Source organism: Paenibacillus sp. J31R122 (assembly GCF_056269185.1).
The window spans coordinates 1-57671 of sequence record NZ_JBWDNM010000001.1; the positions used below are offsets into that span (position 1 = coordinate 1).

The following is a 57671-nucleotide window of genomic DNA, read 5'->3' on the forward strand; positions in this document are numbered from 1 at the left end:
ATTTGGAGAATTAACGCGCTACGCTGATGATTTCGTGGTGGTGTGCAAGACGAGAAAAGATGCGATCCGATCGTATGAACTCATCCAAACGATCATGGAAAGATTAGAGCTAACGCTGCACCCAACGAAAACCAGAATTGTGGGACTATGGACGGGCGAAGAAGGCTTTGACTTTCTGGGGATGCATCACCGCAAGACCAAAGCGGAAACGTCTAAAGCACGAGTTTATTATACAACACAGCAATGGCTAACCGCTAAAGCAGAAGCGCGGATTCGCGAAGTGGTAAAGGAGCGATTAGCCCCTCCAAGCATGCGGAAGCGCGCATTCCAAGAACATGTTGCATGGCTAAATCCCAAGATCCAAGGCTGGCGAAATTATTACCATACGGTTTACGGCCAACGGAAACTAGCCAAGTTGGATTGGTATATTCTACAGCGGTTCACAAGATGGTATGCGAAGAAACGGCAACGAGTGAGATGGATGGGATCATTTCAAGAAGTAAAGCAATTGGCAAAACTGCATGGATTGAAGAAGCTCTTGTAATCTGCATGCCCATGAAAGACGAACATCGGAAAGCCGTATGAGGGAAAACCTCACGTACGGTTTGATGAGGAGGGGCTGGGAAGACCAGCCCTTTACTCTAGTAACGGGCAGATTTGTTGAAGTTCAATCGAGGTGAACCGTAGCATAAGAAAGGCGAAATTTTGAAGTAACTGGTAGTTATATTTGGAACAAAATAGAAGGAATTGGGTTCAATCCGTGGAATATTGTCAGTTAATATCCAAATGAAAAGAGGATGCAAAATGAGTGAAAAGGAACAAGCAGTAAAAGACAAAATCAAGGAACCGCTTTTGAAAGCTGTAGATTGTATTTACATTCCAGTTGCTGATCCTCAAAAGGCAGCGGAGTGGTATGAAAAATACTTGGGATTAAGCAGGATGAGTCCTGGAAGCGAGATCATGTTACTTGGCAGTGGGATGTGGTTATTCCTTTCCAGATCTCCAGGGCAAACTTCGAATTTCGTAGGAGGCGATGGAGATCTAATATCCCCATTTACTTTTGAAACAGAGGATATTGTCAAATTGCATCAGTCTTTAACTGGTAGCGGAGCTTCCGTTGAACCTATTGAAGATTTTGGGGGCTGTGGTTTGAAGTTTTGGTTTGAAGATCCAGATGGCAATAGGTTTCATATCTGGCAAGACCCGAAATAAGAGCTGCGAACAGGATGAATGAGACGCCAAATTCGATGGAGGACCTGTTAAGCTAACGGGAAACGATAGTTGAACACCGAAAGGGCTGCCATGTGGTAGTCCTTCATTACGCTAACGGGCAGTTTAGTTGAAGATCATACTCGGTGAACCGTACCCTAAATAAGGGCAAGTTTTTTTAATTGAATTGCTTGGTTTAGATGGGTTTTGTTATCTTTGGGCTTATCGTGGAGAGAAAAGTGTCAAATCTGTCAGTGCTGTCAGCTCGGTGGAACAGACGCAACTGATGCTATTTTCGGTTTTCTCGTCACAGAACATGTGAAACAAACCCCAAGTGTCATATTGGTATATAAGCACTCCTAGTATAGCTTAATGGAGTCGTCACGTATGTCATACTGGATATAATCCCACACGTGGATATATACCAAAAATTGCTTGAAGCGGTTTTAAGCTAACGTGAAGTTTAATGCAGATTAGTTGCAAAAATCAAGAAGAGCGCCACACCATATCGGGCAGCGATCTTCCAACGTTTTACTTGCAACAAACTAATCAAGATGTAATGCAACATTACTTATGAGTTATTACTACTTCTCATTCCTCCAAGAATAATGCTATACCCATCTGGATCTAAAATTTGAGCATTTACAAAGTCCCAGCCACCCCCTGAACTTTCAATTGGTTCCATTCCAATCGTGCCGCCTTTTCCTCGTACCTCATCAACGATAAGAGCCACATCTTCCCATGGCGTATGAACGAAAGTATCCCAGGGTTCATCCGGACCTTCCCACGTATCGGGAATACCTATAATTTTTGCGGAGAGGGCATTGGGTCGTACATCATGCGGTGATACTGCCTGCTGTAAAATCACTTCCATTTCGCCGCGTCTTGCGTACCCCCAGTTGTTCACCTCATCGCATCCTAATACGTTGCTGTACCATTCCATTGACTTCTTCAAATCGGAGACAAGGCGTACTTGATACGTCTTTTTAAATATAAATTGTTTATCGTGATTAATTTGTTCTTCTGTCTGAGGACGCCTCGCGCTTAAAACCAAGTTGTATCCGTCCAGGTCAGACAAATGAGCTTTCTTGTAAGTATGACCTCCATGCGAGTGCTCAAAAGGTTCAATCGCAATGTTACCACCGTTGCTGCGAACTTCCTCGACAATGTAATCTAGATTTTCCCACTCCACGTAAATCAACGAATCCCAACCATAATCCGGGCCATCCCATTCTGTAGGGTAATCGGTGTGCTTCTTCGGCACAGAGTTTGGACGAATATCCTCCGGTGAAGCAGCCTGTAATAAAATCATTCCCATGCCTTCCCTTGTTGCATGGCCATATCCGCTAATGTCGTTACATTTCAACACATCGCGAAACCATTCCTGAGACTTTTTAACATCAGATACTAGACGTACTGGGAACGTTAATTCAAATTTCCCTTTTCTGGCCGCATCTTTAAAATCCAAAATTCACAGCTCCTTTAGCTTGAATTTATTACCATTGTACCTATTCGTTATATTTGTATAATTTCCTCTAGAACGATAGTTGAACAAGCGAGATCAAGGAAATGGTCATCCTGCACAAGGATGGCCCTAAAAATTGCCGTTACAGACAGCGTGGTGAACCGTACCACAAGTAACGCAAGTTTTTTGGAGAATCAAATGTGCTTTAGCAGGGAAAATGTGGATATTAATCGAAATGTTATTTTTATACGATTCAGAAACCGAAAGGAGAAACGAAATGAGCGAACTAGGTGTTAAAGATAACACGTGTAGAGTGGTCAAAAGAGGATTCTTAGCAGTTGGAACAAGGCATGAAGCGAAGTATTCAGAATACCCAACCGTAATTCCGCAATCATTTGACTCTTTAATAAGTCGTATGGAGGAAATCCAAAATCGAACTGGTGAAAAATTGGCTCTATATGAACCAGGTAATTATGCACCCGATAACCTTGGAACCTACTATACAACCGCTCAAGTCACAGAGATTGGTTCTATTCCACAAGGAATGGTAAGCCAGACCACTCCTGTGTGCACTTATGCTGTCTATACGCACAAAGGTGAGATTTGGAAAATAGGTGATGCTTATGGTTCTCTTAACCGTTGGATTGATGAAAATGGCTACAAACATAGTAAAGGTTGGGTAGTGGAGTTGATGGACGAAAGATTTAATCCGACTTCACCTGAAAGTGAGCTAGAGATTTATACGCCAATCGAAGAGAAATAGTCGACGAAAGAGGAGTGACCCTGCAAACCATCGTTTGTGGGTCTTTCTACGTTCTGGCATGAATCAATACCTTTGTTTATTCAACTAACGGAACACTATAGCTCAATGATGACACGAACGGCAGCCGGCCAGAACGATCGGCTGCCGTCGTTGCGCTAACGGGCAGGTTAACGTGGTAAGAATTATGTATCTTAAGAGAATTAGCTGTATAATTGTGTAAGAGACAATGGGCTTGAGGATGATTAGGGTTGCTTATTAGTTCCAAAGGGGAGGGAAACTTATGAATGTTTCAAAGCTTCGACCATTTATTCCATCAGGCAAAGATTATATACTTGCACAGAGTTTTTTTGAAGATCTTGGTTTTGAAAAAGTCTATTCCGACGACGGATTGAGCATCTTTCGAATTGGGGAACAGGAATTCTTTCTTCAAAATTTCCATAATCAAGAATTCCAAGATAATTACATGGTAGAACTAGTAGTTGAGGATTTAGATGGTTGGTGGTCACTCATACAAACCGTTACTTTAGAGAAAAACTATCCTATTAAGGTAAAGGAACCCACAATGTATCCTTGGGGAAAACGTGAGATCAACCTAATAGATCCCTCTGGTGTATGCTGGCATATTTCAGAAGCAGAGAAATAAAGTTTACGAAAACTATGTTGATTTATTGAACTAACGGGAAACGATAGCTTAACAATCACAAGGATGAGGCTGCCGGCACGAAACGGCAACCTCGTTGAGCTAACGGGCAGTTTACTGAATCCTCTCTCCGTAACATTTGTCCATTTTTTCGTCTATGTTAAAAAGGGGAAAGATCATCATGAAAAATTTCAAACTCGTTTTGCTGATACTTGTTTGCTTTGGAATATCAGCATGCTCAAACTCAAGCAATAATCATAAGCAACCAATCCATACAGGTAGCGATATCTTAAAAACGTTCGGTGATGAAGACTTAATTCGGATGAAGGAATTTGTAGATAGATTCAATAATAAAAAACCAGATTACGTTCTAGCAATTCCACCTTTCCTTGATGGGGGATACTCGATCTACGATTTAATTTCAGATGGTAAATTGGTAACGATCAAAAGGGATAGTACGAGGGACATTTATGGAGGCAGTAAATCAACATTCACGTGTAAGGCGATGAAAATACAAGAAGAAGGAGATGAGCAGCGGCTCGTGCTAGGCAGCTGTGAGGCGGAAGAGGGAAGCGTCGCCGAAGTGAAATTGTTTACTTTCAATGGCGATCTCTGACTCGATAGCATGTGAATAAAACCGTTTCCGAACGTTATCCATACGTTACACAAACGGAGAACGATAGCGGAGGAGCTTCCTATGTGGTAGCTCCTCTTTTTTATTGAACTAACGGGCAGGATAGTTTAATAATTTCACGAATACTCTTCATATGGAATGCTTTACAAAGTTCGTAAAGCAGACGTTATCGTAAATAGCTAAATAAATTGGATGGGTGGATTGAATGAAGAAATATAAAGTATTAATTTTAAGTGGCACTGTCGTAATTGCAGCAGTTATTTATTTCTTAATTGATTATCATCAGCCTAGACATATAGAAGCGAATTATAGCAGCACAATCTACTCGAAAGAGTCTAAGTTCGAAAAACAAATGGTGGTACGAATAAGTGAAAATCTTAATAAAAGCCTTTTTGAAAAAGATATGCTAATTGGTCAAATGACCGTAGATAATAATTTGATGTATGAAATAAAACTAAAACGTGATGGCAATAAGTATTTTGAAATCTTGACTAAGATCGATAATGAATCACTTATTTCGATCGGATCGATTATGACATCAATTAATTTAGACAAAGTATGGTTACAATTGAATGATATAAATGACAAATATAATCTTATCGATGGGTATGTATCAGGACCAGCAAAGAACACGGAAGAGGCAAATAATGTTGCTAGAAGCATCATTGAAGGATCTGAATAAGTGTTATGCTTAGTTTCTCGAGGAAGTCGCTGACATCCGATAACATGATGTTCACACTGCGGGGCTTATGCCCCTTGGTTCTCCAGCGGCTATTCGAAGAAGCAAATTCAGGCAGACACACCTGCGAACGCGGGGTTGTTAAAATTGAAGCCAGGACTTCATCAGTTTCCTTAGAAGTGATAGAACACTAAGCTAACGGGGAACGATAGTTGAACTAACTAGGAGCAGTTTGCTACGGCAGCTGCTCTCTTTCTTTGTTAAGCTAACGGGCAGTTTAGCGCAACTTCTGTTATATCATCGCGTCCTAATTTGTGGAAATGATAAATGTTGCTTCCAATTAGGGACTTCAATATAAATAAGTTGAGAATACAACGTTGAATAAGAAATATGCTGGTAACCTTAGGAGGCTTCGCAATGTCGATTAGTAAAAGGAAGCTAATCATTTCAATTTCATTTGGGTTAAATGCTTTTTTTATTGTGTGCTTATACTTTTTGTATCAGTTGCATAAAGAAAACACTGACATGAAAAAAGAAGTTATCCTTCAATATGCATTACAGCAAAACGAAGCGCTATTGTATTTAGAAACGGCACTTAACCATCAAAATGACAAAACAGATTATGTTAATTCGCTAGTTGGAGCGTATGCAAATATCTATCACAACTTTAATTTAACAAAAAAAGATAATTCTGTTGGTAAATATGTGAATTTTCCTGACAATATCAATATATTCAATTCCCCAAAGTCATCGTCACCTGTTGGCTATTCTTTGAGTAACCGTGTAGCTGATGTATCCAACGATGAAGTGGATCAGAAATTAAAACAATATATCTCTTATGTTTCTCAAGTTGTTGATACACTGGATTTTCAAAATAAAATCAAAGGCAAGAGTTTAAGCGAACAGTATAAAACATTAAACGAAGTTAGTTCTTTGATCAATGGATTTGATTTAGAAAAATAATCATTTTTCATAATGAGATTTAACGGGATATCCAGTGGTTTCTGACTAATTTCGGAGAGCTAATAAAGTAAAACAATTTGAATCAGCTTATTAAACTAACGGGGAACGATAGTTGAACAACGAAAGGGCTGCCAGATGGTAGCCCTTCATTACGCTTACGGGTAGATCGACTAAATACATTTCTGGTAATTTCGGATGTTCAGAAATTTGTTGGAATCCATTGGAGAATTATCCATTTTAATGAGTATTATCAAATTAGGGGGGATTCCAATGAAGAAGTCACTAGCGATTGTATTCTTTTTTCTGTTCGTTCTTGGCTGCGAAGAGCAAAGCATTACTGACCTAATCACTCAAGAGTCGCCAAAGACAGTTGAAATGAAACAGGTCCTAATCGCTGTTGAAAACCATAACGATGGAATGGCACGTCGCAACTTAGAATACATCTCTAAAGACAAAGGGAAGATAGCTGTCGACCCGAATTATTACAATCAGAATGATATTAATCGCGGCGATGTAATTTACTATAAAACCCCTACAATTGATAAGAACAAATATCCACAGCTAAATCCGCCCGAGTATAATATTGCAAGGGTTATAGCTCTTCCAGGCGAAGAAATTGAAATAAAAAAAGGCCAAGTATATGTTAACGATAAAAGGTTAGATACCTTTTATGGAAAGGCCCTCAGTTGGGGACTCGAAGAAGAAGAGTATTTTAAAACAGTCAATGAGCCAGGTTCAGCTCAATGTGATGAATCATGCCAGAAAACCATGAATGAATACTTTAACATGGAAATGGATAAGGTTAAAGTGCCTGAAGGACATCTCTTTGTTATGGGAGATACGTGGTGGAGAAGTATTGACAGTCAAATCTATGGTTCTTTGCCTGTCACCACTATCAAGGGAAGGGTATTGGGATATGCTAGTAACGGACAACTTTCAGAATCTACGATTAACAAATAGTAAGCGATTGAACTAATGGGACACGATAGTTGAACAAACAAGGAGGAGTTTGCTGAGGCTGCCGCTCCTTTTCTTTGTTAAGCTAACGAGCAGTATAGCTTGGCGAGCACAGATGTACACATTTACAAATAAAGGAACGTATGTTCTAATATTGATGGTGGTGTTTCTTTGAAATTGGAGGTTCTTAACATGACTCAAAACGGAATTGTACTGGTTGTAAGTGTTTCGATAATAAGTGAAGACAAGGTACTTATGGTCAAAGAAAACAAAGCATCTGTTAAAAATAAGTGGAACTTCCCGTCTGGAAGAATCGAGTATGGCGAAGATATTCTAGATGCAGCTCGTAGAGAAGCAAAAGAAGAAACCGGATATGATGTTAGACTTACAGGCACAACAGGCATTTATAATTTTATTAGCAGTTCAAATCATCAGGTTATTTTATTTCATTTTCTAGGTGAAATAATGGGGGGTACCCTTCAATTAGATGCAAATGAAATAATTGATTCTAAGTGGATAGCACCTCCGGATTTGTTAGTTCCAAATTTAATTGAGCTACGCGATAAAGAAGTGATTAAACAGATAGCAGAAAATCTTATGTCCGAAGAAAAAGAGCACTCATTAGCATTATTCAAAAGATATTTGGAAAGCAGGCTTTAAGCTAACGGGAAACGTTAGTTCATCGCACCATGGAGCAGTTGCAGTCGGCAACGGCTCCATTTTTTCATTACGCTAACGGGCAGCATTCCTATTATGATGAAATATAAGGTTTGAAACACAAAAAAACTCCTTGGTATGATGTTAATGGGTCCCAGTTGCTGGCCAGCATCGGATCCAAAAAAACATACCAAGGAGACTACACTATGAATTCTACTCAAAATCAGAAAATAATTCAAATCACTTCTGCTACATTAATTGTTGGCGTAGATATCGCTAAATTCAAACATGTGGCCAGAGCACAAGACTTTCGTGGAGTCGAGTATGGAAAACCAATTATGTTTGAGAACAGTTTAGAAGGATTCGAGTGCTTCGTTAGTTGGTTCCGGCAAATCATGTCGGAACACGGATAAGTTCGTAGTATGAGGTCAGCCAGTTTATTACTGGTTGACCTCTTTTATTCAAACAAAAGACACAAAAGTAATCAATGGAGACTAGTCCCCTGTCTTCGTTGGTGTTACAATAATCACTGTAAAAAAAGGGAAAACAACCCTTTAAGAAGGGTGATGCTGAATTGAAAGCATCCTGTTTTGAAAGCCTTTTCAATATTTTTTATAAAAAATGGATAGGCCACAACGATTTAGCATCACAACAACAAAATAGGAGGAAAGTGAATTGAAGAATAGAAAAACAGCACTTGCAGAAGCATCCGCCATGATCCCCTCGACGGTTCCTCATTCTGTTTTTGCGGGGGACTCCATGCCACCCATGGGCGATGCCGCATTCGGAAAAAACCAACCGGTAACCCACGGATACCGGGCTGTCGATATTGAGAATTGGTCACCGGAAACCGATCCGAACGCCAAGCGATTAAGAGCACATGTGCCTTTGCAGCAAAGAAACGATGCGTTTGCCGCAACCCAAGCGAATCCGAAGCTGAGTCCGAATACCGAGTTTTTCAACCTTACTGGTGATTACGATGACGCTCCTCGTGGCGCAACGCCTTACAATAACGAGTTTTCGAACTATCTCTTTAACTTCTGGCAATATACCGATTATTATGGAGGCTGGCATGGGACTCCTACGGAAGACGTACCCTCCAGCTTATATGATCCGAATGACGCCGGGCATAACGGGGCATTTGAGTACGGCATCGTAGACCTGCCTAATCCCGCTTATACCAATGCGGCGCACAAAAACGGCGTAAAATCCGTAGCCTGCATTTTTATCCCACGCGGCGGACAACCTTATGATCTGCTGTTGAAGCAAAGAGAAGACGGAACGTTCCCGGTCGTGGAGAAGCTAATCGAGATGAAGGAATATTTCGGCTTTGACAGTTATTTTATTAACCAAGAAACGTCGATTAAACCGGAACATATTAAGATATATAAAGCATTTACGAAAACATTGGTGGATGCGGGCGTCTATACGCAGTGGTATGACACGGTAGATGATACGCAGGGCAAATTGACCTACCAGCCTTCACTTATTTCTTCGCACAGCTCGTTCGTTCGTGATGACGCAAATGGAGGAATGATTAACAACTCTATCTTTATGAACTACAACTGGAACTCGCACGACGGATGGAACAATGGAGACAGCACAGATCAGAAGTATATTAAACAGACCGTCGAAGAGGCCAAAAGTAGAGGAATCGATCCGCTTAAAACCATCTTCTCCGGCGTTGAAGCGGGAATGGGCCGCTTTGGAGGAAGTCATAACTCGACTCGTAACTTGGATGTCATCTTAGATCCGGTGACAGGAAATCCAATGACCTCCATCGCGACGCTTGGCGGACTTTTCGTCCAGCAAGCGCTTGACGAAAATATAGGCGACCCGAGCAAAAATGACGACCATCAGTGGATGATCGCCGAGCGCGAGCGTATGTGGTATACCGGCGTTAAGATCGATCCGACCAATACCGACAAGCAGAAAGGATATGCAAGACCGGATGTCGGTGTGCAGGACGCTTCGGAATGGACAGGGATATCAAGGTATATTTCAGAACGTTCGGTCGTTAATGGAAGCACTTTTTCAACAACCTTTAATACAGGCCACGGCATGAAGTACTACGTAGACGGAAAAGTATCAAACGATGACGAATGGTCGAACATCAACTTGCAGGATATTTTGCCGACGTGGCAGTGGTGGATCGATAGCGAAGGTACCAAGCTTCAAGTCGGTTTTGATTACGGCGATTCCGTGGAGAACGGTGACAAGTTCACCTATAAGCCGATCGGCGGCTACAAAGGCGGAAGCTCACTAGTCGTTAACGGCAGCTTGGACGCCAAAAATTTCTTGCGTTTATACAAGACGGATTTGGACGTTAAGAAAACAACAAAAGCTTCGATTACGTTTAATAAGTCGTCGGCAAGCGATCGCTCGGAAATTCAGCTGGGACTTATTTTCAAAGACAATCCGAAACAGGTTGAATATGTATCCGTTCCTAACAGCGGTGAAAAAACAAATGGTTATACGACAGCGGAATTGGATTTGCACGCTTACGCAGATCGGGAACTTGCCGTAATCGGACTTGCGTTTGATCCGAAGGGAGCGGCCATTGAGGGCTACCAGGTGAATATTGGAGAACTTAAGATAACGGATGGGAAAAACTATACACCAAGCCAACCTGCCGGTTTTGCTATAGAAAATCGATATGATACCGGCGAAGCCGATGTCGTCTGGAACATGGAAGATTATAGTGAGGTGAAGCAGTACAATCTCTATGCGCAGCTGAAAAATGGAAAAGAGGTATTTTGGGGCGGCGTATACGGCAGCAATTTCTATATAAAGAGCTTGGAGCCGGACGTTATGGCCCTCAAATTGACTGCTGTCGGCATCGATCAGACCGAGAGCAAACCGGCCGTCGTTGCTATTGACGACAAGGACCAACTCTCGAATGTTAACGCCATTGCAACGGTCGAAGGATTCGATATCGTCTGGGACAAGCATAACCGCGCAAGCCAAGTTCGGTTTGACGTAAGCTTTACAGACGGAAGGAAGGATACGTATACGAAAACCGTGGATTCCGCATTGGGTTTGTTCAAATGGGAAGTGCCGGTGAAGGACGATGATCGTTACCTATTGAAAGTATCCGCCTTGGATAAAGAAGGGGGAGTGCTTGACACCGTAAGTTCTTCAGGAAAAATGAAGGATCTTTATTCTGAACCGTTCGATGGTGGTTATTATATCGATGGTGATAAGCTTGGGATCGACGTCCCGTCTTCGAAGGATTGGTGGCATATGTACATTACGGTCAACGGCCAGCCAGTTAAGCCAACGGAGAACGATCAGGGTGTTACAACCGATTATTTTATTCGCGGATATCATGATCTGAATGGACTTCCTCTGCCGGAGAAGGGATCCGTCATCAGCATCGTTCTGGAGGATTATATGGGGAATATGTCCGAAATGAAATCTATTCCTTATAATTAAAAGAATGCATTAGCACCTCAAAAACCCGCTCGCTGAGCGGGTTTTTGTGAAGATAAACTAACTGTGTCTCCTACGTTTTCGCCTTTTTTAGGAGGGACTGAACTAAACGTTGAATATCATACTTCGCATATTGATGTTAGTGTTACAGTGCTTCCGTATGTGGGACCTCATTTGGATGTAGGGATAGACTCGATGAAGTTTCGTATAGATAATTCGGGAGCTGTAATGGTTCTAGAATACAAACACATTAGGGACTATGAATTGCCTCCAAACTGACAACACATTCTTCGTTGAGCTAACGGGACACTATAGCTTAACATTTACCAAGACGAGGCTGCCGGTTTGTAACGGCAGCCTCGCTGCGCTAATGGGTAGTTTTGCTAAAAACGGCTTGCTCCATAATTTTAATCGTGATATCATCTATTCAAACCAATATTTACCTATAAAAGCTGTGATAAGAAAGAGTAATTGGACAGTTTCTTTTACAGAGAGCCCCTCAGTGCTGAAAGGGAGCAAAGAAAGTTCCAATGAATATGGTCTCTGAGCTGCACCTCGAAACCCATTAGGGAAGTAGGATGTGACGGTGGCACCCGTTATCGTGCTAGGGTATAAGCAACATAATTAAAGTTGCCGTACTTGAAAAGAGTTCGATGCGTTAAGCATTGAGGAACTTGGGTGGTAACACGGAGTATTAACTCTCGTCCCTTTACGGGGCGGGAGTTTTATTTTTTATCACAAATGTAAATATAGGAGGTTTTTGAAATGGAAAGAAAAAACATTTTTAACGAAATTGCTAGGGAATACGACAAGTACAGACCTAGATATCCAGAACAATTATTTACTGACATCTTGGAGTTGACGGATATCAAGCAGGGCGATTCCATACTTGAAATCGGATGTGGCACAGGTCAGGCAACGAAAGGTTTTGTTGATTTAGGTTTTGATAATGTGACTTGCATTGAATTAGGTCAAAATTTAGCAGAACTTACTCGTGAAAAATTTAAAAACAAACCAAATGTTAACATAATCAATTCCCCATTTGAAACTTGGCAGAGTGAAAAGAGTAACTTTGACTTGGCTATATCTGGTACAGCGTTTCACTTTATTCAGCCGCAAGAAGTTGGCTATCACAAGGTCTTCGACTTGCTCAACGACGAAGGCTCTATAGCATTCTTTTGGACCGTCCATATTCCGTCTTTTGATGGTGTCTCTAATCGAATTCGAGAAAGTTACAATAGATATGCACCTCAACTAGATGATTCAAAAAACCCAACCATTGAACAAATTATCGACGAAAGGTCAGTTTTAACTCTAAAGGATGGGCTGTTTAAGGAATTAGAAATAAAGCAATACATTTGTAATCACACCTATACAGCTGACGAATATATCTCTTTATTAAACACTAATTCCAGACATAGACTACTTCCCGACAATGTGCGATTTGAATTGTTTGGGGAAATCAAAGAAGCGATTGAAGAAGATGGTGGAATTCTTAATAAACCTCAAGCTTTTGTATTGTACCATGCAAAGAAAAATCTAAAGTGAATACCTAAAAAACTAATTCGTTAAGCTAATGGGCAAGATAGGTAATTAAATTTTGTACACTACTTAAAAGTTGAGGATGAAGAAAATGCATATTGGGGTAGATTTAGACAATACAGTTCTTGATGCCACTTCGTCGTATTTGCACTTTTATAATAAAGCTTCTGGTTTATCGTATACGCCTGAAGATGTTAACGATTTTTTTTTTACCGTCTGTATGGGTGGGACAATATTGAGCGTGAAAAAGTTTATCATGAATACGGTCACGATATTCATTGGAACTCGTCGGCTTTTCCCATGGCAGTGGAAGTATTACAGGAATTATTTATTAGTCATCAAATATCAATTATTACTGCTCGTCCTTTACTTTTTCGAGATGTTACAATTGATTGGCTTAAACATAATGGGATTAGATACCATAATATAGCTTTCACTGAGAATAAGCTCCAGGAATGTATAGACTCCGAGATATGTGTGTTAATTGATGATGCCCCCCATTATGCAAAAGAATTTGCCGATAAGAATATTCCAGTTATTTTGTTTGAACAGCCGTATAATACTTCTGTGAACATTGATTTGGTTTATCGTGCTTCTAATTGGTTAGAGGTAAACAGACGCATCAATGATATGAAAGGGTCATTACGCTAACGGGGAACGTTAGTTGAACAAATAAGGGGTAGTTTGCTGCGGCAGCTACTCCCTTTCTTTGTTAAGCTAACTGGTAGGATAACGTAATAAGACCCTGTGATTGGAGGATATATCATTGGCAACAAAAAATGTTCAAGTCATTGATGGGGCAGTAAACGGAACTAATCCAGTTTTTGAAGTTAGTGACGAACTATTTGTAAAGATTTTTCCTAATGGACAAGACACCGCCTTTCTAAGTGATTTCACCGAGATTGAAGATGATTTAGGATTCTGGAATGCTTTTTATCGCAATAAGGTTGATAAGAAAATGCTGAATGGTATTCATGGAACTCTTCATTCAACGGGTAGTAATGCCGAGCCAGAGTATTTTCCAACTAGGAAAGAATCAGATGTCAATGCTGAATGATTAAGCTAACGGGAAACGATAGCTGAATAAACACGATGAAACGGCTGCCGTTTTCTCAAATAACGGGCAGGATAGTCCGGTAGCGAAGCAGGTATCTAAGGACAAGCAAAGAAATAAATGTGTAACTACCATCATTCGGAAGGAGCATAGGCGATGAGTTTCGTTCAATTAGAAGGTGAAAGAATATCATTAATCCCACTTGAGTTGGAGCACTCAGATTCCTTATTCCAATGTTCACAATCTCCTCTAATATGGGAAAACCTCCCGACTAAAATCCAAAATTTAAATGAAATGCAGACCTTCATACATACAGCAATTTTAGGGAGGGAACACGGAAAAGAATTTCCTTATGTTGTTTTTGATAAAACGCTTAATAGAATGGTCGGAATGACCCGATATTTAAGGATTTCGTCTGTGCACAAGAACTTGAATATCGGATGGACATGGTATTCTCCTGAAGTGTGGCGAACAGTGGTAAACACAGAGTGTAAGTATTTGTTACTAAAATATGCATTTGAAGAATGGAAAGCTGTTCGTGTTGAAATAATTACGACGACAACTCATAGCCGATCACAAAAAGCTATTGAACGATTGGGAGCAAAGAAGGAAGGAATTCTTAGAAAAAAATATAATGGATTAGATTATGTAGTGTATAGTGTCATTGATGAGGATTGGAATGATGTTAAGAATCGGCTTGAGTCATTCTTAAAACGTCCAATGCTTAGATTTCGCGGTTGAACTAACGGGACACGTTAGTTGAACAAATAAGGGGCAGTTTGCTGCGGCAGCTGCTCTCTTTCTTTATTAAGCTAACTGGCAGGATAGTTGAATAAACTTAACGAATACTTTTAATAATGAATAAGCCCCAGGTGAAATCACTATTGAAGGAAGGTACGTAGAAAATGAGTTTTATTATAATTGGTTTGTTACTAATTATTATTTTCTTGTTGATGGATATTAAAAACAGGCTTTCTAAATCAGATTCAGTAAAAGAAATAATAAATAGAAATCGAGAAATAAGAAGAAAAAATAAAATGAACGATTAAGCTAACGGGAAACTATAGTTCAATAAAACAGCGGCAGTCAAAGGACTTTATTTTCTCGTCCATGGCTGCCGCTATTTCAATTGTTAGGGACAATAGCATGGCGGGTACCCGTACAACCATACCGGAAAGTTGTAGGCAAGTGCATTGTGCTGCTACATACGTTCCATTTCCGGTTCCGCTCCTTATGGCAGCCCAAAGTGCGGCTTGTTTCTTATGCGGTTCAACCGACCGGTTCCGCGGCTAATGCTTCCTGCAAGCTTCGGCAGCAAGTATCCAAATCGGTTACTCCAGCCCAGTACAGCGTTAGCTCGCCCCTCATCCTTTTGAGTGCTTCGCCCGTTAATCCGAGGTCGGAATGAAGCCGGAAGCTTGGAATGATCTCCCGGTAAAGGGAAAAGCGCGAGGGCTCGGAGGGGAGAGGCGGGTGCAACTGGTCCGTACCCCGCTCAGCCGCTTTCTTCAAGGCCGGGATACTGAGCGTATTGCGACGGATAAGATTTTGGTAATCGGGCGAGACCAGTTCCGCAATCAGCTTTCTGGCCGCTTCCTTCACCGAGGATTTGGCTGATACCGCCAAGCCTATCACCAAATTCAACGTATTACCGCCAGGCAGCGGAGCGATCTCGAAACGAAAAGGCGAGTCATGGAAAAAATTCAGGCCGAAGTAAGTAGTCATAATCATGGTAATTTTGCCATTTCGGAACAATTCTTCGGCTTCTACATCGCTTTGCGACAGGAAGGAGTTTAATCCTTGTCCGAACAAAATTTCACGGCTTGTGCGCACCGCCTCGCGCACCGCAGGATTGGAGAAATCGGGTCTTCCGGTCACTTTATCCCGGTGTGACAAACCGCTTTGCAGCAAAAAGATTGGCCACCGGTTGTCGGACAAGGTGTGGTAGTAAAATCCGACACGGTTCTCCCCTTTGGTAATGCCGCCTGCGATATGCAGAAGATCATGCCATGTCCAGCTGCTGTCGGGCTCGGGCAAGTCACAAGTTTCAAAATAATCCTTGTTGTACGCGAGAATAACCGGAGAGAACACGAACGGTATCGCGTGAAGCTTTCCGCCGTTCTCAAAGGCGGGCAGAAGAAAAGGATATACGTCTTGAATCGGTTCCAGCGTCTCCAGTAATCCGGCTATTTCGCCCGACTCCTGGAGTTCACTGAAGCTTTGGTGATTGAACATCGCAACATCTATTAATCCGGCGTCCAAATAATGCTTCATCAAATTCAGGTCGTCGAATTTGAAAGGGATCGGGATAAGCTCCACGCGAATGCCGGGATTCCGATCGTGAAATAGCTTTACAAGTCCTTCGAGATCGGCCTGCTTGATCATGGACGGATAAAATCCGAAACGCAGCACGCTCTGCGGCTTCGGCCCCGGCAGGGTAGCCTTGTTGCCGATGCGCGGGATTTTCAGTACATAGCCCTGTTCTACCAGCACATCAAGCCCCTTGCGCACCGAATGCTTGCTCACGCTGTACTGCTGAGCCAACTCTGTTTCCGAAGGAAGGAAATCCCCGTTTTTCATTTGGCCGTTTTGGATATCGCTGCGAATGCCTGATATCATTTCTTCCAATTTCGTGCGCAGCACGGACTGCGTCGTTTTCCGGCTCATTCTGAAGCCTCCTAAGCCTAATGTGATCAAAATGAGCATGTGAACTCTTACCTCATACGAATCTGATTGAGTATATGAAAAGTACAATGACAAATCCATGCTATTGGTATTATAAAGGTTTATGTGTAGAAAAACAATTATTGACAACGCTTACTTTTTGGAGTTAAAATCCAATCAGATTCATACCACATCGAGAATTGCTAAATGTGCATTCTAACTGATCTCTTATTGATCGGTATAAAAAGGAGGAGGTTTTTTGAACGTAGTCGTTGCCAAAGAAGGACGGATTCAAACGGATATTGAGCCGAAGCCTATTCCTGCGCCAGATCATGTGCTCATCCGTACGGTATGCTCCGCTATCAGTCCGGGTACCGAATTAATGATCGCTCGCCGGCATAATCCAACGGCGGTTTCACTCGGCTACAGCGCGGCCGGCTATGTAGCGGATATTACCGGCGAATGCCGCGGCATGGAGAAGGGCCAGCGCGTGGCCTGTTACGGCGGTCCATACGTCCGCCACGCGGAGTGGCTGTCGGTGCCCCGTAACCTGGTTGTTCCGATACCGGATTCGGTCGGATTCGAGGAGGCTTCCTTCGTTGGACTTGGAGCTATTGCAATTCATGCGCTTCGCAAGGCTTCACTTCAATTCGGAGAAACGGTTGCCGTTATCGGTCTCGGCATTATCGGCCAGCTGGTTTGTCAAATCGCTCATGCGGCTTCTTACCGGGTGCTGGCGTATGATTTGCTGCCTGAGCGGAGAAGCCTTCTGCAGTCGCTTCTCCCGGATTGCCGCATCGCCGACAATATGGAGGAATTCGGTTCAGCTGTATCCATGGAGTCGGACGGAAACGGCGTCGATGCCGTCCTGCTCTGCGCGAATGCCTCGGACGGCAGCTTGATCGATCAGGGGCTGCGATTGGTAAGGGAGCAGGGACATGTGATCATTGTCGGGGACATGAAAATGGATTTCGACAGATGGCTGCTCTTTGCAAAGGAAGCGCACTTGACGGTCTCCAAGGCGGGAGGTCCCGGCAGGGGCGACTCCGCTTACGAAACCAACGGTCAGGACTACCCAGTCGGTTTCGTCCGCTGGACGGAGGGGCGGAATATGAGCGAGTATATCCGACTGCTCGCAAACGGGTCGGTGCGCATGGAATCGCTCATCTCCGGCCACGTTCCGCTGGCTCAAGCTATAACCGCATACGACAGATATAAATCGATGCCTGAACAAACGATAGGCATGGTCATCCGCTACGAATGTCAATAAATAATTAGGGAGGCTAACTATGAAAAAGAGGATGCTTGCCGCAGTGATGACGGGGATGCTGTTGATCGGCGCCTGTACCGAACAGAGTGATAAGAAACCGGAGAAAGCCGAATCGGGCCGGGAGCCGGCTGAGACCGTAAGCGAGAAGCAAGAGACAATCAAGGTTACAGCTATGAAGTTCGGTTTCGGCGAACTGCCGCCGAACGACGGTCCCGGCGTGAAGATGATCAATGAGCGTTTCAACGTCGATTATCAAATCAATCAGGTACCGCAAGCGAGCTATGGGGAAAAATTGAGCGCCGTGCTCGCATCGGGTACGATCCCGGATATGATCGCATTCGAAGCGCCTGATCTTACGAATCGTTATGCGAAGTTTGCCAAGCAGGGGGCGTTTTTGCCGCTTGACGACTATATCGACGACTACCCGTCGCTAAAGGCGGTTCCGGAATTTGTCTGGAATCAATTCAAAGTCGACGGTAAGATTTACGCCATTCCAAAATATTATCCGAAGTTCGGCTTCCTGCCGATGATCCGCCAGGACTGGCTGGATAATCTGGGGCTTGAGGTCCCGACTAACTACGAGGAGCTTAAAGAGGTAGCAATCGCGTTTACGAAGAATGATCCGGACAAGAATGGCAAGAACGATACGTACGGAATCGCTCTCGGCAAAGACATCAATCCGAACTATAATCTTGGAGCTTATTGGGATCCCGCAGCTTGGTATCACAAAAACGGGCAAGGCGAATTTATTCCGGGGATCGTCTCGGATGCGAGGAAAGAGCAGATTCAGTGGTTTGCGGATTTGTACAAGGAAAATGCAATCACGCGGGACTTTGCAACTCTTGACTGGAATGCGACCAACAAGGAATTTTATTCGGGAACCGCCGGTATTTTTGTCGGAACGCCCCGCGGCATGATCCAGGCGAACTCGGACAGCTTGCTTGAGCTTTACCCGGGTGCGAAGTATACGTTCATGAAACCCGCAGCCGCGCCCGACGGCTCGCAAGGACTTGCTTCAAGCAGCGGCTTCGCAGGGTTCATGACCATCTCGGCGGAAGCGGGCAAGAATCCGGAGAAGGTGAAACGCATTTTGGATATGGTGGCTGTACCGCGTACTCTCATTCCGGTCGATCAATCGAATCCGGATAACGTGGACTTTGATTGGCTGATGGGAGGACTCGGGCAAGGCTACGACATGGTTGAGGGAGCTGTGGTCGCCAAGCCGAACGCGTTGAAGGACGGTTTGCGTCCGACCTCCTATTTGCTCGACGACGTCTCCTGGCCGGAGAAGGAATTCGACAAAATTTACAAATACGCCAATCCGATTCTTGATGCCGTCGTTCAGGAGATGGTGAAGTTTCACGGAGAAAGCAAATTTTACGGCTCGCCCCATTATGCTGCCGATTCTCCGACTTATGTAGCTAGAGGTGTGGAGCTAAACAAGTTCCTGCTCGATGAGCAAACGAAAATGATAGCAGGCCAGCGCCAGGTCTCCGATTGGGACGCTATGGTCGAGGAATGGATGTCAAAGGGTGGCGCCGATTGGATTCAGGAAGTTAACGCCTCCACAACTCTTCAAGATTCGAAGGATGCCTGGGAATAACGAAACCATGTATGGGAGGGAACATCGATGAAATCACAATCAGCATCCGCCGTTCCCGCAGGTCTGGAGACTTCCGAAGTCAGGAAGCCTTCGATTGGCCGCCTCCTGTGGCGAAAGCGGTACGCCTACTTGCTGGTCCTGCCCGGCGTGCTTTATTTTATCGTATACCGGTATGTACCGATGCTGGGGTCCGTCATTGCTTTCCAGGACTACAGCCCATTTCTCGGTTTTGCAGGGAGCGAGTGGGTTGGCCTGAAGCATTTCGCCACCATATTTGAAGACGCGGAAGTCGTGCAGGTGCTTTGGAACACGCTGGCGCTGTCGTTTCTTCAGATCCTTTTCGCTTTTCCGGCGCCTATCATCCTGGCTTTAATGCTCAATGAAGTGAGAAACAAGGTGTACAAAAGCCTTATTCAATCGATGGTCTATTTGCCTCACTTTTTGTCGTGGGTCATCGTTGCCGGCATTTCCACCGTCTTCCTGAGGGGCAGCGGCATAATCAATTCGTTTCTGCAAGTGAAGCTTGGATTGGGTCCTATCGACTTTTTGACGGATCCCGGGTTGTTTCGACCGCTCGTCGTGCTGCAGGTGATCTGGAAGGAAGCGGGCTGGGGAACGATTATTTTTCTGGCGGCGCTGTCCGGCATTTCCCCGAATCTTTACGAAGCGTCCGTTATGGACGGCGCGGGCCGGTGGCGCCAGCTGTGGCACATTACGCTTCCGGGTATCCGCAGCACTATCGTTATTCTGCTCATTTTGCGGCTGGGCAACGTGCTCGACAGCGGGTGGGAGCAGATATTCCTGATGCTGAACTCTTTCAATATGGATATCGGCAATGTGCTTGACACGTATGTGTACTTCAAAGGGATCGATCAATCGGATTACAGCTTCGCCACCGCTGTCGGACTGTTTAAAGGCTTGATCGGCTTGCTGCTCGTAGTCGGAGCCAACCGGCTGGTCAAACGGTTCGGGGAGGAGGGGATCTATTGATGAACACTTCAATCGGTAAAAGAGGACGCGGCATCCGCAGGTCTTTCTCCAGCTTTTTTTTCGACAGCGTAAATGTGTTCCTGCTTGGCGCGATTGGAATCATCATGCTGCTGCCGTTCATCTATATTTTCTCGGTATCGTTTTCGAGCTTGCATGAATATATGGCGAGCGATCTGCTGCTGTGGCCGAAGAATTGGGTGACCGATGCCTATCAATATATTCTGGCCTCTGAGGCTTTCGTCAGGTCGATTGGCGTCACCGTTTTCGTTACGGTCGCGGGTACGATTGTCAATCTGGTGTTTACCTCCTCCATGGCGTTCGGCTTGACACGCAGATTGCCCGGTGAATCGATCATCATGTTCATGGTGCTGTTTACCGTCCTTTTCTCCGCCGGCATGATTCCGACGTACCTGATCGTCAAGGAAACCGGGCTGCTGGACAGCTTGTGGGCGTTAATTCTTCCCGCTGCCATCGCGCCTTTCAATCTAATCGTCATGCGGCAATTTTTCCTAAGCATTCCGGAGGAGTTGAACGAGGCGGCGTATATCGACGGGGCGAATGAGCTGCAGACCTATCTGCGCATTATCCTGCCGCTTTCGAAGCCGGCGCTGGCCACGTTCTGCCTGTTTTACGCGGTTGGGCACTGGAACAACTATTTCGGTGGGATTTTGTACCTGAACGACCCGACACAGTGGCCGATTCAGGTCATTCTGCGGCAGATCGTCGTGCTCAACGATCCGATCAACTCGCTCGGAGCCGTCGAACTGATGATGGAAAACCAGCCGCCACCGGAGACGATCCAGATGGCCGCGATTCTTCTCGCTACGCTGCCGATTCTTATCGTATATCCGTTTTTACAGAAGCATTTCGCCAAGGGAGTAATGATAGGATCCATAAAAGGTTAACACCAGATGCAATGGAGGCGAACGAATGAATAGTCAAGCTGGTCAAATGCCGAAGGCCCTCGAAGATTTGGGAATTTGTACGGAACTAGGACAGCCTATCCGCAACGCGACTACCCATGCCGGAGGCTTTGTCAAGGGGGAGGACGGCAGGGATTCGCTTTATCTGGTATTGGACGGAGCGACCGGCGAGGATGCCCGGCTGGTCGAAATTGATCTGGACGCAGAGCGGGCGGTTCGAACAATCCGGCTGCCAGGTGCGATGGGCGCCTTCACCGCCGGCACGGCGGCGGACGGAAGCATTTACGTCGGCTCCCTTAATCAGGGAGGCGTATACCGCTACACGCCATGGGACGGCAAAGTCGAGAGTCTGGGAAAGCCGACACCAGAAACATCGTTCAACTATGGGTTCACGCCCGGTTCGGACGGATCGATGTATGGCGGAACATATCCGGGCTGCGTGTTCTACAGGATAAAACCGGGAGCAGGCTTCGAAGTGATCGGTCCGCGTCCGTTCATAAAGGACGAATCTTACGTCCGTTCCCTCTCTCATACAGAATGCGGCAGATACAGTTATGTTGGAATCGGCGCACACGCCAGCTTGAAGCGATATGACCACGTCACAGGGGAGATTCGGGAACTGCTTTCCGAGAAGTATCAGAACGACGAGTTTGTGTACACCTCGAATCTGGTAGAAGGCAAGCTTATTATTCGTCTTCATCCTTCAAATCGCATGCTTGTATTTGCCGTTGAACGGTTTGCGGGAGGTGAGGTGGAGGAACGCCTTGAATTTACTGCGCCGAATATCGGAAGTATGGGTGTGTCACAGGCACATCGGGGAGTCGTCTATTTTACGTCTGCCGGGATTCTGCACAGTTATCACCTAGAATCCTCTACGATAGAGCGATTGGATGTGTCGACGGCGATCAACCCGTCTGTAATGGGCTTTGCAGAGCTTGCCGACCAGACGACTTTTCCGGGGAGAACGCTGGTCGGGGCGGGAAGCAGACTCGGAAAAGTCCTGATTTTCAAATATAATCCCTCTTCTGGAGCATATGCGTCGTTCGACCTGGATGCAGATGGAACGCCTACCGATCTGCAATGTGTCGTCGCGGGTTCGGACGGCAAGCTGTACATTGGCGCTTTTCTGGTAGGGGGTACTTCCATCCTCGACCCGGAAACGGATACGTTTGTCGAATACAAAGGCGTCGGGCAGATCGAGAACATTGCGGAGCTGAGCGGCAAAATGTATTTCGGCGTCTATCCACTCGCGAAGCTCTATGAGTATGATCCTTCCCGTCAATGGGACATTCATGAGGGCGGAGACAATCCAAAGCTGTTGTTCGATCACGCCGAGCACGAGCAGGACCGTCCTTATGGCATGGCGGTCGGGGAAGGGAAGCTGTTCATCGGTACGATCTGCGGCTACGGCAAGCTGGGCGGAGCTATCTTGACCTACAATCCCGCAACCGGAGAGAGGGGAGCGCACCGCAATCCGCTTCCGAATCTAAGCATCGTCTCTCTTAATTATAGGGATGGCTTTCTTTACGGGGGAACGACGGTATACGGCGGTCTGGGCATCGCTCCCGCCCCGGATGAGGAAGCCAAAATTCTTGTGTATGATGTCTCCCTTCAAAAGGGGATAGGCGTTTCGCTGCCGGTTCGCGGCATAAAGGCCATCACAGCTCTTGCATTCGATGCGAAAGGTTTGCTGTGGGGAATAGCAGAAGGCTATTTGTTTGCTTACGATGCCGCAGGCGATCGATTCTTGTCGTTCGAACAGCTTTTTCCGGAGGTCGATTACAGTAAAAAAGCAGTTTGGCGCGACGCTGCGCTGTTATTCAGCCGGGACGGCCATTTATATGGGACGGTAAGCGGACGGTATCTGTTCCGATATGACCCCGAAGCGCGGGCGATGTCTTTGCTTGTTGACGACGGGGCGAAGTTTCTTGCGCAGGACCCTCAAGGCCGGTTCTATTTTTCGGACTCCAAAACCCGCTTGCGTCGTTATTCGAACCGGAACTGAAACCGGTCCTGAGGATTCGTTAACTTTGAGGGAAATGAGGGGATGAAGTTTATGAAAAAGGGATTATCCCGGATCGCCAGGCTGTTGGCCGCTGCGGTCTTGTTAACTTGTATCGGCTGGGGGAATACGATGAAGAGCTATGCGGAGGACGGCGGCACTGAGACCGGAACTTATGAAAACCTGGGGACGGCGATCTACCGGGTAGTCGCGGTAGCGGGTGCGCCCTTTAAAGACGCATCGGGCCGTTCCTTTATTAGCGGAAGCGTCAACGGGTCGCCTGCCCAGTTTGCCGTGCTGGACGCCGAAACGCTGGAAGTGGTCAAAGTACTCGAAATTCCGGACACGACATCGGCCGTAGCCGTGCATACAGGCGCTGATGGAAATGTGTACATCGGCACGACGGGCTCCGGTCTGCTTTACCGTTATGTACCGGGAGCGGACCAGCTTGAGCTTGTCGGGAAGCCAATCGCCTCCGAAACGCATATCTACGATATGACCAACGGTCCGGACGGCAAAATCTACGGCGGCACCTATCCTGGCGGAAAGCTATTCGAGTTCGATACCGCTGCAGGCACCTTCCGTGATCTCGGTTCGCCCGTGTCGGGAGAAAAATATGCGCGTCAAGTTCTCTATGATGCCGATAGGGAGCTGCTCATCGTCGGCACAGGAGCGAATTGCAAGCTGGTGGAAGTCGATCTTGCCACCGGAGCGGTTTCCGACAATATGCTCCCGGCCGACCTCAGCGCGGAGGCGTACCCGAACAGCATCGACCTGATCGGGGGCAAGCTGTTTCTGCAGCTTAACAAAACGTCGACGATGATCGTGCTGGACCCTGCGACACGCACTATCGAATATAAGATCACGAAAACATCGGCCAATGCCCTGTCAGCGCCGGCAGGAGATAGCGCTTATCTGTTCGTGCCGGGAGACGCTCACCTATATGCATACCATGTGAATGAGAAACGGCTGGAAAAGGTGGTGCGACTCGGGGGCTACAACGGATGGAAATCGGCGTCATTCATAACGCCCGGGACACTGTCAGCCTGGATGGGATACAACGCGGCCCTCACCTATGACCTGGCAACAGGGACTATCAACAGCAGAACCGTGGATGTTCCCGGACAGCCCATTGAAATCCGCTCAATAGGAAAGGGACCTGATGGCAATATTTATGCATCGGGCACGCAGGGCGGAAACGGTATATATAACCCGGATACCGGCGTGCTCACATCGCGGGGGTCGGGCATCAGTCAGGCTGAGGGTATGACCTATCTGGGAAATACGATGTACTTCGGCATTTATCCCCAAGCCCGCCTATCGGCCCTTGATACCAGCCAGCCATGGGCGCCCAAAGAAGTGGCGAGGATGCCGGCAGACAGCCTGCAGGACCGGCCATTTGGGATGGCAGCTTCGGAGCAGTTCGGCAAAGTGTTCATGGGCAGCGTGCCTCAATACGGACAGCTTGGCGGAGCATTTTCCATATACGACCCAACCGACGGTTCACTTCAAACTTACCGCAACCTCGTGCAGGATCAGAGCATTGTCACATTGGTGGAGAAGGACGGCAAAATCTACGGAGGCACCTCGATCTGGGGTGCATACGGGGCGCCTGATCCGACGCAGACCGAAGGCAAGCTGTTTGTGTGGGACATCGCAACAGGACAGAAGGAGCGGGAGCTGACGCCCGTAGCCGGCAAAGAAGCAGTAACGTCACTCATTGTCGGGCCTAACGGTAACATCTGGGGATTTGACGAAGGCTGGCTGTTTATCTATGATCCTATCTCCGGGCAGATCATTCATCAATCGGAGCTATTCCCTGTTTCCTATGCGGGTACCGTCTGGACGGATGCGTTTATGCTGGTCGGAAAGGACGGTAACGTCTACGGGACGGCACGGGGCATATTTTTCAGGATCGACGCGGCTTCCAAGCAGGTTACGATTCTGGATAACACAAATGGATTCGACAATTTGACGCAGGATGATCGCGGGAACATGTACATGCGCTCCGCCAAGGAGGGACGCAAGCACGAGCTGTGGCGTTATACGGATCCTGCCATCGTGAATCCTCCAGTTACGTTGGAGTCGGTTACCGTGAAGGTGGACCGTCTTGCATCAGAAGATCAGCTTCCGCATCCCACGGCCGCAAAGCTGAGGCAGTCGCTCAAGCAGGCGGGGCATCATCGGTTGGCCGGAAGAATCGAACAAGAGCTTTATCATTTGACCAAAGCTCTGGAGGAGCTGAACACAGCATGGAGAGAAGGTGAAGTTTCGGATGCCGTACATGCCGATCTCGCATCTGATATAGGAAGGCTTCTTGAAAGATAGTGGGTTCGACAATCGATAAGGATAGCTCATTACAGCCAGATATGCCGACGCTGTTCAAAGCTTTCTCGGTTAGTTTGGGAAGCCGTGTGTTACGCGGCTCTTTTTTTTAAGATAAGAAAGTATAAAATTTCGGGGGTCACGAAGTGGCTCCTTTATTGTCGTTGCGGTAGGTTATGGGTATGAACATATATCTATTGTCGATTTTGGACAAGAACTTGTATTCATTGCCGCATCGTTCCGATGTAAGTGGGACACCAGACAGTTCTGCGCGCCATCTGTATCATAAAAACTTCTTGTTTATAACCAAGTTCATAAAGTATAATTTTTCCATTCATATTAGTGAGGTAATAAGGTCCCAAAATAGCAGCCTATGAAAGGGTGTAGACTATGCATAGCTTGCCAAGCAAATTGAATCGGGAAAGTTTAAAGAACATCTACAAAAGGAGTTTTCAGCTGAGACAGTTGTACGATTGGGTGAGTTGAGCGCGGATGAATTAATGAAGCACTTAAATCAAGTAATTAGTGTTCCAATTAATCTTTCAGGAGAAATGAGTCATGAACTTCTCGAACTCTATTACACAGCTTCATGGTTTAATATATTCGAAAATCGAAATCTTCCGCGCAATACAAGTGTTTTTGAGGTAGGTGCAGGAGATATTGTTTATATTCCAAAAGCACTAACTGCCTACTCTTCAGGGCAAGGCGGGAAATATGTAACCGCCAATTTAAATAAGGAACTCTCCCATGGATTTCGCGAAAAGATAAAAGGAATGCATATAAATATGGATATCATTCAAGACGATGGCGCAAATATTTTGAATTATTATAGCGAAGAATCATTTGAAGTCATAGCCTTTCACCATGCCATTAATGATATTATTCAGACGATAATCGCCGACATAGAAGGCATTGACACGATAAATAACAACTGGTGGACGATCGAACCTCAGTTGCTTCAGGCAGTTATGGAGTACCATAATACAGGGAAATTAATAAATGCAGCATATGACGCATTTATTCGCATAATCGATACGTGCAATCGGTTGTTAAAGAAAGGCGGCTATATGATTTTCGATAATTGTACGTATGCAGGTTATGAGAGTATGGGATACTCATCAGAATTTCATAGTGCTTACATAAACTTAGCCAGAGAGTGGATCAAAGAAGCAGATCTGGGACTGGTGGAAGTTGAGATGCTATCGTATGACAGTAAGTGGTGGATGGTATTGAGAAAAGTTTAGCGTCTTCAACTTATAGGAAACGACAGTTGTATAATTAACATGAATGAGCGGGCGCTGCGGAGCCTGCTCATTTCATTAAGAAAAGGGGAATTGAAAATGAATGAACAAAGTGAAAAAAATAAAAAGGCATGGGAATATCGAGCCTATGAATTTTGGAACAAAAGAAACGGAACGCCTAAGGAGAAAGCAAATGAAATATTAGAAAACCCAAGAGCATGTCTTAAAAAGCATAAACAGCATTTCGAATACATTGAAGGGAAAAAGATTGCCAATCTTTGTGGGTCGAATGGAAGAAAGGCAGTCCCACTAGCTTTATTAGGAGCAGAAGTAACCGTATTTGATATTTCAGAAGAAAATAAAAAATATGCTTTAGAATTGGCGGAATATGCAGTTGCCTCAATTGATTTTATTGTTACTGACATTTATGATATAGACCTAAAAAAGTATGAGGGTTATTTTGACATGCTTTATTTAGAAGGCGGAATATTACATTACTTTAATGATATTGAAAAGTTGATGTCGATTCTCTATTCATTACTAAAAGCTGGAGGGGAAATGATTCTTAGTGATTTTCATCCTTTAAGAAAATGTATAGTTTCTGGCAGTGAAGAAGTCAATTATTTCGATAAGGAATTACGAAATGGAGACGTGGCATATAAGGGTTTCTTTGATGAGAGTGAACAGCAGCATTTTCCAGATGTATTAATTAGATTATATACACTTAGCGAGATTATAAATTCAGTCATTTCATCAGGGTTTAAATTAGAGAAATTTGATGAACATCGTGGCTGGAATAATGAGAATATTCCATGGGAATTTACTATAATAGCAGGGAAATAACAGACAAGCTAAAAAGGAGAAATGATGATGGCAACGATAAATGATGAACCGATTGCAAAAGCTGAAATGTTAATTAGAAAACCAGTTGAAGAGGTGTTTCAGGCTTTTATCGACCCTGCGATCACTACAAAATTCTGGTTCACCAAAAGCAGCGGGAGCTTAGAAGCGGGAAGACGAGTTCAGTGGGATTGGGAAATGTACGGTGCTTCTGCAGAGGTTGAAGTAAAAGAAATCGAGAAAAATAAGCGAATACTTATCGATTTTGGCAGCACAGTCGAATGGATTTTTACTCCTCGGACAGAAAACGAAACTTTAGTCTCGATTACTAACTCAGGGTTTATGGGAGATGGGGATGAGATCGTAAAGCGAGCCATAGATTCAACGGAAGGATTTACGATTGTCCTCTGCGGTCTAAAGGCGCTTCTCGAGCACGGTATCGTATTAAATCTCGTTTCGGATAAGGCTCCTGATGCGCACGTGATTTGAAAATAGCTTAATATTGAAGGAGCTTGATCTAATGGTTCATGAAACAAACGGATCGTATTATGCAGTTATATTTTCAAGTCAACGCACTGATGGAGATAATGGATATAGTAATATGACGGAAAAAATGGAGCGGCTTGCAATGGAGCAACCCGGTTTCCTAGGAGTTGAAAGTGCTAGGGATTCTTCAGGAGCCGGCATTACTATTTCCTATTGGGATAGCATGGAGGCGATCAATAATTGGAAGCAGAATCAATCACACAAAGTTGCTCAGGAGAAAGGTATACAAGACTGGTACCAAAATTACAAAGTGAAAATTTGCAAAGTGGAAAGAGAGTATTCCTTCTAAAAGGATTTGTCATATGAGCCGGGGAAATAACGAAGTTGCTTTAGGGGGCAAAAAGAAGGACATTCTATTAATTATTGTAGAATGTCCTTATTATTCAGTGAATTTTTTTACATTCTACTAACTTCGTTGCCTGTTCTCCCGCGATAGGCATGTGAATGGGGATGACTGCCGTTAATAGTGGTATATCCTTCAAATAAATGATAGTGTCCTCCACCGGGAAGGGCGATGGCTGGGCCGGTTGTTCCCGTAATAAGGTGGGTATGGCCGCGATTCAGTGAAGTGAAAGTTTGATATCCATGTACATGAGGCACCCCGGTAGGTGCAGGAGCGGTCCAACTCGAATATTGATGAGAATGCCCGTCATCGATGGAGGTTTCACCGGAAAAGGCATGAACATGGACAGGGTCTCCATTCCAAGACGTTATATATAGCTTATGCGAATGATGGAAGTCGTCTTCTTCGGAAGATCTCATCACAAATCCGGTAACAGGAATATTCATTTTTAGCTTTTCTACAATCCTGATGCTTTTTATTACAAGAGTTCAATAAACAAAGTAGGCAGCCGATGCAGATTGAACGGCTGCCTTTTCTTGCTATCAGGAAAGTGATTGTGCAAAATTCAATAAATTAAGCAGTAACTACCTAGTAATCATCTTCAGAAAAGGGTAGGAATAGGGGGGCACGCAACGGCATCAATTATTCTTGGATCAAACAGGAGCCTAATAAGATGAAGAAGTCAGTCTATGACATGTGGTTAGTCACATTGTAATTAAGTTAAACGGGTAACGATAACACAATGACATTAGGCTGCCAGCATTATCGGCAGCATGTTCAGCTTACGGACAGTAATGTTGGTTATATGTTAATATGTTCCTATATTGTAAAGTTCAATACTAAAAGTGCTGCTGCGTGGTTTCAATTCACTATGCTAAGAGCAGGATATTCAAAATCATAGCTGATAAAGCAGGAAGAGGTATTATGGAATCACCAAAAAGAAGGCTAAAAGTAATTATGTCGTGTACAGCATTACCACTTGTAGCTGTTTCTGTATTCTTTTTCATATATGATTTCCCAAAAAAGATTGATCTTGAGTATCCAGCTTTGGAATATCGGGTAGGCAAACCTGAAAGTGGAGAAGTAACAACAATCAAAGTTAAGGGAACTATATATAACCCCTTGTTCCGTGATCCATCCTTTCATGGACAATTCATTATTAATAAATATGATTACACAAAAAATTATCAATTGCGGGATATTGATTTTTATCAAGATCTATTATTCTATCATCATAATGAAAATGGAACACCTATTCACAAGCCTTTAGGTTATCTAATGATCTCGGATAATTTTGCCCAACTGAGCATATATGTGAATGAAAAAATTAATGACAATGAATTGATGGAAAAGGACCTAAGAATATCGGCACCTGCTAAAAATTACGAGGAAGCCATGAGAATTAACGCAGAGTTAAAAGCGAACTAACTGACAATGGCTAACCTAACGAGCAGAATACTTATAACCATAAATAACCACCTATAAACCAAGATTTAAGTTATTATTGTTATCAGTATCCTAATGTATTGGATGTAAGCCTATGCGGAATATAGATTACAGATATAATTTTACAACGCTTCATTAATGACGGAGGTATCGAAGACTGATGAATATAACAGGTATCCGGTACGAACACTTCAATGAAAAAGATTATAATGTCGCAAGAGAATTATTAAGCTATGACGTCGACGCGGGTGAAGACATCCTTCGGGTGCTTGCTGAAGAGCCAGAATTATTTATTACCGCGTTCATTGACGATAAGCTTGTTGCAATGGCCCAAGTGAACGAGCCTGCATCTCAGTCCTACTTAACTGTGTTTGTCTCTCCACAGTTTCGCAGGCAAGGAATCGGTTCTGCAATGGTAAAGTATGCTGAAACCGAATTGCGGGCGGGCGGGACCCAAAAAGTCAGGAGTTCCTTTCGTGCCGGTCATCACTCATCTCTTGCGTTTGCGCGCAAGCTCGGTTATGACCAATACTTTTCATCGGCTTTAATGCAGCGAACTGGCGATCCCTTTCCCCTGGAAGAGCTTCCGGTGAGACTGTATACGGACGAAGACTATCTTGCCAGTCAGTCACTGTATGCCACAGCTTTTCATGAAATGCGCGTCCGTGTCGGGTGCTTTCCCGATTCTGTGGTTGCGAAGCCCAGTGAAAAAGAACGAAGAGCATGGAAAGAGGACGCGGAAAACCGTTTTGTCTACGAAATAAATGGGGAAATCGTCGCTTATAGCCACCTTTCTGGTAATGAACTCAGCAGTATTTCCGTCTGTAAAGACTTTCAAGGGCATGGGATCGGAAGAAAGTTTGTTATGTATTTATGTAACGAGATCTATCAGCGTGGCGGTGCAAACGTCGACCTTTGGTGTGTTGTCGGGAATTATGCCAGAAATCTGTATGACAGCCTTGGCTTTAAAGAAAAGTATATTATGCAATTCATGCGGAAAACGCTGTAATTTTTGCCAGCTACTTGTTTCTTTTGAACTAGTCTATATTAAAAAAATAATCAAAACTACTTTTCAGTTGTAAAACATCATTCGTTCCTATATTGGACTGTGGAAAAATGATCTCTCCGTTTTCATCGAAGTAACTAGAAATAGATCTTCTAGGACCATCCTGGTCCGTATAATAAAATCCTTGTTTAGATTCATCTTTTTTTTATGTCATTGTGTGTAACTGACGGCCGCCTTCAAGTATTCATAAATTAAGCTAACGAGGATTACGTAGTGTCGGATGAAAAACATTTACAAATTGTCGCATACTACGATATGCCTAAAATGGGAATTTTTATAAATTTGATCTATATCAAAGATGAGGGTGGGGTATAAAAATGAACGACGCTATGAGTGAGCGACTTATTAGACGGGTGTGTTGTAATTATATTCCGGTCAATGACACCAAGAAATCTGCCGAATGGTACGTAAAACATTTTAAATTTAATTGGAACGGTGATGCAGGTCCTGAGAGCAGTGCCATGCTTTACATGCGTGAAGGCGCAATTTTTTTAATACCCGTTAAGGATAGAAAAACGTTAAGTTTCCTCACCAAGGGAGAAGATGGATCAGATTTCGAAATGTTTACAATAAATTTTGAAGTAGATGAAGAAGTAATTGATTCTCTATACCAAGGTTTGAAAGAAGATGGAGCGGTATTGACTGACTTAATTGATGAGGGTATCTGCGGTAGAAGCTTTCACTTCAGAGATTTGGACGGGCATAAGTTTTCTGTAGTCACTCCTTATAAAGGATGAGAAAACATCAGCTGGGCATTTTCGGGATTTTTTCTAAAAACAATCTATTCTGAAATCGGCATACTTCCTCCACCGTTCTCTCTTGCGACTCTTTTTTTCGGCGGATTGAGCCTGGGAACCTCTCAAACGCAGTGGGCATAAGCTGATAATATATGTCATTTTGAGAGGATGTCTTGTACATGTTTCCTTATCTCCAAGAAATTCATCAATTCCCCTATCCCGATTATAGGTTTATGGCCCGCGGTTATTATAACTCCCCTTATTCTAATGGATGGTGGCTCTGGAGCAATGGTGTCCTCGAATCGGATGAAAGATACTATTTACCTGTACAGCAACGGCTTACCTTCGTGCTTGTGCATGGCTCTTGGGCTGACGCTCACTTCTGGGACGGCGTAGCGGCGGTGCTGCGCAGTCAAGGGCATGCCGTTTATACGCCGGAATACGCAGGTCATGGCAAAGATCCGAATAAAGATGTCACGCATGCGATGATCACGAAGTCCGTCGTTGACTTTATAACGAAACTGAACCTACGCAACTTCGTTCTCGTCGGGCACAGCTTCGGCGGATCTGTCATCCAAAAGGTTGCAGAACAGGTACCGGATCGCATCAAGCGTCTCGTCTTCTGGGACGCGTTCGTACTGAAAGATGGTGAATCTGTTGCCGACGAGTTACCGCCCCAAACGAGACAAGGTTTCGAGCAACTTAGAGCCGGCTCGAAGGATGATACGATCATGCTTCCGTTTCCACTGTTTCGGGATTTGTTCGTCAATACGGCCACATTTGAGGAAGCCAGACGGATGTATGCAGACGTTAATCCGGAACCGGCTAGACCGCTTTTCGAGAAGCTGGATCTTAAAGCATTCTACGAGTTGCCTATACCGAAAAGTTATGTTTATTTTTTCCAAGACAATGCATTGCCACAAGGAGAGGGATTCGGTTGGAATCCGCATATGTCCAGACGACTCGGCCAGTTCCGCCTTATCGTCGGTGACGGGGACCACTTTACGGATACTCGCACAAGGCCGGACATGTTGGCACAGAAGTTATACGAGGCGGGCCGGGACTAACGTGCTGTAAGAGGTACACCGAGTGCTTAAACCGAGCGATGAGAGGTTTTTGAGCCAATACTTGGTGAACTTACGACTCTTCCAATTGCCCTGACTCCTGGCGCCGCCAACTCAAGAAAACCAAGGATAATGCAATTACCGAGAGGATAGCCCCAAGCAGTCGAAATCCCCCGGCGCTGAACTTATCTCCCATTACGATGCCTAGCAACAATGAAGAGAGAATGGTTCCCAGGTATCTCGATGTCATAAATACTCCTGATGCAACACCGATAATTTCTTTTGGAGAACTTTTGAACAAGGCTGCTTGCATGCCGACATTGTTCAAACCGTTGCTAATACCGAATGCAGCTAACGCCAAACACACACTGAAAACCGGTGAAGTTTGATTTAATGTCACTATCCAAACTGATCCAAGTGTCATCAATATTCCGGATACTAGCAATGCTGGTCGAGGTCCTGATTTATCTATCCATCGTCCTGCTATTGGAGAAACAACGAGCGAGCACAAACCTAAGCTTAGCATGAGAATCCCTGTATGGAATTCACTGACATGACGAACCATTTGCAAGTAGGACGGAAGCCCGAAAAAGAGCGAGTAATAAAGTACGTTAACGAGCATGAATTCGACATTAACCCAAGTCATCGCAGGATATTTAGCGAATGTGCGTAAAGGAATAAAGGGTGAAGTCGCTTTTAACTCATGTCGAACGAATGCTCCCAGCGCAACGAGGCCTATCAGCAAGGCAATGACATTTCCTAATGAGATATACCCAGATGATTTTGCTGAGAGTAATCCAAGGAGCAGGGCAACCAGCCCTACTGTGAAGAGCAGGATCCCTGACGCATCAATCAAATCAAACCATTTACGAAAGGACATGTTGCGTTCAACGGATGTTGACGGTTTGTCCTTAGGAATATTCCTCCAAGATAATAGAAAGCTCACCACCACGAATGGAATATTGACGAAAAAGATAGCAGGCCAGCCCCACCAATGAATCAAGACCCCACCAATAAAGGGTCCAATTGCTGCCGCTCCGGATAGGAATATGGACAAAACAGACAGCGCAGTCGCTTGTTTCTCCGTAATATGAATTCGCACAAGGGCCATTCCAACCGCAACCATCATGCTTGTTCCGATGGCTTGCACAATGCGGAACACGATGAGCCACCCGAAGTTTAGTGAAAATGGAGCTAATAATGATGCAATGAAGGCTACAACAAGCCCGGTAAGAAATATCTTCCTACGACCGAATAAATCGCTGGCCTTTCCCATGACAGGTTGAGCGATGCTACTTGCAATGTAGAAAGAAAAAATAATCCAGGAAACACCAGTAAAGTCAAGTTGGAACACATTTTGCAGACTTGAAATAGCAACAGAAACCATTGAAGAATTTAATGGGTTCAATAGTATCCCTAGACCAACAGAAATCATTAACCACCTGCTGCGAACTCTCATTTTTGGTCCCCCCAAAAATCGTATTAATGTCATCGTAAATGAAATCGGTTATTCATTCCAACGCATTTCATGTTATGATCTCATTAACTAGAGGGAATGAATGGAGGATGCGAAATGGAACTTCTTCAACTGCAATATTTTCTCACGGTAGCTCGTTTGGAACATGTGACCGAAGCTGCACGAACTCTACACGTTACTCAATCGTCACTAAGCAAAACGATACAACGCTTGGAGGAGGATTTAGGGGTCCCTCTATTCGATCGAATAGGGAGGAAGCTGCGATTGAATGAGTTCGGAAGCAGATTCCTTCGCCGTGCAGAAAGGGCGTTGTTTGAATTGGAACAGGGGAAGCAGGAGATTAGCGATTTATCCAGCCCGGAACATGGCACACTCGAATTGGCGGTGACAACCGCAAGTACGTTACCAAATATCCTTCGAGATTTCCGGAAAAAGCGGCCCAATATCCAATTTCATGTGCAAATGCTGACCACGCAGGAAATGGTTACGCTTCTTAATAGAGGAGAGGTTGATTTTTGCTTGTCCTCACCTCCTATAGAAGGGGATGACATAGAATGTCAAATCGTGTTTATCGACCCAATCCTTGTAGCCGTTCCTAAGGAGCATCGGCTGGCAGATCGAAGCAGCGTATCCTTGACAGAGCTAAGGGATGAATGGTTTGTCGGTGTAAAGAGAGGCTACGGTACTCGCGATTTAATTGACTCTGTATGCAAATCGGTTGGATTTGTACCTAAATATGTGTATGAGGGGGATGAGCCTGCAAGGCTAAGCGCTCTTGTGGAAGCCGAAATTGGCCTAGCCTTCATACCAAGCACGGCAAGGAATTCACGGGAACATATCAAATATCTCCAAGTAGAAGATAACGAATTGGTACGGGAGATAGCTTTATTATGGCGCAGGAGTCGGTACATTTCGCGGGCTGCTCTGGAATTCCGTGAGGTAGTTGTAGAATATTTTGGGGCGTTATCCAAACAGACAATTTAATCGTAATGCACAACTCATACTGATTCTATTGGCGGAACAAAATTGGTGTAATCAGTATAAGGATTAGTATAAGATCCAAACCTTCAGCAAATACTGAAGGTTTTTTTAGGCGTTTTATTGAAAAACTAGGTGGACGACCCGCCTGATCAGTTGTACGCATCTGTAGCATTGCACAATAGAATGGACTCATCGAATATGAACTAGTACCCCCGCACTCAATAGCTTTTAATTTGGTTTTGTTATGTGTATCTAACAATTGGAGGTGCAGTTCACCCATCGCTCTTTTTTATATTTGTTTCAATTGTTTGAGTATGGTTATCCAGATTCTCAAACCTGTCACCCATAGCGTCAAAGCAGACCCAAAACCGATAAAAGTAGACGTCGCAATCAGAGATACACTCCCAAGAGTGGCGTTCATTGGTAAAAAGAAAGTGATAATGCCTAAAATACAGAGAACTACACCTGTACCATAATAAAAATTTTCTCGAAACAATTGAGCCAAAGGAAAAAAATGAATACCAACAATGATAGCCATGATAGGGAAAAAGATTTCAAAATGATTGATTATGTTACAAATCATACTTGCAATAAAGATCGCAAGACCTTCTAGACCAAAGATTAAACCAAATTTTCGATTTATTTTTTTCCAATGTTCCCTCTCTTTCGGTGCAACAGCATTGTTCATGTTACGAGCTTTACCAAAAAGTGAAATGGCTCCGATCAGTAAGATTAATGTCACAATACCCGAAATAACAAGTAACCATGGAGCTCCAAGTTCATGTGAACCAATAATACCAATGGAAGCCCAAAGCGTTCCGAAAAAAGTCATGAACATTACGCCATTTGCAGCTCCAAAAACAGCAGCCTTCGGCAATTTTACTAAATCACTCATATTAAGCAGACTCCTTTAATCCAAATTTTTTATGCACTCTTATAAGATCACATTTTGCCTTTTTTGTCTAGATTTTCTAACAAAGGCTATGTTAAATTATCTCCATTACAAATTAGCTGCAAAAACGGAAATCTGGATATTGTGAAATCTTTAATTGAAGCAGGGGCAGACAAGGAAATTAAAGATGTTGGAAGACAAACGCCTTTATCAATTGCTATTACAAATAGCCACTACGATGTAACCAAATATTTAATTGAAGTTGGAGCAGACATCCATTCTAAAGGTCCTAACAATCTTCAACCGATTCATTTTGCATGTGCTCACGGAGGTCGGAAGATAATTGAATTACTATTATTCAGGGGTGTAGATATAAATTAAGTTGACGGTCTAAAAAGCTCTCTACTTGATTTTACAACAAATCTTGATGGAGGGAATTTAGAAGCGACCAAAACACTGGTGGAAAATGGAATCGATAAAAAGTATTTTTCAACAGCGTTTAAGTGGGCTTGTTGGAGAAATAATCTCAAAATTGCTGAATACTTATTAGCGAAAGGGGCGGATTATAAAAGTGAAACAACCCCTAAATCAGAGTTGTTGTTTTGGATTTGTAGTTTAGGATATAAGGAGATAGTTCAACTATTATTAGAACTTGATGTTGACTTTAAAACACACGTAAAATTTAAAGGTAAAGTATTATCTTATAATGGAAGCCCTTTGGATAGAGCTATTGAAACAAATCAAATCGAAATCGTAAATCTGATTAATTCTAACCAGAAATAGTGCTCATGGGATCTTTGTATTGAACTAACGGGCAAGTTAGCTTAACCACTCAACGCCATAGGAATTAAAGGATATCGGATGGATTTAGCGAATTGATTCCAATTCATAGAAGAGTAATGGGACGTCTGCGTGGAATCTTTCATGCGCCCAAGTATGATAATATTTAGGAAGGATTATGGATAAAAAATGAGAGAATGCAGGTGAGAGATTGAACTTTGTTTTCATTAAACGATTTTTAATATTAGTAGCAAGTCTTTTCATCTGGTTTATCATTCACACTACTTTCGTGATAATAGATGGGTTGAATGATGAATTGAAACCTGTTGACGTAGCTGTAGTATTAGGAAATAAAGTAGAAGTTAATGGGCAGCCTTCTGAGCGGTTAAAAGCAAGATTAGATACGTCCGTAGAACTTTATGATGGGGGCTATTTTACTTTTATCATTGTAAGTGGTGGTATTGGTAAGGAAGGTTTCGATGAGGCAAAGGCTATGAAATCTTACTTAATAGATAAAGAGATACCGGAAGATAAAATTATAGAGGATAATAATGGGTACAACTCATATATGACCGCCCAAAATACCAGCAAGATTATGGATGAAATGGAATTAGACTCCGTTATGGTTATTACTCAATATTTTCATGTATCTAGGACAAAATTAGCGTTTAGAAAAATGGATATTAAAGAAGTGTATTCAGCTCATGCCAAAATCTTTGAGTTTAGAGATATTTACTCAATAATACGAGAATTCCCAGCATATTATAAATATCTCTTTAAATAATGATATAAATAAAATGATAACCTTACCTGCGTTCAAGTAGGACCGAATCAGCTTCAAGACTCGTTTGTCTGAAACCTTCCGTGCCACTCTAACTGTCAGGTGACAAGAACTTTATCTCATTCCTGACGACGATCGTAGGCTTTGTAGCATCAAAGCTACGTTGACTGCAGGAAAGATGATACGAATTAGATCTATCACCATGATTTGTAGGCATCAACTAATTTAAGACTGAATCCACTCAAATATTGGATGACTAGATACTAAGGATATAGGAATCTTACTATAAGGAAGCAGGCTGCAGCGGCATCTTTAAAAAGACATGTACACAAAACAGCTACCTTAAAAGCCTGCATACATAAGTGAAACATCTCCAGAGGCATATAAAAGGACCTATAAGCCATTTTCTTTCTATTGGTCGAAGCCTTACTTCGAATACAAAGGGGAAATGGTGAAATAGGGCCTTTCTGTTGTTTAATGGGTTTTTACGTCTCCGTGGCATCATGCTCACAAAATAATGGTTTTTGTACAGATGTATTGCTGGGCGTTAAGCTAACGAGGAACAATAGCACAATTTCTAAACCACAAGGCTGCCAAGATGACAACCGGCAGTCTCGTTAAACAAACCGACTCAAGCATCTTTATACTAGCGTTTTTAAAAGCTCACTTAAACGAGGCTGATAAATCAAATGATTCCCTCTGATTAGTAGGCTGTCCCCTCTGAAATCCCGATCAGCAGACTGAATGAATTCACCTGTCTCATTAACTAATGTAATATCGAATAGTTCCTTCATGTGACCGTTGCTTTTCATTTGAAGCAAAACATAACTGCTATGCTTGCCGTAACCCTTATCAAATAAGAAGTAACATGACCTATGCAGTTCGAGATAAATATTGGTAAAAGAAAAAAACTACGATATAGTAAAAAAACACTTGACTTTAGAAATCGCCACAATAATTGCGAAGGATACCTTAACCAAGGTGTACTTCAAAAAAATAGGTGATTTTCCAATGAAAACGCTACTAGAACCTAATTTTCGTGAATTACAGCTTAGTGAATGCGCGGGTGCACCTATCTTGCGTACCCTTTGGGAGCGCTTTGATATTTATTTTCTCTTAACATCATTCTAATAAAACGTATGCATGGGCAATGAATCTAGTTGTGATACAGGCCGTTTTGAACAGCATTCATCGTTTTTGATAGACTTGCTATTTGGTGATGCCATAACGGCTGCAGCGGCTTGATTCGTTCGCTAAAAAGAGCAATAATTATCAACATTTCCAGTTGAAAAAGACAAAAACGGTTCAATTTGTTGATGTTTATTCGTACTTATTTAATTGCGGGCGTTATTCTATAATGACTATGAAATCACTAAACAATAGGGGGTCAAGCAATGAATAGAATAAAAGGATCGGGACTGCTGGTCTCGATCGCGCTTGCGATGACAGCGCTTACCGGATGCGGGGAAGGCGGCGCCGAAAAAGAAATAACCGCGGACAGCAAACCAGCAGTCAAAATGGAAACGGTCAAGGTATGGACGAATAGCGGTCACTCGAAAGAGCTGGTTACGCAAATGGTGGACCAGTTCAATAATTCGACTGGGAAAGAAAAAGGGATTCACATTGAATATACGGTTCATGGAGGCGACTACGCCAAAATGCTGGAGTTGGCCATTACTTCCGGCCAAGCCCCCGATTTATTCAAAGCTACGGGCGTGTTGGGAGACAACGTCAAGAAAGACGCGCTGCTCGCCATCGAAGACATGCCGGGAGGTAAAGAATTCGTTAAAAATTATGAGGGGCTGCTTAACAACCCCAGCTTTACTTATAACGGCAAAACGTATTTGGTGCCTTCTTACGTAAATACGATCAAGCTGCTCTACAACAAAGAGATGTTCAAGAAAGCGGGAATCGTTGACGCGAACGGAGAGGCGAAACCGCCGGCGACATGGTCAGAGTTGGCGGAATACGCGAAGAAGCTGACAAATCCGGCAGAAAAAATGTATGGAATCGCTCTTCCGATGAAATGGTCCGGATATTTCGATTCGGAGCTGCTTCAGCCCTTCGTTTCCTCTGTCGGACATGAAATTTTCGATTATAAGTCGGGTACATTCCAATTCGGCGCATTCAAACCGGCGGTTGAATGGCTGATGCAAATCAAAGAAGACAAGAGCTTCTTTCCGGGCGCGGAAGGGCTGGACAACGATCCGGCGAGGGCTCAGTTCGCGGAAGGCAGAATCGGCATGAAGCTCGGCGCTTCATGGGATGTGGGGGTGCTGAACGATCAGTTCCCGGCGAAGATGGATTGGGGAGTTGCTCCTATTCCCGTCGTCGACCCGAACATCAAATATAAAGAGTTTACGCAGCCTTCGGGCTGGACGCATATTTCTAAATCGGCAAGCAAGAACAATCTGGATAAAGTTATGGAAGTGTTCAAATGGTTCAATTCCGACGAAGTGCTCGTGAAGCTTTACGAAGAGTCTAAGTTTATTCCTTATAAAGACAGCATCGTAAAAATGGCGAAAAAACAGCCGGAGAAAAAGGGCTGGAAGGAATTTGCGGACATCTCGAATTCATACCAGACGCTGACCGCGCCATCCGTTAAAATCGAGGGCGAGGATTATAAGCAGGTATTGATGAAAATTTGGGCTGGCGCAACGACTGTCGAGAAAGCGATTGCTGATCTTGATGCCCGGTACAACAGCTCATTAGAAAAAGCCGTGAAAGACGGCTCGCTCGATCTTAAGCCGTTCAAAAATGAAAGCTTTTCGATTAAGGTCAAGTAATTCGACGGGGGGACGGTCAGGGAAGACCGGGCCCCTGTTGCATCACGGAAGAAGGTGCCGCAATTGTTTTTTCGCAAAGAAGCGTTTCAATCATATTTGATGCTTTCCCCTCAGTTGATCGGTTTTTTCATTTTCGCGATCTATCCGATCATCTGGGTTTTCCGCTGGGCTTGGTTCGACTACGACGGAATCGAGGCCACATACATCGGCTTTGAGAATTTCGTCAGACTGTTTACGAGAGATCCGAACTATTGGGACAGTCTCCTGAACACGTTCATCCTGTCGTTCGGCAAGCTAGTTGTCGAAATTCCGCTCGCGCTTTTCCTTGCGGTGATGCTGCAAGGAAAAATGCGGGGACGCCATTTTTTCCGCACGATGTTTTTCATGCCGAATATCGTCAGCGTAGCGATCATCGGTCTGCTCTTTTACTTTATGTTCGCGACTTTTGAAGGGGTCGTCAACAATATGCTATTTGATTGGAAGCTGATCGACGAGCACGTAAACTGGTTCGGCAACAAGTGGACCGCTATGCTGGTCATCGCCATCGCCTCGGTTTGGCAAAATTTCGGCATTAACTTGCTGTTCTTCTTATCTGGCTTGCTGAACATCCCGGCCGACTTATACGAGTCCGCTCAAATCGACGGCGCCAATAAGAGACAGCAGTTTATGCATATTACGCTTCCGATGCTGGCGCCGGTTATGCAGGTCGTCTGGATGCTTGCGATTATTGGAAGCTTGAAAATGACCGATCTGGTGCTAGTCCTGACGAACGGGCAGCCTGCCGGACAAACGGAAGTCGTCATGACGTACATTTTCAAGTACTTCTTCCGTTACGGTGAAGGCTCCGCGGTTGCGCAGATCGGTTACGCTTCGAGTCTCGGCCTCATTACAGCCGTCATTATCGGCATCATTACAATCATTTATTTGGTCTTGACAAGACGAATGAGCAAAGTTTATTGAAGGCGGGATCACTTTGGACAGAGGATGGACGAAGGTTGCGAACAAGGCGCTCGCATATAGCTTTTTGCTCGCAGTATTGATTTTTACGGTATTTCCCTTACTGTATGTTTTTCTGGCATCGTTTAAATCGAATCAGGAAATATTGGCTTCCGGTTCGACGCTGCTGCCCCGGTCGTTCACCCTGGACAATTTCAGGCAGGCATGGGAATTGGCAGATTTCAAGCGCTATACATGGAACAGCGTCTACTTTACCTTTTTTATCGTCATCGGCGTGTTGTTCAACTCCACTATGGCGGGATACGTATTTGCCCGCGGCAGATTTGCCGGGAAAAAGCTGATTTTCGGTCTCTTCACGAGTACGATGTTCCTTTCCTTGGGAAGCATCACACTGTACCCTCAGATGGAGATCGCGAAGCTGCTACATATCCATACATCGTTGTGGGGAGTTATCATCATTCAAATTTTCGGGTTGCATATCGCCAATGTTTTTCTCGTTCGGAGCTTCGTCAATTTGATTCCGCATGAAATCGACGAGGCGGCCAAAATTGACGGCTGCAGCTTCTTCCGGACGTTCTGGAACGTCATTCTGCCTTTGCTCAAGCCGATTATTGCGACGATCGGACTCATCACATTCAGACAAGCGTGGAACGAATACTTGATGCCTATGATATTCACCATTTCGAATCCGAAGCAAAGCACGCTGACCGTTGGGATTGTAGCGCTGAAAAGCACCGGGGAGGCGGCAAGCTCCTGGAATCTGATGCTGGCGGGAACGATGATTTCGATTATCCCAATGCTCGCCGTATATTTGTTTCTGAACAGGTATTTCATCGCTGGTATGACGAGTGGGGCTATTAAGGGCTAACATTCAAGGAGGGACTTTGGATGGGAAAACGGATATGGGTTGTCATCAGCATGTTCGCGTTAATTTTTGGTTGCTTGTTTCCAACCGCACTGCCAAGCAAACGGACCTACGCCAACGGAATCAATATCGCCCCTCAGGCGACGGCGGCAGCCAGCTCGGTATCCACGCTAGGGGCCTTCGCTCCGGAGAAGGCGATTGATGGGATCCGCAATATGAACGACAGCAGATGGGTTTCGACAAGCGGAGGGCCTCATTGGTACGAGCTGGAATGGCCGAGTGGCGTAACGATCGGAAACGTCAAAGTGTGGAGCGGGAACATGAACGTGCCGGGATGGCATATTTCCGCTTACGATATTCAAGTTTGGGACGGCGGCGCGTGGAAAACGATCGGCTCGGTAAGCGGCAACAGGCAGGACGGCTATGCGGGGAAATATAACGATATCGTATTCTCGCCTGTTGTTACAACCAAGCTGAGAATGATGATTACCGGCCCATCTGCTTATCCGATCGCCACGGATGCAAGATTGCTGGAGCTCGAAGTCTACAGCGAAGAAGGAAGCATTTCTGTAAATACGGCTGTCTATGGGCAGACCATCGAGGGCTGGGGCGGCAATCTATACACGCTGTGGATGCGCGGGTTTGCTGCAGCGGATGCCCAGTATTACGATAAGATGATTACGGAATTGAATACGACCCATATCAGGGTCCGCAACTATTGGTATTTGCTCGAACGGTCGAATGACGACAACGATCCCGCAACATTCGATTGGAGCGCCTTCGCGGCGGGCGATCAGGGCGATATGCATGAGGAGTTTCTCGCTCTTCGAGAGCTTGTGGACCGCGGCATCAAGCTCTCCTTCAGCCCATGGAGGTTTCCGAGCTGGATGGCGGGCAAGCCGTTCGATTATGACTGGAGCAATGAGGTGATGGAGCTGCCAGCAGGCATGGACGACGAGTATGTGGAAAGCCTGGCCGCTTACTTCCTGTATGCTAGAGATCAATACGGCGTTAGTTTCGATTATATTTCCGTGGCGAATGAGCCGAATTACAAATATTTGACGAACGGCGTCTTCTCGGGGACATATATTTACGGTATGTCGCCGGCCCGTTATTCGAGCATCACGACCAAGCTGAAGCAGAAGCTGGAAGCCAACGGCTATTTCGCAGAATATATCGCAGCGGAAACGAGCCCCGGCAACTATACTTCCGTCAAGTATGCCAAAGAAACGTTGGAATCGGCGGATCCCGGCGTGTACGATATATTGGCTTATCATGCTTATGATAGGACGGTCAAAGGACTGAGCGCTTTTACGGATCTCACCGGTCAGCATAACGTCCGGATTCACGTAGGAGAACAGGAGAATGAATCCCATATCAATCTGCAGGGAAAAGAGACCTGGCATCACGCGATCCAGAACGCTGTAGCTTTGCACGATACGCTCACATATGGCCGCGCGAATTTGACGCTCTATTTTTCTTATTCCGCATCTCCCGGAGGCATTCTCGTTCTCTATGACGAAGTGAACAAAGTGTGGTATCCAACATATGACATGCTTAAGCATTTTTATAACGGAGTTCCGCAAAATTCTGTGATGCTGGAAAGCCTTCCGTCCAGCTCCTACGGAGGAGACGTGTATACGCTCGCTTTCCTTAAGCCGGACGGCAATTTGGAAATCATTCTGATCAACCGCTCCGAAACGGATAGCCACACGATCACCCTAAAAGCGGGCGACCGGGATTTCTCGGTTATCAAGAGTGATGCAACAGCCAAGTACGTCTCAGACGGCTTTGCTTCCAGCACCGAAACGGGCGGCATGTCCATTACGTTGTCTCCGCAAAGCATTTACTCGCTGTCCGAAATGGAGGAATCGCATGAAGCAACCCTTGATACGTTAGTAAATCTTACGATACAGTTTATCGAAGGCCCCGGCTCTCAAGGGTTAGCAGAGTCGCTGCTGATGAAGCTGGAGCACACCCGCGAGAAGCGTGATAAAGGGGACGAGGCTGGAGCGGTTAAACAACTCGACGCGTACATCAATGAAGTATCGGCGCAGCAAGGCAAGAAGATCACAGAAGAGCGCGTTCGCATTCTGGTCAACATAGCAGAATGGCTTAAAAACGTCATATAAAATAAACGTTGGAGCCGGCCGCGATTACAGGCGGCTCCGTTTGCTTTTTGCGAACGGGGCGGACAGCGGGGTTTTATTGTGCCTAGATAAATACCGGATGACAGCCGGCCTTTTTCTTGCTAGAGTGAATTTGAAGGAAGTTTGTCCAAGGAGAATCGCCGTGATTTATACCATTTTTCTGTTAACGCTGTTTTCGGTATTTTTGATCGTACGCAGCTATAAAAACCGCTATGCCTGGCTGCTCGTCATGATGGTCATCGGATTGAACCTGATCTTTCTTGGCATAATTCTTAACGTCGTGAAAGGAGGTACCTACAAATATCCCGAGAACGCCCTGTTTTTTCTGGACTATAAAATGTATTTGTATTTAAGCTCCCTGAAAATCAACTACTATGATACGTTCCGGCTGCAAAACTGGGGGACAGCCGTTTATTTGTTCAGTATTCCGCAGTTCGTTTTTACGTTTATCGTCAGTTCCTACCGCTCTTCAGAAAGGTTCGGCAAATGGCTTCGCTACGGGGCTTTTGCGCTTCCTCCGCTGTTTTACGTATGGTGCTACGATCCGGATACGAGATTTTTGGCATATATTTGGATGAAAGACCCCTTTTACCGGAATCACGACTTGTCCGCAGCTCTATACGGTATGGACGCATTGAACTTAGTCTGGGTGGCGCTGTATTTGTTTTATCCGATTTATTTGTTGTGCAGGCATATGGCGAGGACGAGCATTACATTAAAAAGGAAGCAAATTGTTTCGCTCGCCGCGAATTTGGGGCTGATGAACGTCTTGTTCGTATCGGTCTTCGCGGTGGGTCCCTTCAAGCAATTTTACTTGTCAGCGGGCGGTTCGAACATGCTGTTCTTTCCGGCGCAGCTCGCGATTCCGGCTTTCTATTTTCAAGTGATGCCTGCCGTGATGCTGCTCGCCGTGCAAGGCATGATCGTGATCCTGGTCAAGTTCAAGGGGATCGATGCTACCAGTTTTTTTATGAAGCGCCAAATCAACCGCAATGTGAGCTCATTGAACGCTAATTTGAAGGGCGTTTTCCATTCGTTTAAGAACACGATGTTTACCGTGAAAATATTGGCGGAGCAGGCCGAAAATAATTTCGGGAACGAGGACGGTCTGAAGGCCCTCAGGCGGCTTCAGCAAGTCAGCTTGACTTCCCTCAATCATACGGCTAAGGTACTCGATTCTTTGAAGGAAATCAAAGTGAAGCCGGCCAAAGTCAATGTGTCGGCATGCGTGGATGCAGCCTTGGAAAAGGCGAGGATCGGCGACGATATCGAGGTACGCAGAAAGTACCGCGCCCGCGACGTGTATGCTTATGCCGATCCGTACCATTTGACGGAGGCGCTAATCAATCTGCTGGTCAATGCCGCCGAAGCCATTAAGGCCGCCAAAAGGGAAAACGGCTTTATTTCCATCGAAATCGCTGCCGAACAGGAATGGGTGCTGATCAGGATTACCGATAATGGTACGGGCATCGACAAGAAAGAACAGAAAAAAATATTTAACCCGCTGTATTCCACGAAATCCAAACACGAAAACTGGGGAGTCGGACTTTCTTACGTATTCCGGGTCATCGAGGCGCATTTGGGCTTTATAGCGGTTGAAAGTGAGAAGGGGCAGTACACGGCATTTGACGTTATTTTGCCGATAGCAGGCGCAGGAAGGGGGGATGGGAAATGGAAAAAATCCGCATCGTCGTGACCGATGATATCGAAGATATCCGCGATTATTTTAAGATGATACTCGACAGGGAGGCCGACATCGAGGTTATCGGCATGGCTGCTAGCGGCGAGGAATCCGTCCGTATCGTATCCGCCTGCAGTCCGGATATCGTGCTGATGGATATCGAGATGGAGTCCGCGATGGCCGGCATCGAAGCGATCGCCCGCATTAATGCGGAGAAGCCGTATGTCAAGATCATCGTGCTCACCATTCACGAGGAGGACGAAGTCCTATTTAAGGCTTACGGGGCCGGAGCGGTCGATTATATTGTTAAAACGAGCTCCATCGTCGACATTTTGAATTCGATCCGCAGCGCCCATCAAAACCGGTTGTATATGAGGCCTGAAATAGCAGGCAAAATATTGGGTGAATTCACCAAGCTCCAAAACGAAAAAAACAGCTTGATCTACACGTTGAACATCGTTTCCAAACTGACCGATACCGAATTCGGCATCCTCACGGCCGTCTACAAAGGGTTCACTTACAAGGAAATCGCCAAAGAGAGGCATGTCGAAGAAGTTACGATTCGCACGCAGGTAAACAAAATATTGAAAAAGTTCGTGAAAGGCAGCATGAAAGAAGTGGTTTCGATACTGCGGGAGTTGAAAATACTCGATATTTACTCGCGGTGAGGGGCAGGTCATAGGGGTGGTTTTTATGGGTGACTTTGCGGAAGTGATTACAAAAAATATAAAATTACATACTCCTAACAAAACGATTGCAAGCATATGGATGTATGGCATCGAGATTTGGGTGGTACCGCCAAAACGGATATGACCGGCGTGTCACATGACTTCACAATGACGTTGGTTGCCGGCAACGTTATCTTCTTCAAAGTGGACGCGAACGGAGAGCCTTCCTATGTCAAAACGTTTTGGATTTCGACGATCGCGCTTGGCAGAATTCGTAATCCGTATAAGTAACAACAAAAGCCGGCATTCACCGGCTTTTTCATGTTGATTATTTGAGATTAGCATTAAAGAAATAATTACGATATACTAAAAATCCACTAGATATTAATCCATTACAACGGCATTTAACTTCCTCTGAATATACTTACAAACCTAATTCCCATGAAATTGGAACCCCATTTGTTTTACATTTTTGGTTATGCAAAAGTCTGGGTAAAACAGCGGTACACTCCAGGAGACTTTGGCTTTGAAGAACCTGTTACTCTGACGATAAAATACGGTATCTTGCTCATTTTATTAAACTATCTGGCAGATTGCCCCTAACGGATAACTTTAAAGGTGGTATAAAGCGGAAATGCAGAGAGATTTAGAGTATTACATGGAACTTAAATTCAATGTGATAATCGAAGAAGTCAACTCAGAAAAAGATCCTGAATATGGACAATTTTTGTTCGCTCAGATAGCGGAGCTTCCAGGATTAAAAGCTGAAGGTAGAACTCATGATGAGTTGCTAAATGACTTGGAGATCATCAAAAGGTTATATTTTGAATTTTGCATTAAGCATGGTAAGCCAATACCTGAGCCTGGCAGTGATCCAAGTTCAACGCCCCTGGATAACTGGATGGGATGGACCACCTTCCGTCCTATTTCGGAATAAACCGCCTAATGTCGTTACGATAACGAGTAACGATAGTTCAAAACCGAAAAGGCTTTATTTAAGAATGGATTTATACCATATGTAAGAACCATTTTATAGGGATACATTGAGGGAATGTTTGTACTGATGAATTGTGAGGACCAGTTAATGAAAAGTTTGTTACCGATTTTTTTTGTTTATCTGTATGATAGTAAGTGTTTGCGTAATCAGCCCTAATAAGGTGTTCGCATGTAGTTGCGCCGATCCCAGCGTCCAACTAAGATTCGAGCAATCTAGTGTTACAAATTGTGAAAATGCGACTTGAAGATGGAGAATGGATGTTACCCAAGCAAGGGGTGTATTTGTATGCACAATCAGGATGGTAACGCGGAGCACTTCGTTCCTATAGAATGGAGTTTTTTTACGTTCAAAATTATTATGGGAGGTATGAGTCTTGCTAACATTTGAAACGGAAAGGTTAATTCTGCGGCTTTTGAAGCCATGTGATGCAGAGGCCATGGAATTACTTATTGATGATTATGAGATTGCTAGCACAACACTTAACATTCCTCATCCATATCCAAAAGGTTCAGCGGAAACATTTATTAATTTACGAACAGAAGCCGCCCAAAAAGGAGATGGCTTTTCTTTCGCCATTTTAGAGAAAACGAATCGTGTATTTACAGGTGTAATTGGTCTTCGCATTGATAAGCAGCACAAAAAGGCAGAACTGGCTTACTGGATCGGAAAACCTTATTGGAGTAAGGGGTATGTTACAGAAGCCGCCAATAGAGTTTGTCAATTTGTCTTTAATGATCTAGACATAAATCGTCTATGGGCCGCAGCAATGACAAAGAATCCTGCATCTTCAAGAGTGATGGAGAAGATTGGAATGAGGTATGAAGGGACGTTTCGCCAACATTTTTTGAAGTGGGATAAATATGAGGATATAGATTACTATGCAATGCTGAAGAGTGATTTTCGAAAAAAAATTGAGGGCAAACATAGCGAAGAGTCTCTATGAGTAACTCAAATTTAGGTACAAATTAGGGAGGTAATAGTAATGCAGGAGTTTGTTGGGCACTGCAAAGAATGTAACAAGCAAGTTTACTGCAATGATGGATTTATTAACGGGATCGTTTTAGAAGACAAATCCTTAATCTGTTTCGAGTGTACGGATAAGGAACAAGAACAATCCACTTAGTGTATTCAGTGAAACACCCATGTATATTGCAACATTTGGATCAACCACACAGTCTAACTAAATAACAATTGTTGGAAGTGGTGATTGAGTGATGAATAAGGCTATGGTTGCAATCTATGTAGCAATTTATGTGATTGCTCTCTTTTTATTAGCTGCTTGCGATAATTCTCAAAAAACTTCTCTATCGGAAACAACGTCGGACCCAACGAAAATTATCGCCGAAGCAGAAATCGATTATGATCGGAACGGTGATGTGGAAAAGCTTTATGTTCGTAGGGTAACTGCCCAATCTGTTGAAAAGAAGGAGCTTGGCGCTCTTTGGGAGGGGGATTTTCGACTGGAGCTGATCGGGAAAGATGGCTCCACCATTCATACAATGGATTTGAATTCTTCGTTCGGCGGCGGACCGCTTACATTCGCCCAAAACCGTAGCTTCGATATTGATTTCGAGGACTATAATAACGATGGTTACCCCGATTTTTCGATTGGTCAATATTTTTCATCGAACGGCTCTACTTATAATCTGTACTCTTTCATGCCCGAGGGCATCGTTCTAATTCACCGGGACCTATTCACAGCTGATGATAGCAATTACTCCGTTCTATACGAAAAAGCAGGCAATTCCTCATTTATAAACCGTTATTACGATATGGAAAAAGGGGACTATAAGGAATCACTATTCACCTGGCAAGATGAAGGTTTCGTTCGGACGGAATGCTAGGGTTGTAGGCTTACAGTGGATGATTCTTTAGATCATACATTTGGTGATTTACAATTGAAGATGGAGAAGACTGATGATGGTTTCCGATTGGCACATACGGACGAAAATAATTTTTATACCGCTCAAACGCTAGTCTCTCCACCAATAGAAGGTGCATCATACGCCGTGCATATTATTAGAACGCAAAGCAGTAATGAAGAGATGAAATATAGGAGAGACGCCGTTGTAGTCAATCCTGAAACTGCCGAATTTCACGTTTTTCCACTGTATAGTGTAGAAATAGAAGATACGTACAATGTAGATTCAGTTGCCGCAGCTTACGGTTTTTTGGATGATCGTCATGTTGTTTATGTCTCGGTTGTTAACGATGCTAACCGAATTGGAGGCTATTTTTTGCGTCTAGAAAAACTAAATATAATAACAGGTGAAAAGACAATCCTCTTTCCAGAAATTCCAGAAATGCCGATAGACGATCATTTTGCTCCTAGTTGGATGAATGATACGAAGGATACATTGGTGCTTAATAGTTACAATACTGGTCAATTCTGGTCGTTCGATCTACTCAAGGGCGAAATCACTCATCTCGAATCTAATTTCAAACATTCTTGGCCATTCCATATGACTGTAAAGTCTCCCGATGGCGAACGGTTCTGGTATTCCGATTACGATAAGAAAGAATTCCGTTTGCATGATAAAAAGGGACGTTTGCTATCGAAAGTGAATTTTAGCAAAGGGTATGACCAATACCCTGCTTTCATATGGAGCACGGATAGCCAATATGCAGCCTACCAAGATACAAGGGAAAAGAGCGATGCCCATATCATTGGAGATGACGGTGAAGTAGACATCATCGCCCCGCAGCGGATTCAATTTTTCGATCGACAAGGGAAAATGATTCGCACTGTACAAACTGGGAAGGAGTCAGGGAAATATATCGAAGTGTCTGGATGGGTTGATCGTATGGATGGTTTTGCGCTGCTGCATGAGTTCGAGTTGGATCGGAAGTTGGAATCAGAGACGAGCAAAATCAATTCAAGCTATAGCCTGCTGGATATAAAGTCAGGAGAGTCGCATGATTTAATAATTAATACTGAGACACAGTATTTAGCGGGATCGGTTCCTGCCCGTATGAATTTAGTCTCAATAGGGGGAGATCGAAGGATATTTTGGGTGGATACGAAGAAATTGTTGCTTACAGTTGTGACAGAGAACGGGGAGTGGTTGACGGAATTAAACAAGAAACGGGATGCTTGGGTGACAAGCGATGATATTTCGGGAATAACTGAATATCATGAATTCGATTTAGATACAGAAAAGTATAAAGTGAAGCGACTTGGCCTCTACGGCACAGATATTGTTCCGATAGGAACAGAATGGCTTGTTTGGAATGATATGAATTATACGAAATTGGATTGAGTTGGTTTAGTTAGGTGTGATTTCATTATAGGTAACGATGGAGGGGGAACGGATTGTTGGTTTGATGGTTGGGTGGTTTGAATTGATGGATTGGTGGTTGGATGGATGGGTGGGTGGTTTGAATGGATATTGTACATTCAAATGTGTGACTAATCCATGTCCCGATGCGTTTGAATGTAAATGATCCAATCAAACAGGTAGTTTGGAACGTTTTTCTTCGAAATGGACGATTTGGTTGCATGAAATACAGTCTGAGTAATATATGGCGTTTTGGATGTAGGTTTGATTGGATGAAATACAGTTAAAAACGAATGATTATGGTTTTGATCCAGAAAAAGCAAGTGCCATTCAGTAGACAAACGCGATTCGATTGTCAGTGATCGGGTAGGTACAGTTTACGTGGTAACCAACACATCCGGACAGAAATTTAATGAGAAGAAGGAAGATAAATTTTATCACAAGGTACATTTTCAAAACGAGAAGCAAATGTTTGCAGGTATAACGGTTAAAGGAGACACGATGACTTACCAGGCTTATGATGTAGAGGGTGTGAAGCTGGATGAAATTGTTCTAAAGCATGCAGCTGAGACTCTTTGAAAAGTGAAAGGTGAGCTGGTGGAGGCGCGAATTCGAGCAAGTGTGGACAACTGATGTGATCTAAGAACAGATCAATCAGTCACAGTAAGGTGTGAGGATCATGAAGTGGAAATTAACGCGAACGGCGAGGCGTGCAGGCTACTAATAGCTTGTACGCTTTTTTTTGGCGTTTCGATGTGTATATCGTATTTATTAAGTGCAATTATGTTCAAAAAGCGATCTATTGTTTCGTACCCTATAGATATGGGATAATTATCATTATTGACAATGAGGATCGGAGCATATGTATGAACAAATTTAGCATCAAGAAAAAAGCTGATCTAGCACTGCTCTTTTCAGCTATCGGAATTATGGCTGCTTTTCCTTTTCACGATACGTTTGCGGGAGGGCTGTTATTTTCACTATTTAGCGCGGCAACAATTGGCGGTTTAGCTGATTCCTTTGCCATTAGCGCATTGTTCGGCAATCCGCTTCATATTCGTTGGCCGAGGTGGATGGGAACTAATATTATTTCGAGAAACAGAGAGAGACTAATTGGCGAGCTTGTACAAATGGTACAAAATGAGTTGCTCACGATTCCAAATATTAAAGCAAGACTGGACGAATATAACATTGCTGATGTTCTTGTAACGTATTTACGACAGCATGGAGGCGAAGAAGGCGTTAACGATATTTTGCAGCAGCTTGCGGATGATGTTCTGACGAAGGTCGATTTGCAGGAGCTCGCACAATCGGTGCAGGCCTTTATGCTTGATCATGCGGATATGGTTCAGGTTTCGGAAATTGCCGCAGATATTGGGGATTGGACGATCCGTCATCGATATGACGATCGTATTATTGAATTTATTGTTCTAGAGTTGATAAAGCTTGTGAAATCTCCACAATTTCTTGTGATTGTTGGCCAAATTGTCGATTCAGCTATTCGTTCATATGAAGGAGATAAATTTCGACGAAAGCTTATCGACTATTCGGCTGGCTTAGAAACAGCAACTATAACGGAGAAAATTCAAGTGTGGCTTGTTACCTTTATGAAGGAGTTCTCTTCCGCGGAGCATCCGCAAAGAAAGCAGTTGAAGGAGCTGATCGAGCAATTTGTTCAGCGATTACGGACAGACGAGGAACTGCGGTACCGAATAGAGCAAGGAAAGCTGACGCTGCTCGCATCCATCAAACAGGATATCAAGCTAGATGTTTACATTAAAGAAGGACTCGAAGCTCTGCACCAGAAAGCGACTGCAGAAAATAGAGAACCGTCCGAGCGTTATCCTTGGATCAAAAAGAAGGTGCAGCAGGGGGTTGCCCAGCTGGAGAGCAATATGGAGCTGCTCAATCGTATTGATCTTTACGTAAAAACGACACTGCTCAAGTGGATGGAGCTGAAGCATTCTTATATAGGAAAGACGGTGTATGACAAGCTAAGCACCTTCTCCGAGGAGGAGCTTATTCAATTGGTCAAGGAGAAGGCGGGCCGTGATCTGCAATACATCCGTATTAACGGTATCGGCGTTGGCGCGCTGATCGGGGTCGTACTTCATTTGCTAACGTTTTGGATCGGGGGATAAGGCACCATGGAAATGAGAAAGAAAGCAAATAGAAGTCTGATTATTTTAGCCTTCTTGTTTATTGGAGCTGTTTACTGCGTGTATCGCTTTCCTGACACGTGGTGGCCGCGTATGCTGCTCTACACCTCGGAAGCGGGACTTGTCGGCGCACTTGCTGACTTATTCGCCGTCACAGTGTTGTTCAGGCATCCTTTTGGGTGGAAATGGGTTCCACATACAGCGATAGTTCCTAGAAATCGGGATAAGCTTATTGACGGTGTTGCGACTATGGTGGAGCAGCAATTATTAGGCAAGGAAATGTTGAAGGAGAAAGTAAAGCAGCTTCATATTGTAGAAATCGCAATATCTTGGGTTGAACGCCGGCCAGCAGGATCGGTATCAGAGCAAGCATGGGCGCTTGTGGCAGGTATACTGGCGAAGATTGATTTGCAAGGTGTTTCCATTCAATTGGATGAGCAGGCTCGCAGAGGCTTAGGTAAAATTGATATGGCTCCTTATGCTGGTAAAGCGCTAAGATGGGCGATGGATAAGGGTAGTTTTCAAAAGGCTATTAGCCAAGTTGTAGAGTATGCGGCTACCCGAGTCACAGGCGATGAGACGAAGCGAGCGATCCGAGGCCTTCTGACCAAAGAGAAGGAGAAGTTTGTGAGTCAGGGCAGTATTTTCTCCAAATGGGTCAAAAAAATGGCCGTTGAAATCGCGGAGTCCACGAACGCGCTTAATCTTGATGATGCGACAGATGCATTATACGATGATTTGCAGAAATTAATGAATGATCTAAGAGATCCGAAGCATGAGCTTCGTGTTCTAGTAGAGGATATGGTGTATAAGCTGGCTGATAACCTTCAAAATCGAGCGGATGTTTCAGCTGCGGTTAATGAGTGGAGAGACGAGATGCTTGAGAAAATCTCGTTGCTGCCTTCAATTGAAGCGGTGTTAACGAATTTTAGACAAATGCTGACGCGGGATACAGAAATGAAGTATATCGTCCAAAGCACATCAGATGTGAATCGAGACGATATGAAGCAATTAATTAACAGAATTATTAGGACGTACTGGGAATGGTTCAAATCAAATCAGGAAACGAAGGATTGGCTTGAAGTATACGCTCAGAAGTTCGTCCATAAAATGATCGATACAGAGCATGCGATTATCGGAACGATCGTTCGAAAGACGTTGGACGGTTTTACTGAGCAAAAGCTAGTCTACTTCATCGAGAGCAAGGTGGATACGGATCTGCAACGAATCCGATTGAACGGTGCGTATATTGGAGCCACTCTTGGAGCCGCTTTTTATATTATTTTGTACGGTGTTTATGAGCCATTGTTAAAATTGCTGTAACAAAAATTAAGCATTTATTTCACTTTGATGAGAAGTGGGGTAAATGCTTATTTTTATTTTCCGAGTCATGTTCTTTATAAAGAATTCGGATGATGGTATAGTAAACAAAGTAAATATTATCCATGTGAAGGGGGACAGCAAACCAGCTCTTTAGGTAGATGGAGAAAATAGGAGGACTAAAGTGAAAATTACAAACTTAATAATAGGACTGCTGTTTGGTGTACAAGCCAGCTTATCACCGATCGCATTATCAACCAATAGTGCAACTGCCGTTACTGCTGTAGAAAATAATCAATACGTTGTCGAGTTGTCAAAGTGGGGTATTCATAATGATGGCACACATTCTGTTAATTCAACTGCGGGCATTAACAATATGCTAAAGTGGGCGAACCAAAACGGGAAAACGAAGGTTCTTCTTCCGTCTGGTACTTATTTAATTGCAAAAGACAGCCATATTAATATGGTTAGCAATATGACTTTCGAGTTGCCGTCCAATGCTATTCTTCAGAAGGAGACGAATGCAAAGGAAAGCTATAAGATTATGTACATCGGCTATGGTGCTAATAATGTGACTCTTAAGGGAGGCACTTACCGCGGAGATAAAGACACGCATAATTATACCAAGAAGGAATATGAGTATTCGTCTGGCACGCATGAAGGCGGGTATGGAATACTAACTGAAGGAGCTATGAATGTAAAGATTAATGGTGTGAAGGCCGAAAACTTCACGGGAGATGGACTTATATTAGGCGGCCACGGAACGATGGTTAAGGATTTATATGAGGATCATTTTATATCAGGCGCGCTTGATGATACAGGGAGACCTGTCAATAATGCCAAGAAGATCCGAACTAAGATGCCTTTAAATTTCAAAAATGCGATATTCAAATCCGAACGCTATTTTGAGCTGTCTAATCCAATCAATCTTCCCGGTACCTATGATATTTATATTTTCAAAGCCGATGGGAAGTTAATTACAACGTTGGCTAATAAAAAGGTGCGGGACATTATAGAAATTCCGGATGGAGCCAACTATTTCCACCTCGTATTCAACAAGCCGCCCAAGAAGGGGGCGTACATTGAGTACTGGAACCGAGTCGTAACGAAAAACGTTGTCGTTGAAAATTCGGAGTTTGCTTTCAATAGACGGCAGGGTATAACAGTTGGCGGAGCCGATAATGTCCTTATTGCAAACAATGAATTGCATGATATGAAAGGGACGATGCCGCAATCCGGTATTGATCTAGAAGGCGGATTTGGTGAGAACGGCCATCGCAACAGCAACATTACGATCAAAAGCAATAAATTCTATAACAATGCGTCCTATGATGTCATTCTTTACGATGGCCGTGATGCGATAGTGGAAGATAATCATCTCGCTTCTAAAGGTGCGATTGGTCTTGCCATTTCTGATCCGTTCAAAGGGGCGCTTATCAAAAACAATCATTTCGACGGCACACGTATTATTGCGGCTCATGACGCTACCTTTATCGACAACAAAATGAATGATTCCTATACAAGCTTCACTGGACCGAATATTAAGATCGATGGTATGGAATTTACGGATTCACTTTTTTCAGTAGGTTCTAAAATACCGTTTGGCATCAGTGTTTCGAATATTACGATGTATAATAATAATAAGAGCGAATCAGGGTTTTCCATCTGGAGCAAGCCAATCCACGTTAAAAATCTAACGATCATAGGTGAGCCAAAGCTGCGATCTGTTGTAGGTGGCGTTGCTGAAGGAAGTATTTTTGATAACTTGAAGGTTACTGGTTTTAACACAACCTACGGTTTGAGTCTTCCGCCGGGGACTTATAATAATTGCGAGTTTGAAGGGGCGGAGGGTGGAAAATTTGGGGCTGTTATGGTGGAATCCGCAGGGAAATACGTGTTCGACGGCTGTACTTTTAAATCAAATTCTATTGGAAGCGGCAATTTTACCGCAGGTCATCCCAAACTGGATTTGACGGTTAAAAATTCAACCTTCGAGCAGCTTGGAAATTTGCATGCCATTAGTGTACAGGCCGCGAAAAGCGTAGTTCTCGAAAATAACACAATAAACGCGAAGTATTTGATATCGGGAACCTCGAATAAAATCGAAGTGATCAAAATAAATGATTACTGGAAGCAGAGTGAAAAGCATGATATCTTAAAAGCAACGATTCGCGGAAATACGATTACATCAAATATAGAAGTAATTGGTATTTCGACGATTTACGCGGGCGCCGGAGCCCCTCCTTACACAATTGAGAATAACAAGCTGTTTAATGCGATACTTTCGTTAAAGAAAAATGATAACGCAAAGGATAATATTCTCAAATAAGTTATCGGGCAAACATGATGAATAGGATGAATGTTTATGCTGCAGCTATTTGTTAAGAGTATTCAAGATTTTCGACGAACGTTTAAGAAGCATCTATTGTTTGAATATCTCTTCATGCTGTTGACGAGCTTTGTGTTTATTCCGATGATGACTTACATATTTAATCGAATTATTCGCACGGTGGGGTCTGGCTCCATACTGAATGGTGAGATCTTCAAAATTGGGCTTAGCTACACAGGGATATTAGGTCTTATTGCGATCTGCTTGGTTGCTGTCATTGTGTTATTTATAGAATTTGGCGTTATTATAACAATTGCTCAAAAAAATTACTTTGGCAATGACGTTTTGATTTCGGATGCTTTACTTACAACGCTTCGGAAAACGCCGAAAATATTCGGGCTCGGAATTATTCCATTGCTATTTTTTTTGCTGATGTTAGTTCCATTTATTGAGTCCCCAATATCTTTAACTTTCTTCTCACAATTTAATGTACCGATATTTTTCAATAGCAGACT

Annotated in this window: 53 protein-coding genes, 5 pseudogenes and 1 other annotated feature (1 of these 59 running past the window's edge); of the genes and pseudogenes, 52 read left to right on the forward strand and 6 right to left on the reverse strand. The window is 44.0% G+C overall.

The window, feature by feature from the left end; all coding sequences use genetic code 11:
* Together AC0YN7_RS00005 and AC0YN7_RS00010 are read left to right on the forward strand one after the other, a co-directional pair.
* Window positions 1–544: group II intron maturase-specific domain-containing protein (locus AC0YN7_RS00005; RefSeq protein WP_475807911.1), on the forward strand; the 544-nt coding region annotated here is incomplete at its 5' end.
* A gap of 260 nt (window positions 545–804) precedes the next feature.
* Window positions 805–1212, forward strand: coding sequence for a VOC family protein (locus AC0YN7_RS00010; protein ID WP_475807912.1), 408 nt, complete (start codon window positions 805–807; stop codon window positions 1210–1212).
* Window positions 1213–1780: 568 nt separating this feature from the next.
* On the opposite strand, the gene AC0YN7_RS00015 is transcribed toward AC0YN7_RS00010, so the two are convergent.
* Complete coding sequence (locus AC0YN7_RS00015) at window positions 1781–2677, reverse strand: VOC family protein (protein WP_018759834.1); 897 nt, start codon at window positions 2675–2677, stop codon at window positions 1781–1783.
* A gap of 274 nt (window positions 2678–2951) precedes the next feature.
* Between AC0YN7_RS00015 and AC0YN7_RS00020 the strand changes: the two genes are divergently transcribed.
* The 14 genes and pseudogenes from AC0YN7_RS00020 to AC0YN7_RS00085 all read left to right on the forward strand — a co-directional run bounded on the left by AC0YN7_RS00020 (window position 2952) and on the right by AC0YN7_RS00085 (window position 14736).
* Entirely contained in the window at window positions 2952–3437 is a 486-nt protein-coding gene (locus AC0YN7_RS00020; protein WP_475807913.1) for a GyrI-like domain-containing protein, read from the forward strand.
* Between the two features lie 280 nt (window positions 3438–3717).
* Entirely contained in the window at window positions 3718–4080 is a 363-nt protein-coding gene (locus AC0YN7_RS00025) for a VOC family protein (protein ID WP_475807914.1), read from the forward strand.
* Window positions 4081–4258: 178 nt separating this feature from the next.
* On the forward strand, window positions 4259–4693 hold the full coding sequence (locus AC0YN7_RS00030) for a hypothetical protein (RefSeq protein WP_475807915.1): 435 nt from the start codon (window positions 4259–4261) through the stop codon (window positions 4691–4693).
* A gap of 223 nt (window positions 4694–4916) precedes the next feature.
* Complete coding sequence (locus AC0YN7_RS00035) at window positions 4917–5393, forward strand: hypothetical protein (protein ID WP_475807916.1); 477 nt, start codon at window positions 4917–4919, stop codon at window positions 5391–5393.
* Between the two features lie 414 nt (window positions 5394–5807).
* Entirely contained in the window at window positions 5808–6353 is a 546-nt protein-coding gene (locus tag AC0YN7_RS00040) for a hypothetical protein (protein WP_475807917.1), read from the forward strand.
* A gap of 270 nt (window positions 6354–6623) precedes the next feature.
* Window positions 6624–7313 (forward strand): signal peptidase I, encoded by a 690-nt coding sequence (gene lepB, locus AC0YN7_RS00045; protein WP_475807918.1) that lies wholly within the window; start codon window positions 6624–6626, stop codon window positions 7311–7313.
* Window positions 7314–7502: 189 nt separating this feature from the next.
* Window positions 7503–7970, forward strand: a complete 468-nt coding sequence (locus AC0YN7_RS00050) for an NUDIX hydrolase (RefSeq protein WP_475807919.1) — start codon at window positions 7503–7505, stop codon at window positions 7968–7970.
* Between the two features lie 203 nt (window positions 7971–8173).
* Window positions 8174–8377, forward strand: a pseudogene (locus AC0YN7_RS00055) (IS110 family transposase); the annotation flags it as partial.
* Between the two features lie 265 nt (window positions 8378–8642).
* Window positions 8643–11402 (forward strand): endo-beta-N-acetylglucosaminidase, encoded by a 2760-nt coding sequence (locus AC0YN7_RS00060; protein ID WP_475807920.1) that lies wholly within the window; start codon window positions 8643–8645, stop codon window positions 11400–11402.
* A 42-nt stretch (window positions 11403–11444) separates the two neighbouring features.
* Window positions 11445–11678: pseudogene (locus AC0YN7_RS00065) on the forward strand (DUF3888 domain-containing protein); the annotation flags it as partial.
* A 166-nt stretch (window positions 11679–11844) separates the two neighbouring features.
* Window positions 11845–12111, forward strand: a binding site (T-box leader).
* 53 nt (window positions 12112–12164) lie between these two features.
* Window positions 12165–12947, forward strand: coding sequence for a class I SAM-dependent methyltransferase (locus tag AC0YN7_RS00070; RefSeq protein WP_475807921.1), 783 nt, complete (start codon window positions 12165–12167; stop codon window positions 12945–12947).
* A gap of 228 nt (window positions 12948–13175) precedes the next feature.
* Window positions 13176–13592 carry a 5' nucleotidase, NT5C type gene (locus AC0YN7_RS00075; protein WP_475808461.1) on the forward strand — a complete coding sequence of 139 codons (417 nt, stop codon included), beginning with the start codon at window positions 13176–13178 and terminating at the stop codon, window positions 13590–13592.
* Between the two features lie 115 nt (window positions 13593–13707).
* Complete coding sequence (locus tag AC0YN7_RS00080; protein ID WP_475807922.1) at window positions 13708–13998, forward strand: hypothetical protein; 291 nt, start codon at window positions 13708–13710, stop codon at window positions 13996–13998.
* A 153-nt stretch (window positions 13999–14151) separates the two neighbouring features.
* Window positions 14152–14736, forward strand: a complete 585-nt coding sequence (locus tag AC0YN7_RS00085; protein WP_475807923.1) for a GNAT family N-acetyltransferase — start codon at window positions 14152–14154, stop codon at window positions 14734–14736.
* A 528-nt stretch (window positions 14737–15264) separates the two neighbouring features.
* Here AC0YN7_RS00085 and AC0YN7_RS00090 read toward each other — a convergent pair.
* Window positions 15265–16755 carry an extracellular solute-binding protein gene (locus tag AC0YN7_RS00090; RefSeq protein ID WP_475807924.1) on the reverse strand — a complete coding sequence of 497 codons (1491 nt, stop codon included), beginning with the start codon at window positions 16753–16755 and terminating at the stop codon, window positions 15265–15267.
* A 163-nt stretch (window positions 16756–16918) separates the two neighbouring features.
* Here AC0YN7_RS00090 and AC0YN7_RS00095 point away from each other — a divergent pair, with 163 nt between their 5' ends.
* The 11 genes and pseudogenes from AC0YN7_RS00095 to AC0YN7_RS00145 all read left to right on the forward strand — a co-directional run bounded on the left by AC0YN7_RS00095 (window position 16919) and on the right by AC0YN7_RS00145 (window position 28688).
* Window positions 16919–17929 carry a zinc-dependent alcohol dehydrogenase gene (locus AC0YN7_RS00095; RefSeq protein WP_475807925.1) on the forward strand — a complete coding sequence of 337 codons (1011 nt, stop codon included), beginning with the start codon at window positions 16919–16921 and terminating at the stop codon, window positions 17927–17929.
* A gap of 223 nt (window positions 17930–18152) precedes the next feature.
* Window positions 18153–19532 carry an extracellular solute-binding protein gene (locus AC0YN7_RS00100; protein WP_475808462.1) on the forward strand — a complete coding sequence of 460 codons (1380 nt, stop codon included), beginning with the start codon at window positions 18153–18155 and terminating at the stop codon, window positions 19530–19532.
* A gap of 27 nt (window positions 19533–19559) precedes the next feature.
* The gene (locus tag AC0YN7_RS00105) at window positions 19560–20522 is read left to right on the forward strand and encodes an ABC transporter permease (RefSeq protein WP_475807926.1); all 963 of its coding nucleotides are present in this window, start codon (window positions 19560–19562) and stop codon (window positions 20520–20522) included.
* Entirely contained in the window at window positions 20522–21427 is a 906-nt protein-coding gene (locus AC0YN7_RS00110; RefSeq protein ID WP_475808463.1) for a carbohydrate ABC transporter permease, read from the forward strand. Before AC0YN7_RS00105 ends, AC0YN7_RS00110 begins: the two co-directional genes overlap by 1 nt.
* A gap of 46 nt (window positions 21428–21473) precedes the next feature.
* A pseudogene (locus tag AC0YN7_RS00115) lies at window positions 21474–21773 on the forward strand (hypothetical protein); the annotation flags it as partial.
* Between the two features lie 84 nt (window positions 21774–21857).
* Window positions 21858–23450, forward strand: a complete 1593-nt coding sequence (locus AC0YN7_RS00120; protein WP_475808491.1) for a hypothetical protein — start codon at window positions 21858–21860, stop codon at window positions 23448–23450.
* A 51-nt stretch (window positions 23451–23501) separates the two neighbouring features.
* The gene (locus tag AC0YN7_RS00125; RefSeq protein WP_475807927.1) at window positions 23502–25775 is read left to right on the forward strand and encodes an FIMAH domain-containing protein; all 2274 of its coding nucleotides are present in this window, start codon (window positions 23502–23504) and stop codon (window positions 25773–25775) included.
* Window positions 25776–26254: 479 nt separating this feature from the next.
* Window positions 26255–27016: a hypothetical protein gene (locus tag AC0YN7_RS00130; RefSeq protein ID WP_475807928.1), complete on the forward strand. Its 762-nt coding sequence runs from the start codon at window positions 26255–26257 to the stop codon at window positions 27014–27016.
* 96 nt (window positions 27017–27112) lie between these two features.
* Window positions 27113–27856: a class I SAM-dependent methyltransferase gene (locus AC0YN7_RS00135; RefSeq protein ID WP_475807929.1), complete on the forward strand. Its 744-nt coding sequence runs from the start codon at window positions 27113–27115 to the stop codon at window positions 27854–27856.
* A gap of 27 nt (window positions 27857–27883) precedes the next feature.
* Complete coding sequence (locus tag AC0YN7_RS00140) at window positions 27884–28342, forward strand: SRPBCC family protein (protein ID WP_475808464.1); 459 nt, start codon at window positions 27884–27886, stop codon at window positions 28340–28342.
* A 31-nt stretch (window positions 28343–28373) separates the two neighbouring features.
* A complete protein-coding gene (locus tag AC0YN7_RS00145; RefSeq protein WP_475807930.1) occupies window positions 28374–28688 on the forward strand; it encodes an antibiotic biosynthesis monooxygenase family protein in 315 nt (104 codons plus the stop codon).
* A 107-nt stretch (window positions 28689–28795) separates the two neighbouring features.
* Here the strand turns inward: AC0YN7_RS00145 and AC0YN7_RS00150 are convergent, their stop codons facing one another.
* Window positions 28796–29188 (reverse strand): YmaF family protein, encoded by a 393-nt coding sequence (locus AC0YN7_RS00150; RefSeq protein WP_475807931.1) that lies wholly within the window; start codon window positions 29186–29188, stop codon window positions 28796–28798.
* A gap of 478 nt (window positions 29189–29666) precedes the next feature.
* Between AC0YN7_RS00150 and AC0YN7_RS00155 the strand changes: the two genes are divergently transcribed.
* The 4 genes from AC0YN7_RS00155 to AC0YN7_RS00170 all read left to right on the forward strand — a co-directional run bounded on the left by AC0YN7_RS00155 (window position 29667) and on the right by AC0YN7_RS00170 (window position 33058).
* Window positions 29667–30170 (forward strand): hypothetical protein, encoded by a 504-nt coding sequence (locus AC0YN7_RS00155; protein ID WP_475807932.1) that lies wholly within the window; start codon window positions 29667–29669, stop codon window positions 30168–30170.
* A 178-nt stretch (window positions 30171–30348) separates the two neighbouring features.
* On the forward strand, window positions 30349–31197 hold the full coding sequence (locus AC0YN7_RS00160; RefSeq protein WP_475807933.1) for a GNAT family N-acetyltransferase: 849 nt from the start codon (window positions 30349–30351) through the stop codon (window positions 31195–31197).
* A gap of 374 nt (window positions 31198–31571) precedes the next feature.
* The gene (locus AC0YN7_RS00165; protein ID WP_475807934.1) at window positions 31572–31991 is read left to right on the forward strand and encodes a VOC family protein; all 420 of its coding nucleotides are present in this window, start codon (window positions 31572–31574) and stop codon (window positions 31989–31991) included.
* Window positions 31992–32170: 179 nt separating this feature from the next.
* On the forward strand, window positions 32171–33058 hold the full coding sequence (locus AC0YN7_RS00170) for an alpha/beta fold hydrolase (protein ID WP_475807935.1): 888 nt from the start codon (window positions 32171–32173) through the stop codon (window positions 33056–33058).
* 70 nt (window positions 33059–33128) lie between these two features.
* Here AC0YN7_RS00170 and AC0YN7_RS00175 read toward each other — a convergent pair whose 3' ends face one another.
* The gene (locus AC0YN7_RS00175) at window positions 33129–34514 is read right to left on the reverse strand and encodes an MFS transporter (protein ID WP_475807936.1); all 1386 of its coding nucleotides are present in this window, start codon (window positions 34512–34514) and stop codon (window positions 33129–33131) included.
* 114 nt (window positions 34515–34628) lie between these two features.
* Here AC0YN7_RS00175 and AC0YN7_RS00180 point away from each other — a divergent pair, with 114 nt between their 5' ends.
* Window positions 34629–35516, forward strand: coding sequence for a LysR family transcriptional regulator (locus AC0YN7_RS00180; protein WP_475807937.1), 888 nt, complete (start codon window positions 34629–34631; stop codon window positions 35514–35516).
* Window positions 35517–35802: 286 nt separating this feature from the next.
* Here AC0YN7_RS00180 and AC0YN7_RS00185 read toward each other — a convergent pair whose 3' ends face one another.
* On the reverse strand, window positions 35803–36408 hold the full coding sequence (locus AC0YN7_RS00185) for a hypothetical protein (protein ID WP_475807938.1): 606 nt from the start codon (window positions 36406–36408) through the stop codon (window positions 35803–35805).
* A 63-nt stretch (window positions 36409–36471) separates the two neighbouring features.
* Between AC0YN7_RS00185 and AC0YN7_RS00190 the strand changes: the two genes are divergently transcribed.
* The 3 genes and pseudogenes from AC0YN7_RS00190 (at window position 36472) to AC0YN7_RS00200 (ending at window position 37969) form a co-directional block, all read left to right on the forward strand.
* Entirely contained in the window at window positions 36472–36786 is a 315-nt protein-coding gene (locus AC0YN7_RS00190; protein ID WP_475808465.1) for an ankyrin repeat domain-containing protein, read from the forward strand.
* 63 nt (window positions 36787–36849) lie between these two features.
* Window positions 36850–37188: pseudogene (locus AC0YN7_RS00195) on the forward strand (ankyrin repeat domain-containing protein); the annotation flags it as partial.
* A 313-nt stretch (window positions 37189–37501) separates the two neighbouring features.
* Window positions 37502–37969, forward strand: coding sequence for a YdcF family protein (locus tag AC0YN7_RS00200; RefSeq protein WP_475807939.1), 468 nt, complete (start codon window positions 37502–37504; stop codon window positions 37967–37969).
* A 24-nt stretch (window positions 37970–37993) separates the two neighbouring features.
* Here the strand turns inward: AC0YN7_RS00200 and AC0YN7_RS00205 are convergent.
* Window positions 37994–38068: pseudogene (locus AC0YN7_RS00205) on the reverse strand (reverse transcriptase domain-containing protein); the annotation flags it as partial.
* 792 nt (window positions 38069–38860) lie between these two features.
* Here AC0YN7_RS00205 and AC0YN7_RS00210 point away from each other — a divergent pair.
* The 17 genes from AC0YN7_RS00210 to AC0YN7_RS00290 form a co-directional block, all read left to right on the forward strand.
* Complete coding sequence (locus AC0YN7_RS00210; protein ID WP_475807940.1) at window positions 38861–39097, forward strand: hypothetical protein; 237 nt, start codon at window positions 38861–38863, stop codon at window positions 39095–39097.
* A gap of 263 nt (window positions 39098–39360) precedes the next feature.
* The gene (locus AC0YN7_RS00215; protein WP_475807941.1) at window positions 39361–40752 is read left to right on the forward strand and encodes an ABC transporter substrate-binding protein; all 1392 of its coding nucleotides are present in this window, start codon (window positions 39361–39363) and stop codon (window positions 40750–40752) included.
* A gap of 63 nt (window positions 40753–40815) precedes the next feature.
* Window positions 40816–41712: a carbohydrate ABC transporter permease gene (locus AC0YN7_RS00220; protein ID WP_475807942.1), complete on the forward strand. Its 897-nt coding sequence runs from the start codon at window positions 40816–40818 to the stop codon at window positions 41710–41712.
* 13 nt (window positions 41713–41725) lie between these two features.
* Window positions 41726–42577, forward strand: a complete 852-nt coding sequence (locus AC0YN7_RS00225) for a carbohydrate ABC transporter permease (RefSeq protein WP_475807943.1) — start codon at window positions 41726–41728, stop codon at window positions 42575–42577.
* Window positions 42578–42597: 20 nt separating this feature from the next.
* A complete protein-coding gene (locus AC0YN7_RS00230) occupies window positions 42598–44706 on the forward strand; it encodes a galactose-binding domain-containing protein (protein ID WP_475807944.1) in 2109 nt (702 codons plus the stop codon).
* 160 nt (window positions 44707–44866) lie between these two features.
* Complete coding sequence (locus AC0YN7_RS00235) at window positions 44867–46420, forward strand: ATP-binding protein (RefSeq protein WP_475807945.1); 1554 nt, start codon at window positions 44867–44869, stop codon at window positions 46418–46420.
* Entirely contained in the window at window positions 46396–47073 is a 678-nt protein-coding gene (locus tag AC0YN7_RS00240) for a response regulator (RefSeq protein WP_475807946.1), read from the forward strand. The genes AC0YN7_RS00235 and AC0YN7_RS00240 overlap by 25 nt, the downstream gene beginning before the upstream one ends.
* A 96-nt stretch (window positions 47074–47169) precedes the next feature.
* Entirely contained in the window at window positions 47170–47364 is a 195-nt protein-coding gene (locus tag AC0YN7_RS00245; protein ID WP_475807947.1) for a hypothetical protein, read from the forward strand.
* 343 nt (window positions 47365–47707) lie between these two features.
* Window positions 47708–48010 (forward strand): type II toxin-antitoxin system HicB family antitoxin, encoded by a 303-nt coding sequence (locus AC0YN7_RS00250; RefSeq protein WP_475807948.1) that lies wholly within the window; start codon window positions 47708–47710, stop codon window positions 48008–48010.
* A gap of 433 nt (window positions 48011–48443) precedes the next feature.
* On the forward strand, window positions 48444–49013 hold the full coding sequence (locus AC0YN7_RS00255; protein WP_475807949.1) for a GNAT family N-acetyltransferase: 570 nt from the start codon (window positions 48444–48446) through the stop codon (window positions 49011–49013).
* Between the two features lie 271 nt (window positions 49014–49284).
* Window positions 49285–49914 (forward strand): hypothetical protein, encoded by a 630-nt coding sequence (locus tag AC0YN7_RS00260; protein ID WP_475807950.1) that lies wholly within the window; start codon window positions 49285–49287, stop codon window positions 49912–49914.
* Between the two features lie 15 nt (window positions 49915–49929).
* Window positions 49930–51330: a hypothetical protein gene (locus AC0YN7_RS00265; protein WP_475807951.1), complete on the forward strand. Its 1401-nt coding sequence runs from the start codon at window positions 49930–49932 to the stop codon at window positions 51328–51330.
* A gap of 399 nt (window positions 51331–51729) precedes the next feature.
* Complete coding sequence (locus tag AC0YN7_RS00270; protein ID WP_475807952.1) at window positions 51730–51927, forward strand: hypothetical protein; 198 nt, start codon at window positions 51730–51732, stop codon at window positions 51925–51927.
* A gap of 287 nt (window positions 51928–52214) precedes the next feature.
* Window positions 52215–53489 carry a DUF445 family protein gene (locus AC0YN7_RS00275; protein WP_475807953.1) on the forward strand — a complete coding sequence of 425 codons (1275 nt, stop codon included), beginning with the start codon at window positions 52215–52217 and terminating at the stop codon, window positions 53487–53489.
* A gap of 6 nt (window positions 53490–53495) precedes the next feature.
* The gene (locus AC0YN7_RS00280; protein ID WP_475807954.1) at window positions 53496–54830 is read left to right on the forward strand and encodes a DUF445 domain-containing protein; all 1335 of its coding nucleotides are present in this window, start codon (window positions 53496–53498) and stop codon (window positions 54828–54830) included.
* A gap of 181 nt (window positions 54831–55011) precedes the next feature.
* Window positions 55012–57156 carry a right-handed parallel beta-helix repeat-containing protein gene (locus tag AC0YN7_RS00285; RefSeq protein ID WP_475807955.1) on the forward strand — a complete coding sequence of 715 codons (2145 nt, stop codon included), beginning with the start codon at window positions 55012–55014 and terminating at the stop codon, window positions 57154–57156.
* 36 nt (window positions 57157–57192) lie between these two features.
* Window positions 57193–57671, forward strand: the beginning of a protein-coding gene (locus AC0YN7_RS00290) for a glycerophosphoryl diester phosphodiesterase membrane domain-containing protein (protein WP_475807956.1). The gene runs 1303 nt beyond the window's last position; the window shows 479 of its 1782 coding nt (coding positions 1–479); the start codon lies at window positions 57193–57195; the stop codon falls past the right edge of the window.

Bases quoted from the DNA above. Each gene is read 5' to 3' on its own strand.
- AC0YN7_RS00110 (WP_475808463.1), top strand. From the start codon at position 20,522: ATGAACACTTCAATCGGTAAAAGAGGACGCGGCATCCGCAGGTCTTTC.
- AC0YN7_RS00040 (WP_475807917.1), top strand. From the start codon at position 5,808: ATGTCGATTAGTAAAAGGAAGCTAATCATTTCAATTTCATTTGGGTTA.
- AC0YN7_RS00050 (WP_475807919.1), top strand. From the start codon at position 7,503: ATGACTCAAAACGGAATTGTACTGGTTGTAAGTGTTTCGATAATAAGT.
- AC0YN7_RS00180 (WP_475807937.1), top strand. From the start codon at position 34,629: ATGGAACTTCTTCAACTGCAATATTTTCTCACGGTAGCTCGTTTGGAA.
- AC0YN7_RS00170 (WP_475807935.1), top strand. From the start codon at position 32,171: ATGTTTCCTTATCTCCAAGAAATTCATCAATTCCCCTATCCCGATTAT.
- AC0YN7_RS00145 (WP_475807930.1), top strand. From the start codon at position 28,374: ATGGTTCATGAAACAAACGGATCGTATTATGCAGTTATATTTTCAAGT.
- AC0YN7_RS00275 (WP_475807953.1), top strand. From the start codon at position 52,215: ATGAACAAATTTAGCATCAAGAAAAAAGCTGATCTAGCACTGCTCTTT.
- AC0YN7_RS00160 (WP_475807933.1), top strand. From the start codon at position 30,349: ATGAATATAACAGGTATCCGGTACGAACACTTCAATGAAAAAGATTAT.
- AC0YN7_RS00030 (WP_475807915.1), top strand. From the start codon at position 4,259: ATGAAAAATTTCAAACTCGTTTTGCTGATACTTGTTTGCTTTGGAATA.
- AC0YN7_RS00215 (WP_475807941.1), top strand. From the start codon at position 39,361: ATGAATAGAATAAAAGGATCGGGACTGCTGGTCTCGATCGCGCTTGCG.
- AC0YN7_RS00035 (WP_475807916.1), top strand. From the start codon at position 4,917: ATGAAGAAATATAAAGTATTAATTTTAAGTGGCACTGTCGTAATTGCA.
- AC0YN7_RS00010 (WP_475807912.1), top strand. From the start codon at position 805: ATGAGTGAAAAGGAACAAGCAGTAAAAGACAAAATCAAGGAACCGCTT.
- AC0YN7_RS00230 (WP_475807944.1), top strand. From the start codon at position 42,598: ATGGGAAAACGGATATGGGTTGTCATCAGCATGTTCGCGTTAATTTTT.
- AC0YN7_RS00140 (WP_475808464.1), top strand. From the start codon at position 27,884: ATGGCAACGATAAATGATGAACCGATTGCAAAAGCTGAAATGTTAATT.
- AC0YN7_RS00155 (WP_475807932.1), top strand. From the start codon at position 29,667: ATGGAATCACCAAAAAGAAGGCTAAAAGTAATTATGTCGTGTACAGCA.
- AC0YN7_RS00125 (WP_475807927.1), top strand. From the start codon at position 23,502: ATGAAAAAGGGATTATCCCGGATCGCCAGGCTGTTGGCCGCTGCGGTC.
- AC0YN7_RS00175 (WP_475807936.1), bottom strand. From the start codon at position 34,514: ATGAGAGTTCGCAGCAGGTGGTTAATGATTTCTGTTGGTCTAGGGATA.
- lepB (WP_475807918.1), top strand. From the start codon at position 6,624: ATGAAGAAGTCACTAGCGATTGTATTCTTTTTTCTGTTCGTTCTTGGC.
- AC0YN7_RS00085 (WP_475807923.1), top strand. From the start codon at position 14,152: ATGAGTTTCGTTCAATTAGAAGGTGAAAGAATATCATTAATCCCACTT.
- AC0YN7_RS00135 (WP_475807929.1), top strand. From the start codon at position 27,113: ATGAATGAACAAAGTGAAAAAAATAAAAAGGCATGGGAATATCGAGCC.
- AC0YN7_RS00100 (WP_475808462.1), top strand. From the start codon at position 18,153: ATGATCAATGAGCGTTTCAACGTCGATTATCAAATCAATCAGGTACCG.
- AC0YN7_RS00245 (WP_475807947.1), top strand. From the start codon at position 47,170: ATGGATGTATGGCATCGAGATTTGGGTGGTACCGCCAAAACGGATATG.
- AC0YN7_RS00240 (WP_475807946.1), top strand. From the start codon at position 46,396: ATGGAAAAAATCCGCATCGTCGTGACCGATGATATCGAAGATATCCGC.
- AC0YN7_RS00260 (WP_475807950.1), top strand. From the start codon at position 49,285: ATGAATAAGGCTATGGTTGCAATCTATGTAGCAATTTATGTGATTGCT.
- AC0YN7_RS00165 (WP_475807934.1), top strand. From the start codon at position 31,572: ATGAACGACGCTATGAGTGAGCGACTTATTAGACGGGTGTGTTGTAAT.
- AC0YN7_RS00280 (WP_475807954.1), top strand. From the start codon at position 53,496: ATGGAAATGAGAAAGAAAGCAAATAGAAGTCTGATTATTTTAGCCTTC.
- AC0YN7_RS00185 (WP_475807938.1), bottom strand. From the start codon at position 36,408: ATGAGTGATTTAGTAAAATTGCCGAAGGCTGCTGTTTTTGGAGCTGCA.
- AC0YN7_RS00025 (WP_475807914.1), top strand. From the start codon at position 3,718: ATGAATGTTTCAAAGCTTCGACCATTTATTCCATCAGGCAAAGATTAT.
- AC0YN7_RS00250 (WP_475807948.1), top strand. From the start codon at position 47,708: ATGCAGAGAGATTTAGAGTATTACATGGAACTTAAATTCAATGTGATA.
- AC0YN7_RS00150 (WP_475807931.1), bottom strand. From the start codon at position 29,188: ATGAATATTCCTGTTACCGGATTTGTGATGAGATCTTCCGAAGAAGAC.
- AC0YN7_RS00020 (WP_475807913.1), top strand. From the start codon at position 2,952: ATGAGCGAACTAGGTGTTAAAGATAACACGTGTAGAGTGGTCAAAAGA.
- AC0YN7_RS00120 (WP_475808491.1), top strand. From the start codon at position 21,858: ATGTATGGCGGAACATATCCGGGCTGCGTGTTCTACAGGATAAAACCG.
- AC0YN7_RS00070 (WP_475807921.1), top strand. From the start codon at position 12,165: ATGGAAAGAAAAAACATTTTTAACGAAATTGCTAGGGAATACGACAAG.
- AC0YN7_RS00105 (WP_475807926.1), top strand. From the start codon at position 19,560: ATGAAATCACAATCAGCATCCGCCGTTCCCGCAGGTCTGGAGACTTCC.